At 69.7% G+C, this 54,760-nt stretch carries 54 protein-coding genes and 1 pseudogene (2 of these 55 running past the window's edge); 28 read left to right on the forward strand and 27 right to left on the reverse strand.

From position 1 onward, the window contains the following. Positions 1–205: the 3' portion of a hypothetical protein gene (locus AC2YHJ_RS03485; RefSeq protein WP_487393987.1), read on the forward strand. The gene continues 152 nt to the left of window position 1, outside the view; only the last 205 of its 357 coding nucleotides appear in the window; its start codon lies off the left edge, out of view; it ends in the stop codon at positions 203–205. Between the two features lie 366 nt (positions 206–571). Here AC2YHJ_RS03485 and AC2YHJ_RS03490 read toward each other — a convergent pair whose 3' ends face one another. The 3 genes and pseudogenes from AC2YHJ_RS03490 to AC2YHJ_RS03500 all read right to left on the reverse strand — a co-directional run. Then, positions 572–1,081, reverse strand: a complete 510-nt coding sequence (locus AC2YHJ_RS03490) for a hypothetical protein (RefSeq protein WP_487393988.1) — start codon at positions 1,079–1,081, stop codon at positions 572–574. A gap of 310 nt (positions 1,082–1,391) precedes the next feature. Beyond that, the gene (locus tag AC2YHJ_RS03495; RefSeq protein WP_487394297.1) at positions 1,392–2,258 is read right to left on the reverse strand and encodes a tyrosine-type recombinase/integrase; all 867 of its coding nucleotides are present in this window, start codon (positions 2,256–2,258) and stop codon (positions 1,392–1,394) included. A 48-nt stretch (positions 2,259–2,306) separates the two neighbouring features. Next, positions 2,307–2,573: pseudogene (locus AC2YHJ_RS03500) on the reverse strand (Arm DNA-binding domain-containing protein); the annotation flags it as partial. 421 nt (positions 2,574–2,994) lie between these two features. Between AC2YHJ_RS03500 and AC2YHJ_RS03505 the strand changes: the two are divergent. Then, positions 2,995–4,188 (forward strand): M20 aminoacylase family protein, encoded by a 1,194-nt coding sequence (locus AC2YHJ_RS03505; RefSeq protein ID WP_487393990.1) that lies wholly within the window; start codon positions 2,995–2,997, stop codon positions 4,186–4,188. A 103-nt stretch (positions 4,189–4,291) separates the two neighbouring features. On the opposite strand, the gene AC2YHJ_RS03510 is transcribed toward AC2YHJ_RS03505, so the two are convergent. The 7 genes from AC2YHJ_RS03510 to AC2YHJ_RS03540 form a co-directional block, all read right to left on the reverse strand. Further along, positions 4,292–5,380 carry a sulfate/molybdate ABC transporter ATP-binding protein gene (locus tag AC2YHJ_RS03510; RefSeq protein ID WP_487393991.1) on the reverse strand — a complete coding sequence of 363 codons (1,089 nt, stop codon included), beginning with the start codon at positions 5,378–5,380 and terminating at the stop codon, positions 4,292–4,294. After that, positions 5,377–6,180, reverse strand: a complete 804-nt coding sequence (gene cysW / locus AC2YHJ_RS03515) for a sulfate ABC transporter permease subunit CysW (RefSeq protein ID WP_487393993.1) — start codon at positions 6,178–6,180, stop codon at positions 5,377–5,379. The genes AC2YHJ_RS03510 and cysW overlap by 4 nt, the downstream gene beginning before the upstream one ends. Before the next feature lie 38 nt (positions 6,181–6,218). Further along, positions 6,219–7,073: a sulfate ABC transporter permease subunit CysT gene (gene cysT, locus AC2YHJ_RS03520; protein WP_487393995.1), complete on the reverse strand. Its 855-nt coding sequence runs from the start codon at positions 7,071–7,073 to the stop codon at positions 6,219–6,221. A 9-nt stretch (positions 7,074–7,082) separates the two neighbouring features. Next, the gene (locus AC2YHJ_RS03525) at positions 7,083–8,099 is read right to left on the reverse strand and encodes a sulfate ABC transporter substrate-binding protein (RefSeq protein ID WP_487393996.1); all 1,017 of its coding nucleotides are present in this window, start codon (positions 8,097–8,099) and stop codon (positions 7,083–7,085) included. 101 nt (positions 8,100–8,200) lie between these two features. Next, positions 8,201–9,181 (reverse strand): Bug family tripartite tricarboxylate transporter substrate binding protein, encoded by a 981-nt coding sequence (locus AC2YHJ_RS03530; protein WP_487393998.1) that lies wholly within the window; start codon positions 9,179–9,181, stop codon positions 8,201–8,203. A 66-nt stretch (positions 9,182–9,247) separates the two neighbouring features. Then, positions 9,248–9,853, reverse strand: a complete 606-nt coding sequence (locus tag AC2YHJ_RS03535; protein WP_487393999.1) for a precorrin-2 dehydrogenase/sirohydrochlorin ferrochelatase family protein — start codon at positions 9,851–9,853, stop codon at positions 9,248–9,250. Then, complete coding sequence (locus tag AC2YHJ_RS03540) at positions 9,853–11,559, reverse strand: NADPH-dependent assimilatory sulfite reductase hemoprotein subunit (RefSeq protein WP_487394001.1); 1,707 nt, start codon at positions 11,557–11,559, stop codon at positions 9,853–9,855. Before AC2YHJ_RS03540 ends, AC2YHJ_RS03535 begins: the two co-directional genes overlap by 1 nt. A gap of 467 nt (positions 11,560–12,026) precedes the next feature. Between AC2YHJ_RS03540 and AC2YHJ_RS03545 the strand changes: the two genes are divergently transcribed. The 3 genes from AC2YHJ_RS03545 (at position 12,027) to AC2YHJ_RS03555 (ending at position 13,370) form a co-directional block, all read left to right on the forward strand. Beyond that, a complete protein-coding gene (locus tag AC2YHJ_RS03545; protein ID WP_487394002.1) occupies positions 12,027–12,227 on the forward strand; it encodes a hypothetical protein in 201 nt (66 codons plus the stop codon). Between the two features lie 85 nt (positions 12,228–12,312). Then, entirely contained in the window at positions 12,313–12,471 is a 159-nt protein-coding gene (locus tag AC2YHJ_RS03550; protein ID WP_487394003.1) for a hypothetical protein, read from the forward strand. After that, a complete protein-coding gene (locus AC2YHJ_RS03555; RefSeq protein ID WP_487394004.1) occupies positions 12,468–13,370 on the forward strand; it encodes a TauD/TfdA dioxygenase family protein in 903 nt (300 codons plus the stop codon). The genes AC2YHJ_RS03550 and AC2YHJ_RS03555 overlap by 4 nt, the downstream gene beginning before the upstream one ends. Before the next feature lie 211 nt (positions 13,371–13,581). Here AC2YHJ_RS03555 and cysK read toward each other — a convergent pair whose 3' ends face one another. Further along, positions 13,582–14,541, reverse strand: coding sequence for a cysteine synthase A (cysK, locus tag AC2YHJ_RS03560; protein WP_487394005.1), 960 nt, complete (start codon positions 14,539–14,541; stop codon positions 13,582–13,584). Positions 14,542–14,717: 176 nt separating this feature from the next. On the opposite strand from cysK, the gene AC2YHJ_RS03565 reads away from it, so the two are divergent. Beyond that, on the forward strand, positions 14,718–15,167 hold the full coding sequence (locus AC2YHJ_RS03565) for an RrF2 family transcriptional regulator (protein WP_487394006.1): 450 nt from the start codon (positions 14,718–14,720) through the stop codon (positions 15,165–15,167). 313 nt (positions 15,168–15,480) lie between these two features. On the opposite strand, the gene cobA is transcribed toward AC2YHJ_RS03565, so the two are convergent. After that, positions 15,481–16,296 (reverse strand): uroporphyrinogen-III C-methyltransferase, encoded by an 816-nt coding sequence (gene cobA / locus AC2YHJ_RS03570; protein ID WP_487394007.1) that lies wholly within the window; start codon positions 16,294–16,296, stop codon positions 15,481–15,483. 659 nt (positions 16,297–16,955) lie between these two features. On the opposite strand from cobA, the gene AC2YHJ_RS03575 reads away from it, so the two are divergent. The 3 genes from AC2YHJ_RS03575 to AC2YHJ_RS03585 are packed head-to-tail and all read left to right on the forward strand — an operon-like array spanning position 16,956 to position 20,274. Next, positions 16,956–18,185: an acyl-CoA dehydrogenase family protein gene (locus AC2YHJ_RS03575; RefSeq protein ID WP_487394009.1), complete on the forward strand. Its 1,230-nt coding sequence runs from the start codon at positions 16,956–16,958 to the stop codon at positions 18,183–18,185. Next, positions 18,182–19,147, forward strand: a complete 966-nt coding sequence (locus AC2YHJ_RS03580) for a Bug family tripartite tricarboxylate transporter substrate binding protein (RefSeq protein ID WP_487394010.1) — start codon at positions 18,182–18,184, stop codon at positions 19,145–19,147. Before AC2YHJ_RS03575 ends, AC2YHJ_RS03580 begins: the two co-directional genes overlap by 4 nt. A 20-nt stretch (positions 19,148–19,167) precedes the next feature. Next, on the forward strand, positions 19,168–20,274 hold the full coding sequence (locus AC2YHJ_RS03585; protein ID WP_487394011.1) for an LLM class flavin-dependent oxidoreductase: 1,107 nt from the start codon (positions 19,168–19,170) through the stop codon (positions 20,272–20,274). Between the two features lie 48 nt (positions 20,275–20,322). On the opposite strand, the gene AC2YHJ_RS03590 is transcribed toward AC2YHJ_RS03585, so the two are convergent. From AC2YHJ_RS03590 to queG, 4 genes are all read right to left on the reverse strand, one after another. After that, complete coding sequence (locus tag AC2YHJ_RS03590; RefSeq protein WP_487394012.1) at positions 20,323–20,790, reverse strand: YybH family protein; 468 nt, start codon at positions 20,788–20,790, stop codon at positions 20,323–20,325. Positions 20,791–20,851: 61 nt separating this feature from the next. After that, on the reverse strand, positions 20,852–21,409 hold the full coding sequence (locus AC2YHJ_RS03595) for a VUT family protein (RefSeq protein WP_487394013.1): 558 nt from the start codon (positions 21,407–21,409) through the stop codon (positions 20,852–20,854). Beyond that, positions 21,406–22,110: a 7-cyano-7-deazaguanine synthase QueC gene (gene queC / locus AC2YHJ_RS03600; protein ID WP_487394015.1), complete on the reverse strand. Its 705-nt coding sequence runs from the start codon at positions 22,108–22,110 to the stop codon at positions 21,406–21,408. Before queC ends, AC2YHJ_RS03595 begins: the two co-directional genes overlap by 4 nt. Beyond that, positions 22,107–23,144: a tRNA epoxyqueuosine(34) reductase QueG gene (gene queG, locus AC2YHJ_RS03605; RefSeq protein WP_487394016.1), complete on the reverse strand. Its 1,038-nt coding sequence runs from the start codon at positions 23,142–23,144 to the stop codon at positions 22,107–22,109. The genes queC and queG overlap by 4 nt, the downstream gene beginning before the upstream one ends. Before the next feature lie 75 nt (positions 23,145–23,219). On the opposite strand from queG, the gene AC2YHJ_RS03610 reads away from it, so the two are divergent. Further along, complete coding sequence (locus AC2YHJ_RS03610) at positions 23,220–23,609, forward strand: VOC family protein (RefSeq protein WP_487394017.1); 390 nt, start codon at positions 23,220–23,222, stop codon at positions 23,607–23,609. 12 nt (positions 23,610–23,621) lie between these two features. On the opposite strand, the gene queF is transcribed toward AC2YHJ_RS03610, so the two are convergent. From queF to AC2YHJ_RS03630, 4 genes are read right to left on the reverse strand one after another with little or no spacing between them, the layout of a single operon-like run. Continuing rightward, a complete protein-coding gene (gene queF, locus AC2YHJ_RS03615) occupies positions 23,622–24,095 on the reverse strand; it encodes a preQ(1) synthase (protein WP_487394018.1) in 474 nt (157 codons plus the stop codon). Continuing rightward, positions 24,092–25,219: a tRNA guanosine(34) transglycosylase Tgt gene (tgt, locus tag AC2YHJ_RS03620; RefSeq protein ID WP_487394020.1), complete on the reverse strand. Its 1,128-nt coding sequence runs from the start codon at positions 25,217–25,219 to the stop codon at positions 24,092–24,094. The genes queF and tgt overlap by 4 nt, the downstream gene beginning before the upstream one ends. Next, positions 25,216–26,268 carry a tRNA preQ1(34) S-adenosylmethionine ribosyltransferase-isomerase QueA gene (gene queA, locus AC2YHJ_RS03625; RefSeq protein ID WP_487394021.1) on the reverse strand — a complete coding sequence of 351 codons (1,053 nt, stop codon included), beginning with the start codon at positions 26,266–26,268 and terminating at the stop codon, positions 25,216–25,218. Before queA ends, tgt begins: the two co-directional genes overlap by 4 nt. 46 nt (positions 26,269–26,314) lie before the next feature. Beyond that, on the reverse strand, positions 26,315–26,689 hold the full coding sequence (locus AC2YHJ_RS03630) for a hypothetical protein (protein WP_487394023.1): 375 nt from the start codon (positions 26,687–26,689) through the stop codon (positions 26,315–26,317). A 231-nt stretch (positions 26,690–26,920) separates the two neighbouring features. Here AC2YHJ_RS03630 and AC2YHJ_RS03635 point away from each other — a divergent pair, with 231 nt between their 5' ends. The 7 genes from AC2YHJ_RS03635 to AC2YHJ_RS03665 are packed head-to-tail and all read left to right on the forward strand — an operon-like array spanning position 26,921 to position 34,765. After that, positions 26,921–27,991, forward strand: a complete 1,071-nt coding sequence (locus AC2YHJ_RS03635; RefSeq protein ID WP_487394025.1) for a TRAP transporter substrate-binding protein — start codon at positions 26,921–26,923, stop codon at positions 27,989–27,991. Then, entirely contained in the window at positions 27,988–28,623 is a 636-nt protein-coding gene (locus AC2YHJ_RS03640) for a TRAP transporter small permease subunit (protein ID WP_487394026.1), read from the forward strand. The genes AC2YHJ_RS03635 and AC2YHJ_RS03640 overlap by 4 nt, the downstream gene beginning before the upstream one ends. Beyond that, positions 28,620–29,984 carry a TRAP transporter large permease gene (locus tag AC2YHJ_RS03645; protein WP_487394027.1) on the forward strand — a complete coding sequence of 455 codons (1,365 nt, stop codon included), beginning with the start codon at positions 28,620–28,622 and terminating at the stop codon, positions 29,982–29,984. Before AC2YHJ_RS03640 ends, AC2YHJ_RS03645 begins: the two co-directional genes overlap by 4 nt. Before the next feature lie 20 nt (positions 29,985–30,004). After that, a complete protein-coding gene (locus AC2YHJ_RS03650; RefSeq protein ID WP_487394029.1) occupies positions 30,005–32,074 on the forward strand; it encodes a hydantoinase/oxoprolinase family protein in 2,070 nt (689 codons plus the stop codon). Beyond that, positions 32,074–33,702: a hydantoinase B/oxoprolinase family protein gene (locus AC2YHJ_RS03655; protein WP_487394030.1), complete on the forward strand. Its 1,629-nt coding sequence runs from the start codon at positions 32,074–32,076 to the stop codon at positions 33,700–33,702. The genes AC2YHJ_RS03650 and AC2YHJ_RS03655 overlap by 1 nt, the downstream gene beginning before the upstream one ends. Beyond that, positions 33,699–34,178 (forward strand): MaoC family dehydratase, encoded by a 480-nt coding sequence (locus tag AC2YHJ_RS03660; protein ID WP_487394031.1) that lies wholly within the window; start codon positions 33,699–33,701, stop codon positions 34,176–34,178. Before AC2YHJ_RS03655 ends, AC2YHJ_RS03660 begins: the two co-directional genes overlap by 4 nt. A 53-nt stretch (positions 34,179–34,231) precedes the next feature. After that, a complete protein-coding gene (locus AC2YHJ_RS03665) occupies positions 34,232–34,765 on the forward strand; it encodes a carboxymuconolactone decarboxylase family protein (RefSeq protein WP_487394032.1) in 534 nt (177 codons plus the stop codon). 72 nt (positions 34,766–34,837) lie between these two features. On the opposite strand, the gene AC2YHJ_RS03670 is transcribed toward AC2YHJ_RS03665, so the two are convergent. Both AC2YHJ_RS03670 and AC2YHJ_RS03675 read right to left on the reverse strand, forming a co-directional pair. Continuing rightward, positions 34,838–35,770, reverse strand: coding sequence for a Bug family tripartite tricarboxylate transporter substrate binding protein (locus AC2YHJ_RS03670; RefSeq protein WP_487394033.1), 933 nt, complete (start codon positions 35,768–35,770; stop codon positions 34,838–34,840). 78 nt (positions 35,771–35,848) lie between these two features. After that, a complete protein-coding gene (locus AC2YHJ_RS03675; protein WP_487394034.1) occupies positions 35,849–36,058 on the reverse strand; it encodes a hypothetical protein in 210 nt (69 codons plus the stop codon). Between the two features lie 134 nt (positions 36,059–36,192). Here AC2YHJ_RS03675 and AC2YHJ_RS03680 point away from each other — a divergent pair, with 134 nt between their 5' ends. The 3 genes from AC2YHJ_RS03680 to AC2YHJ_RS03690 all read left to right on the forward strand — a co-directional run bounded on the left by AC2YHJ_RS03680 (position 36,193) and on the right by AC2YHJ_RS03690 (position 39,417). Further along, positions 36,193–37,395 (forward strand): hydantoinase/carbamoylase family amidase, encoded by a 1,203-nt coding sequence (locus AC2YHJ_RS03680; protein ID WP_487394035.1) that lies wholly within the window; start codon positions 36,193–36,195, stop codon positions 37,393–37,395. 159 nt (positions 37,396–37,554) lie between these two features. After that, positions 37,555–38,460 carry a GNAT family N-acetyltransferase gene (locus AC2YHJ_RS03685; protein ID WP_487394036.1) on the forward strand — a complete coding sequence of 302 codons (906 nt, stop codon included), beginning with the start codon at positions 37,555–37,557 and terminating at the stop codon, positions 38,458–38,460. A gap of 42 nt (positions 38,461–38,502) precedes the next feature. Continuing rightward, a complete protein-coding gene (locus AC2YHJ_RS03690) occupies positions 38,503–39,417 on the forward strand; it encodes a sulfotransferase domain-containing protein (protein WP_487394037.1) in 915 nt (304 codons plus the stop codon). A 5-nt stretch (positions 39,418–39,422) separates the two neighbouring features. Here AC2YHJ_RS03690 and pdeM read toward each other — a convergent pair whose 3' ends face one another. From pdeM to AC2YHJ_RS03705, 3 genes are all read right to left on the reverse strand, one after another. Then, positions 39,423–40,142 carry a ligase-associated DNA damage response endonuclease PdeM gene (gene pdeM, locus AC2YHJ_RS03695; RefSeq protein ID WP_487394038.1) on the reverse strand — a complete coding sequence of 240 codons (720 nt, stop codon included), beginning with the start codon at positions 40,140–40,142 and terminating at the stop codon, positions 39,423–39,425. A gap of 130 nt (positions 40,143–40,272) precedes the next feature. Then, the gene (locus AC2YHJ_RS03700) at positions 40,273–42,837 is read right to left on the reverse strand and encodes a ligase-associated DNA damage response DEXH box helicase (RefSeq protein ID WP_487394039.1); all 2,565 of its coding nucleotides are present in this window, start codon (positions 42,835–42,837) and stop codon (positions 40,273–40,275) included. 122 nt (positions 42,838–42,959) lie between these two features. Then, complete coding sequence (locus AC2YHJ_RS03705) at positions 42,960–44,003, reverse strand: SEL1-like repeat protein (RefSeq protein WP_487394040.1); 1,044 nt, start codon at positions 44,001–44,003, stop codon at positions 42,960–42,962. A gap of 217 nt (positions 44,004–44,220) precedes the next feature. Between AC2YHJ_RS03705 and AC2YHJ_RS03710 the strand changes: the two genes are divergently transcribed. The 7 genes from AC2YHJ_RS03710 to bfr all read left to right on the forward strand — a co-directional run bounded on the left by AC2YHJ_RS03710 (position 44,221) and on the right by bfr (position 51,280). Next, positions 44,221–45,273 (forward strand): ligase-associated DNA damage response exonuclease, encoded by a 1,053-nt coding sequence (locus tag AC2YHJ_RS03710; RefSeq protein ID WP_487394041.1) that lies wholly within the window; start codon positions 44,221–44,223, stop codon positions 45,271–45,273. Further along, entirely contained in the window at positions 45,270–46,859 is a 1,590-nt protein-coding gene (locus AC2YHJ_RS03715) for a cisplatin damage response ATP-dependent DNA ligase (RefSeq protein ID WP_487394042.1), read from the forward strand. The genes AC2YHJ_RS03710 and AC2YHJ_RS03715 overlap by 4 nt, the downstream gene beginning before the upstream one ends. Positions 46,860–46,916: 57 nt before the next feature. After that, positions 46,917–48,482: an ABC transporter substrate-binding protein gene (locus AC2YHJ_RS03720; protein ID WP_487394043.1), complete on the forward strand. Its 1,566-nt coding sequence runs from the start codon at positions 46,917–46,919 to the stop codon at positions 48,480–48,482. A 55-nt stretch (positions 48,483–48,537) separates the two neighbouring features. After that, positions 48,538–49,323 carry an HpcH/HpaI aldolase family protein gene (locus tag AC2YHJ_RS03725; protein WP_487394044.1) on the forward strand — a complete coding sequence of 262 codons (786 nt, stop codon included), beginning with the start codon at positions 48,538–48,540 and terminating at the stop codon, positions 49,321–49,323. Between the two features lie 123 nt (positions 49,324–49,446). Beyond that, positions 49,447–50,469, forward strand: a complete 1,023-nt coding sequence (locus tag AC2YHJ_RS03730) for a Fe(3+) ABC transporter substrate-binding protein (RefSeq protein WP_487394046.1) — start codon at positions 49,447–49,449, stop codon at positions 50,467–50,469. A gap of 22 nt (positions 50,470–50,491) precedes the next feature. Continuing rightward, on the forward strand, positions 50,492–50,671 hold the full coding sequence (locus AC2YHJ_RS03735) for a (2Fe-2S)-binding protein (protein ID WP_487394048.1): 180 nt from the start codon (positions 50,492–50,494) through the stop codon (positions 50,669–50,671). A 120-nt stretch (positions 50,672–50,791) separates the two neighbouring features. After that, positions 50,792–51,280: a bacterioferritin gene (gene bfr, locus AC2YHJ_RS03740; protein ID WP_487394049.1), complete on the forward strand. Its 489-nt coding sequence runs from the start codon at positions 50,792–50,794 to the stop codon at positions 51,278–51,280. A gap of 65 nt (positions 51,281–51,345) precedes the next feature. Here bfr and AC2YHJ_RS03745 read toward each other — a convergent pair whose 3' ends face one another. Together AC2YHJ_RS03745 and AC2YHJ_RS03750 are read right to left on the reverse strand one after the other, a co-directional pair. Then, on the reverse strand, positions 51,346–53,013 hold the full coding sequence (locus AC2YHJ_RS03745) for an ABC transporter permease (RefSeq protein WP_487394050.1): 1,668 nt from the start codon (positions 53,011–53,013) through the stop codon (positions 51,346–51,348). Positions 53,014–53,058: 45 nt separating this feature from the next. Then, positions 53,059–53,877, reverse strand: a complete 819-nt coding sequence (locus AC2YHJ_RS03750; protein WP_487394052.1) for a bestrophin-like domain — start codon at positions 53,875–53,877, stop codon at positions 53,059–53,061. Positions 53,878–53,984: 107 nt separating this feature from the next. Between AC2YHJ_RS03750 and glcF the strand changes: the two genes are divergently transcribed. Then, positions 53,985–54,760, forward strand: partial view of a glycolate oxidase subunit GlcF gene (gene glcF, locus AC2YHJ_RS03755; protein ID WP_487394053.1) — the 5' portion only. The gene runs 541 nt beyond the window's last position; the window shows 776 of its 1,317 coding nt (coding positions 1–776); its start codon is at positions 53,985–53,987; its stop codon lies off the right edge, out of view.

The raw sequence follows: 54,760 nt of genomic DNA on the forward strand, positions 1-54,760 counted from the left end.
CCATGGTGCCGACCCGGAACTGCACCATTCCTTCGCAAAGGCGCTGTGCCGGATCGCTGATCTCAGTCTACAGGCGGTGCCAGATGGCGACGAGGCAACGGAGGCGCCGACGACGCGTCGCTCTATCGGTCCCGAAAGCGAGGTGCGCGGCGGGCCCGAAGCCCCTGGCGAGCCGGGGCCGACGGAGGGTCGCGGGTCGCTTTAGCCGGCGGAACGGGTCCGCCGCGCTGTCCCCGCAATACACCTCACAGATGTTTGCGTCCCGGGCGTTGCACGCGATGGTAGTATTTGCTTCCCCGTCGCTGGGGGGCAACACCCGCGCGACTTGGTCGAAGTCTCGAAGGCGATCGGCAGGAGGCTTTCCCGATGACCGAACCGCGATTTTGGGGCGTCTCGTTTCTCTGGCTGGCGTCTTGGCTGGTCGTGATCTGGGCGATCGGCTGACGCACCGCGCTGGTCGAAGCCAGCGTGACGCATTGGGCGCTGAAGCCAAGGTGCCACGCATATAGGCCGACCCGCCGATACAGCAGCGAACCTGATCTACTGGTCAGCCGCAGAGGGGAGGCGCCTGTCAAAGACCCGACATGGCGGCCATTTCTGACTGAAGCTGGTCAAACGAGGAGCGGGGCGCCGCCTCTCCAAGCCACGGCGAGTGGGTGGCGTTTGGTCGAAGCATCGCGTCGAAGTCCCTAAGCGCCGCGATTACCTGTTCGGCCTGCGTGCTGGCCGAGGCCGCGAGGTTTTCCTTAACCAGGCGTTCGAAGTTACTCGTCAGCACTCTCTGAGCTTCGGCGTTGGCTAAGGCCAGTGCTGCCAGAACATCCAGTTTTGATGGCAGCGTAGTGATCGAATTTGGGCTGCCTGCGCCCCCGAAGTTCAACGGATGGTATTTGTTCATCTGCGGTTGCAACTTCGGAAAGCCAGCCACAATCGCGGCGTTGTATGTCTGGGCCGCGACAGCCAGCGCTGGGTCGGCGGTGCAATCAATTGCGTTCTGCTCGCGATGGTGGACGCAATTGTAGACGACCAGTGGCTGAACTTCGCCGCCACCGTCCGGCGCGACGCCGTCCGTTTGAGACATGGCCTGCATCCTTCGAAAGCTGGCTCGTCGGGGCGGCATTGCCCGGACCAAACACGCTACCGTGAGGCCGACTTGGTTGTCTGCTTTTCCAGCGTTGCTCGTGAAGAGTGGTGCCGCCAATGCGACGCCGTCCTCGGCGCTTCCGAGGACAGCCACGTCTACCGCAGTGTCTTGAGGACGGTGCGGACCGAGGTGCCGTTATCTGTCCCCAACCTTCCGCACCGCCCTCACCAACGCCGGCGCCATCGGCACCATGGCTCGCCTGAGTAGATCCTCGGTCGCGTCCACGATGAAGGCGCCACGCTGCGTCTCACAACACCCCCGTCACATGCCCCTGCCACGCCCTGAGCGCCGCCAGCGCCTCGTCACGATAGTTGTGCCGGTCGTACACGCCCACGAGGCCAGCCCGCCCTGAGACATGATTCAGCGCGGCCTCCGCGGCTTCCCGCGCTACGCCCAGGCGCGACATGCCGGTACGCGCCGTCCGGCGGAGATCGTGCCAATCCCAGCCCTTCACGCCACTCGCTGAGTCGATCGCGGCCTTAGCCTTGGAGAAGCCGGAGAAGCCGCCCCCTGCGTAGCGGCCGAGCAACCGATGATCGGGCGCGAGCGCGGAGCGGTCGGCCGGCCAGACCAAGTCGATCTCCGCCAGCGCCAACGCGTCGAGCGGGATGACGTGCGCCGCGCGGTTCTTCACGCGAGGGGCGGGGAGGGACCATAGCCCGTCCTGCCGGTCCACCTCGCCGAGCGCGATGTCCGCGACTTCGCCGCGGCGTGCGGCCGTCAGGATGAGAAGGCGGGCGAAGACCCGGGGTTTGGTCGAGAGCGTCGCGGCGGCGTGCCAGACGCGGGCGAGTTCGTCGTCGGAAAGCACCCGCTCACGCGGTGCTACGGCGGGCGCCAGGATGGAAGCCTTCCGCGGCAGCAGGGCGGTATCCACCCATCCGGCCGCTTCGGCGTGGCCTAGGAAGGCGGACGCGACCCGCAGCAGGTTCCCAGCGGCAGCGGGTCCGCGCTTGTGTGCCTCGCCCACCAACGCAGTCCAATCGGCGCGAGTTGTGTCGCTGAGGGGGCGCTTGCCCATGGCCGGCGCAACCACCTTCTGGAGCATCCAGGCGACGCGCTCGGCGTGCGCATCGGACCAGCCGCGTCCCTTCATCGCGGTCCGCGCCGCCACCTCGGACCATTCCCGCCAGCGATCCGCAACCGTTGGGGCTTTGCGACGCGCGATCGCCTCCGCGCCACCTTGCACAGCTGCACGACAGGCTGTGGCGCGCTTCCTGGCTTCTGCCAGCCCAACGTCTGGATACGTGCCCAGCGTGACGCGGCCGTGCCTGCCATCAGGCATGACGCCACGCGCGGACCAGGACGCTGCGCCGCCCTTCGTCAGGCGAAGAACCAGGCCCGGGCAGCCAGCATCTCGGACTTCAACGCGCCCATCGGCGGGTGGCCGCATCGCCCGTAGCCACGCATCCGAAAGCCGAACCTGCATCGGCGCCCCCGCTCGGTTCGCGCCCCGTTCCCGTATCCCTGCCCGGAATGCCGGGGTCTTCTGGGGGCAACTCGGGGGCAACTCATTTGCGCGATGCGAGGATATTTGGGGTTGCCCCCAGATACAATGGGAGAGGAAAAGTGCCGGAAATGCTTAGGCTGCTCTCGGCATTTCTGAGGTATGAAAAGGGGTGGGCCTGGCACTCATAATGCCGGGGTCAGCGGTTCAAGTCCGCTCGCCGCTACCAAGCGTTCCACGATAGATCCACAAGTTCAGGAAGCCCCGGGGCTTCAGATTGGCCGCGTCACGACCGGATCATACCGGGCGCATGCGGAGCCGATGGTTGATCCCGTGAAGTGCTCGGTTGCCGGCCAGCGCGCGAGATGGCAACAGCATCCGCATCTCAACGGAACCCGCCGGCATGCCCGATAACGACACCGCGGAGCGCGTCGCGCGCCATCTTCCCGCTATCACCGCGATCCGCCGCGACATCCACGCGCATCCCGAGCTCGGCTTCGAGGAGACGCGGACGGCGGCGCTGGTGGCTGCGACATTGCGCGGCTGGGGAATCGAAGTCACGGAGGGCGTCGGCCAGCTTGGTGTCGTCGGTACGCTGCGCGGACGGCGGCCCGGGCAGGGGGCCATTGGCCTGCGCGCCGACATGGATGCCCTCGCGCTGAACGAGTGCACCGGCCTGCCCTACGCCTCGACGAATGCCGGCCGGATGCATGCCTGCGGGCATGACGGGCATACCGCGATGCTGCTGGGCGCCGCGCAGCTTCTCGCCGAGGCGCCGGACTTCTCCGGCACCGTTCACTTCATCTTCCAGCCCGCCGAGGAAGGCCGCGGTGGCGCCGAGGCGATGCTGCGAGACGGGTTGTTCGACCGTTTCCCGGTCGACGCGGTGTATGGCATGCACAACATGCCGGGCATCCCCATCGGATCCTTCGCCACGCGCGCCGGGCCGCTGATGGCCGCTTCGGGCCGGTGGAAGGTGACGTTTCGCGGCACCGGCGGCCATGGGGGCAATTCGCCTCACCTCGCCTCGGACATCACGGTCGCGCAGGCGATCTTCATTCAGGCCCTGCAGACCATCGTGGCGCGCAACGTGGCAGCCACCGAAAGCGCCGTGGTCAGCGTCGGCCACATCGCAGGCGGCGCGGTCGAGGCCCTGAACGTCATGCCGTCCGAACTGCTGGCGGGCGGCACCATGCGGGCCTTCACGCCGGCCATGCAGGCACTGGTCGAACGCCGCATCACCGAATTGGCCGAGCAATCCGCCGGCATGGTCGGTGCGACGGCGGAGGTGACGACCTGGTGGAACACGGTGCCGTTGATCAATCGCGGGCGCGAGACGGATGCGATGCTGGCCGCCGCCCGCGGCCTGGTCGGCGACGCGCGTGTGGATGCCGAAGCCACGCCGGTCACGGGCGGGGAGGATTTCGCCTACATGATGCGTGAGAAGCCGGGCGCCCTGATCTTCCTGGGCAACGGCAACGGCGCCGACGGGGCGGTCCACGGGCTGCATACGCCGGACTACGACTTCAACGACGCGGCCCTGCCGCACGGCATCGGCTTCTGGGTGAGGCTGGTGATGGACGAGCTCGGCTCCTAGCCAACCTCCGCCATCGGGTCTGGTGTCGCGCCCGGTGGCGGATCGGTGCCCCGCCTGGTGATCCGACACGTCACGGTCGAGGCGATCGCCGAGCAGCAGGAGATCAGGCGCCGAACCACACGAGATCGCGCGCCCGTTCCACCGTCACTACGCCTGGTCCCGCACCGAAGACGACACAGCGCGAGACGCTGACGCGGCAGCAATCGCCGCGCTTCACCTCGTCGCCCGCACCCGGCATGACGGCATCGAGCGCAACATCGCCATGTCGCAGGACCACGCGCGTCCCATCGCTGTCCGGACGCACCAGTGACACGCGGAAGCCCTCGGCACCGCTGCCCAGATGCTCGACCGTCATGTCCCGGCTTCGCACGAAGATCGCCACCTGGCCGTCGGCGCCCCGGATATCCATGGGGTCGATCGGCAGGGATCCGAAATGCAGCCGGCCGTTACGGATCTCGCCTTCCAGCCGCGTCGCGTCGCCGATGAAGCCGGCAACGAAGGGATTGGCTGGGCTGTCGAGCAGGCTGCGCGGCGTGCCGACCTGCTGGATCCGGCCGCGATCCATGACGACGACGCGGTCGGCCATCTCCATCGCCTCCTCCTGGTCATGCGTGACCAGGATGGAGGTGATGCCCAGCCGGTCGTGCAGGTCGCGCACCCAGCGGCGAACATCCTTGCGCACCAACGCGTCGAGCGCGCCGAAGGGTTCGTCGAGCAGCAGCAGTTGCGGTTCGATCGCGAGCGCGCGCGCCAGCGCGACACGCTGCCGCTGCCCGCCCGAGACCTGCTGCGGGTAGCGCGCAGCCAGTTCGGGAATCTGCACCAGTTCCAGCAGCCGCTGCACCCGGCGTGCGATCTCCGCATTGTCCGGGCGAAACCGGCGCGGCCGCACGCGCAGCCCGAAGGCGACGTTCTCCGCGACGGTCATGTGGCGGAACAACGCGTAGTGCTGGAACACCACGCCGACGCCGCGCAGCCGCGCGGGCACATGGGCGACGTCGATCCCCGCGATGCGCACCTCCCCGGCATCGGGGAAGTCGAGCCCCGCGAGGATGCGCAGCAGCGTCGTCTTGCCCGATCCCGACGGTCCCAGCAGCGCGGCGAATTCGCCGGGCCGCAGACTGAGCGTCACGTCGTCGAGGGCCGGTGCATGTCCGAAGTGGCGCGTGATGCCTGCGATCTCGACCGTCATGCGTGCGCCTCCATCCTGTGCGCCGTCAGGGTCTCCAGCAGTGTCTTGGTCGCGAGGGTCAGCAGCCCGAGCAGGGCGAGCAGCGCGGCGACCGCGAAGGCACCGACGAACATGTATTCGTTGTAGAGGATCTCGATATGCAGCGGCATCGTGTTGGTCATGCCGCGGATGTGGCCGGACACGACCGAGACGGCGCCGAATTCACCCATCGCCCGCGCATTGCACAGCAGGATGCCGGCGAGCAGCGCCCATTTGATGTTGGGCAGCGTGACACGGCGGAAGGTTTGCCAGCCCGTCGCGCCGAGCGTCACCGCGGCTTCCTCCTCCTCGCGTCCCTGTTCCTGCATCAGCGGGATCAGCGTGCGGGCGACGAAGGGGAAGGTGACGAAGATCGTCGCCAGCACCAGCCCCGGCAGGGCGAAGATGATCTGGATGTCGTGGGCCTGCAGCCACGGGCCGAGCGCGCCCTGCGCGCCGAACAGCAGCACATAGACCAGCCCCGAGATGACCGGGGAGACGGAGAAGGGCAGTTCGATCAGCGTCGTCAGCAGCCGCTTGCCGGCAAAGTCGCATTTGGCGATCGCCCAGGCCGCGGCGATGCCGCCCAGCGTGTTCACCGGCACCGCGATGGCCGCGACCAGCAGCGTCAGGCGCATCGCCGAGAGTGCATCTTCATCCATGATGGCGGCGAGCGCGGGGCCCCAGCCGCGCCGCAGCGCTTCCTGCACCACGGCCGCGAGTGGCAGCACGAAGAGGATGACGGCAAGCAGCGCGGCAAGGAGGATCAAACCCCACCGCACGGGCCAGGCATCGCTGGCCGCGGGTCTCGCGACCGGGGTCACGCCTGCCCCCGGCGCAGGCGGCGTTGCCAGAGGTTGAGCAGCAGCAGGATCAGGAAGGACAGCAGCAGCATCGCCAGGCCAATCGCGGCGGCCGCCGCATAGTCGAATTGCTCAAGCTTCACGACGATCAGCAGCGGCGCGATCTCGCTGACCATTGGCATGTTGCCGGCGATGAAGATGACCGATCCGTACTCGCCGACCGCGCGCGCGAAGCCGAGCGCGAATCCCGTAATGGTCGCCGGCAGCAGCGCCGGCATCACCACGCGGCGGATCGTCTGCAGCCGTGTCGCCCCCAACGTCGCCGCCGCCTCTTCGGCATCGAGGGAGAGGTCGCGCAATACGGGCTCGACCGTGCGCACGACGAAGGGCAGTGCGACGAAGGTCAGCGCGACGACGACGCCCGCCGGCGTATAGGCCACCTTCCAGCCCGTCATCTGCTCGATCGGCGCGCCGAGCCAGCCGGTCGGGGCGAACAGCGCGGTCAGCGCCAGCCCCGCCACGGCGGTTGGGAGCGCGAAGGGCAGGTCGAGCAGCGCATCCATCGCCCGCCGCCCCGGGAAGCGGTAGCGCGTGATCACCCAGGCGAAGAGGATGCCGAGCGGGACGCTGACCAACCCGGCGATCGCCGCCCCGCCGAAGGAGATGCGGAAGGCGGCGAGGACGCGCGGTTCCAGCAGCGCGCCGATCACCCCCGCGGCGCCCAGTTCCCATGGCCGGAGCGCGAGCGCGGCGAGCGGCACCAGCACGATCGTCGCAAGCCAGACCAGGGTGACGCCAAGCGCCAGCCCCAGCCCTGGCATGGCCTGGTGGCCCCAGAACGGTCGCGCGGCGGTGATGGCGGCCGAACTCATACCTGTGCCTCAGCGACCCGGACGATAGATGCGGTCGAAGATGCCGCCATCGTTGAAATGCGCCCGCTGTGCGGCGGCCCATCCGCCGAAGGCCTCGTCGATGGTGACGAGGTCGATCGCCGGGAAGCGTTCCCCGGCCGCCCTCAGCACGGCCGCATCGCGCGGGCGATAGAAGTGCTTCGCCGCGACGCGCTGCCCGTCATCGCTGTAGAGGTGGTTCAGATAGGCCTCGGCCAACGCACGCGTGCCGCGGCGGTCCACATTCTGGTCCACCACCGCGACCGGAGGCTCGGCGAGGATGGACAGCGGCGGATAGACGATCTCGAGCCCCGCCTGCGGGAATTCCTGCAGCGCGAGATGCGCTTCGTTCTCCCAGGCGAGCAGCACGTCGCCCTGGCCGCGCTGGACGAAGGTGGTGGTGGATCCGCGCGCGCCGGTGTCGAGCACCGGGACCTGGCGGAACAATTGCGCCGTCGCCTGCTCGGCGGTCGCCGCGCTGCCACCGGGCCGGCGTAGCGCCCAGGTCCAGAAGGCGAGGTAGTTCCACCGCGCCCCGCCCGAGGTCTTGGGGTTCGGCGTGATGACCGACACGCCCTGCTTCAGCAGGTCGCCCCAATCGCGCAGGCCCTTCGGGTTTCCGCGCCGCACCAGGAAGACGATGGTGCTGGTGTAAGGGCTGCTGTTCTGCGGCAGGCGGCGCTGCCAGTCGCGCGCCAGCAGCCCGCGCTCGGCGATGGCGTCGATGTCGTAGGCGAGCGCCAGCGTCACGACATCGGCGGCGAGACCATCGATCACCGAGCGCGCCTGACGCCCGGACCCACCATGGGACGTGTTGATTGTCGGCCGCGGATTGCCGCGCCCGGCCCAGGCGGTGGCGAAGGCCGCGTTGAACTCACGGTAGAATTCCCGGGTGGGGTCGTAGGAGACGTTCAGCAGCGTCTGGGCCTGCTGCGCGCGGGCGGGAGAAGCGGCCAGCGCGGCGCCGGCAGCAAGCAAGCCGCGGCGGGGGAGGGTCGTGATGCTCATCGCGTCATTCCTCGGGAAGGGACGATAGCGGATCGGGATGCGGAAGTGGGCGGCCTTCGCCCAATCGTGACCGCGCGGGCTGGCGGGGCATTCGTCATGGCTCAGCCCCCGGCCTGGCGGATGCCCGCGGCGCGGATCACGCCAGCGAAACGTTGCGTCGAGCCCTCGGTGCGGCGGGTGAAGTCCTCCGGCCCGTCCGCCACCACCTCGAAGCCCAGGCCGGTGAGGCGGTCCTGCACGGTGGGTTCGCGCAGCGATGCGGCGATGGCGGTGTGCAGCGTGGCGACAACCGGCGCCGGCACACCCTTCGGCACCAGCAGCCCCTGCCACGATTCGACGTCGAAGCCGGGAGCGACAGATTCAGCGAGCGTCGGTACATCGGGCAGCGCCGCGTCGCGCGCGGCGGTCGTCACCGCCAGCGGCACGATCGCGCCCTGCCGCACCTGTTCGGTGATCGCGGGCAGGGTGATCACCAGCGCGTCAAGGTGCCGCGCCAGCAGATCCGCCGCGGCCGGCCCACCGCCGCGATAGGTGACGTATTCGACGGGCAGGCCACCGGTCGCCTGCGACAGCAATTCATGCACCACATGCGCGATACCGCCCCAGGCGGGCAGGCCGACATTCAGCCGCCCGGGCCGCGCCTTTGCCGCGGCGACGTAGCCCGCGATGTCGGTGATGCCCGACCCCGCATGCGTCACCACGATCTGCGCCGCGCGCACCGCCTGGGTGACCGGCGTGAAGGACCCGCGCACGGTGAAGCCCGGATTAGGGGCGATCAGTTCGGCGAGCACGATGGCATCGCCGGTCACCAGCAGCGTATGGCCGTCAGGCTCGCCGCGCGCGACCTGCTGCATGGCGAGCAGGCCATTGGCGCCGCCCTGGTTCTCGACCACCACGGTTTGGCCAAGCCGTGCCGACAGCGCAGGGGCGAGGATGCGCGCCAGCGTGTCGAGGCTGGCCGCCGGTGCGGAGGAAACCACCAATCGCAATGCGCGCGTCGGCGCCCAGGTGGCGGTACGCGCCGGCGTCACGGCAACGGAAGCGAATGCGGCGCCGAGCGCGCCGCGTCGGGAGAAGGGCATCGAATTGATCCTGTTCTGGGTGTGGCAGGGCGATGCGCCGCGCCGGCCCATGGGGATCGCCTGGTCTCAGGCGTCGTGGGCGGGCGCGGCGGGGCGACATCGCGCCCCGGCCGCGAACGGCGCCCAGCCCGACGCCTCCAGATGCGCGCCGACGCCGCGGATCACCGCCGTCGGCGCTGCGCCAACGCCGCGCAGCCGCGCGCGGAGTGCGGCGACTTCCTCCAGGCGCTCGGCCCATTCCGGCCCGAAGGCATCGGCGAGCCATGCGCGCAGCGCAGCGGCCAACACCGGCGCGCCGCCGCCCGTGGAGACGGTCAGCAGCAACTGCCCGCGGCGAACCACCGCCGGCACGTGCAGGTCGCAGAGTTCCGGCACGTCCTCGACATTCACGGGGACGCGCCGCGCGCGGGCATTGGTCGCGAGCATCCAGGACTCAGCATCCGTCAGGCCGGCGACGAAGAGCAGGCGCGCGGCCTCGATCTCCCCAATCGTCGGCAGGCTCCGGCGCAGGCGGTGGCCGAGCCGTTCGGCCAGCGCCTCGTCGGCGGTGTCCGTGTGCACGGTAAGCTCCGTCATCCCCGCGGCCTCGAGCAGATCGAGCCGCTTGATCAACGCCGGGCCCCGCCCGACGAGCAGTGTCGGCGTGTCCGGCAGGTGGATCAGCGGCAGCATCAGGCGGCGGCCTGCCCGGCCAGCAGCGCGCGCGCGGCGCTCTGACCGATGCGGGCGCAGAAATCGCCGAAGCCCTCGCCGTCCAGCCGGTCCGCGCCCCAGGCGGCGAAAAGCGGTTCCAACTGCGCCGCGATGCGCGCCTGCGGCACCTTGTCGGCGAGCGCATAGGACAGGCGCGTGCCCTCGAAATCCCCGCCGACGAACAGCGTGTAGAGGCCGGGCGCGCGGCCGACGACGCCGATATCCCCGGCATAGGGGCGCGCGCAGCCATTCGGGCAGCCGGTCAGGCGCAGGCTGACGCGTTCGCCGGCGAGCCCGTGCCTCGCCAGCGCGGCTTCGACATCCGCGACGATCGGTGCGCGCACGCGTTCCCCTTCCGCGAGCGACTGGCCGCAGGTCGGCAGCGCGACGCAGGCGAGCGACCAGCGCGCGAGCGGCGAGAGCTCCTCGGCGAAGGTTACGGCATGCGCGCGCAGCAAGGATTCGACCGCGGCGCGGTCGCCCGGCGCAATGTCGGCGAGCAGCAGGTCCTGCTGCGCCGTCACGATCGGGCGCGGGGCGAAGCGCGTCATCACCTCCCGCAATGCGACGCGCAGCGGGCCGGCGACACGCCCAGCTGCGACCGGCAGGCCGAGCCACAGTCGTCCATCACCCTGTTCATGCCAGCCGAGCAGTTCCGGCACGCGGAAGCGCGGCAGCGCCGGCGGGGGCTGCAACTCGCGACCGAGATCGGCGGAGAGCCGTTCGCGCACCCATGTCACGCCGCGTTCGGCCACGACATATTTCAGTCGGGCATGCTTGCGGTCGGACCGGTCGCCGTGATCCCGCGACAGGCGCACCACGGCCTTGGCCGTTTCCAGCACGTCATCCGGGCCGATGACGCAGATCGCGTCTGCGAGGCGCGGATAGGTGGCGGGCTTGTTGTGCGTCATGCCCATGCCGCCGCCAACGGTCACGATCCAGCCGGTGAGCGTGTCGCCCTCGATCAGCGCGACGAAGCCGAGGTCGTTCGCCAGCACGTCCGGCGTGTTGTCGTCGGGATGCGCGAGCGCGATCTTGAACTTTCGCGGTAGGTAGGTTGGGCCGTAGAGCGGTTCTTCCTCGACCAGCCCCGTCTCTTCCTCATCGAGGAAGATCTGGTGATGCGCGCGGGTGCGCGGCAGCAGCTCGGAGGACAGGCGGAAGGCTTCCGCTTCCAGCCGCGCATGGACCGCATCGGCGCGTGGGGCGGCGGTGGTGATGACGTTGCGCACCACGTCGCCGCAGGCGGCGAGGGTCGTCATCAGTGCCCCGTGTATGGCCGCGATGCTGCCCTTGAGGTCTTCGCGCAGGATGCCATGGAACTGCACGCCCTGGCGGGTCGTCAGGCGCAGCGTGCCATCGGCATGGCTGTCGGCGAGCGCGTCCAGCGCAAGCCATTGTGCCGCGGTCAGCCGCCCGGCCGGGGCGCGCACGCGGACCATGAAGGACCAGTCCTTGTCCTCGCCGCGCTGCTTGCGCTCGGTCGCACTATCGCGGTCGAACTGCTCGTAGGTGCCGTGGAATTTGAGCAGGGTGTAGGCGCCTTCCGACAGGCCGCCGCGCACTTCGGCGGCGGCGATCTCCTCGGCGATTGTGCCGCGGAGCGCATGGCTGCCCGCCTTGATGGTCTCTGCGCCGCTCGGCTGTCCCGACATGCTCGTCCTGCTCTCCGCGATCGATGCCATCGCACCCGGCCAATCATTCGATCGTATTACACAATGTCAAATAGGAAATTCAGATGATGGACCCTGCGGACGAACGCGAGCGATGGAGCCGGGTATTACGTAGCGGCACGAAGCAAGCATAAATGCCGCATGCAGGCGGATTCAGAGCGGTGCATGCTCTGCAACAAAGCGCTCATGGAAGGTATTTCTACGACGCCGAAATGCTAAAATCTTCTACCAAGCCCGATTGACAATTATCGATCGAAAATGGTGAATTAAGCCTGCCGATGACCGGGGCGGGGACCCCGCGGAGATGGAACCGATGCAGATCGCGCCGCCCACGGACACGCCAATGCGCCATGGCCAGGCCCGCGCGCACGGGGCCTGTCGGCGCTGTCGAATGTGTCGCGGCCACTAACCGCCAGACGACCCCTTCCATTTCAGAACGCAGCAGCCGGCGCCGCCTCGCGCGCCGGAGGAGGATCGGCGTGATCCAATCGCGAACCATCATCGACAATGGCCGCCTGCTCGGCGTCGCCACCACCGCCGACCAGGGCTGGCTGTTCACGGCAATCGACCCCTGCGTCGAGGATCTTCACGGCCGCTGCTTCCATACGCCCGCCGAGGCGGAGCGCGTCGCGCGGCTCGTGCTCGACCGTGGGCGCGGTGCGATCGGGGGGCGGGCATGATCTCGCTCACCCTGCGTGCCATTGGCAGCGGCGCCGTGCTGCTGGCCGTGCTCGCCGCGGCGGGCCTGTTGCGGGTGCATGGCTCATGATCAGCATGCTGTTCGTGCCGGCGCTCAAGCCCGGCGCCCTGGCCTGGCTTGGCGCCATTCTTGCCGCCGCGGGCGGGGTCGCCCTTCATGTGCTCTATCCGCCGCGGGACCCGGCGATCACGGAGGCGCTGCTCCTCGCGGCGGTGCACCCGTGAGCGCCGTCTGGAAGGAACCGCAGCCCAGGACCACGGCGCTGCACGAGGGCTTCGGCGTCGCGCTGGAAGGCGTGTCGGTCCGTCCCGACGCCGCGGATTCCGTATTCGACGGTCTGCGCGACCTGGTCGCGACGCATGGTCTCGTCGTGCTGCGTGATCAGGTGCTGCCGCCGGGGGCGCAGGCGTTGGTGACGCGTCGGCTCGGCCGGCCCGAGATCCACGCCCTGGACCATGCGCGCCACGTCGAACAGCCGGAGATCGTGGTCGAGGGCAATGCCGATGCGCCGCAGGGCCTCGGGGATGCGGGCCTCGCCTGGCATGCCGACCTGACCTGGCGGGCGGCGCCGACGCGGCTGTCGCTGCTGCGTGCGGAACATCTGCCGGCCGCGGCGGGGGAGATCCTGTTCGCGCATCAGGGCCTCGCCCATGACAGGCTGGATCCCTGGCTGCGCTGGCGCATCGAGTATCTGGAAGCCGAGCACGACCACGACCGGCGCTGCCGCGGTGATGCACCGGGCTGGCGCGCGCGACCGCCGCTGGCCGGCTCGCTGCGCGCGGCGCATCCGCCGGCGTCGCATCCGGCGGTGCGGCTCGATCCCGCCACCGGGCACCGCAGCCTGTTCGTGAATGAGGGGACGACGACACGCCTGCTCGGCGTGCCGGCCGAGGAGGGGGAACGGTTGCTCGCGCGCCTCTTCTCCGCCGCGACGGATCCGGCGGTCGTCTATCGCCATCGCTGGGGGCCGGGCGACCTGCTGCTGTGGGACAATGCGGTGCTGCTCCATCGCGTTGTCGCCTCGGCTCCCGGCGAGGTGATCCGGCTCCATCGCAGTGCCGTCTGCGGGGAGAGGCCCGTCGGGCCGCTCTCCGTGGCGCAGCCTTGGGTGGTGGCCGGTTAAGGCAGATCGTGATCGGGCGGTATCGCTCGGTCGGGCGAAGATGCCAGCCGTTGCCGCGAGCCAGGGCAAATGGAAACGGCTCGAGGGCTCCGCCTGCCGCCGGCGGAGCGGCCTGCCATCCGGTGGGCCGTGACTTGGCGGCCGTGTGAAGGACGTTTCCTCCCGAAACCTTCGGCCGGGATCTCCGTGCGGGATCCCGGCCGCCTTTTCGTCAGAGCCCGGCGAAAAGGCGCGTCGAGAGATAGCGTTCCGCGAAGGACGGCGCGATGGCGACGATCAGCTTGCCTGCCATCGCCGGTTCACGCGCGACCTCGATCGCCGCCGACAGGGCGGCGCCGGAGGATATGCCGACCGGCAGCCCTTCCTCCCGCGCGCAGCGGCGTGCTGTCTCCAGCGCATCGCGTTCCGATACGCGCATCACCGCGTCCAGCCGCTCCAGTTCCAGCACGGCCGGCTTGAAGCCTGGACCGATGCCCTGGATGTCGTGCGGGCCGGGATCATCGCCGGACAGCACCGCGCTTTCCGCCGGCTCCACGCCGATCACGCGCAGGCCCTTGCGGCGCGGCTTCAGCGCGCGGGCGATGCCGGTCAGCGTGCCGCCGGTGCCAAGGCCGCCGATGATGGCGTCCACCTCGCCCGACGTGTCCACCCAGATCTCCTCGGCGGTGGTGGCGGCGTGGATGTCGGGGTTGGCAGGATTGTCGAACTGCCGCGGCATCCAGGCGCCAGCCGTCGCGGCGAGGATGGCCTCGGCGCGGGTGATGGCGCCGGACATGCCGCGCTTTGCCGGGGTCAGTTCCAGCTCCGCGCCCATCAGGCGCATCATGCGGCGCCGTTCGATGCTGGCACCATCCGGCATGACGACGATCAGCCGGTAGCCCTTCGCCGCGGCGACGAAGGCGAGCGCAATGCCGGTGTTGCCCGACGTCGGCTCGACCAGCACGGAGCGGCCCGGCGCGATCAGTCCCTCGCGCTCGGCCGCTTCGACCATCGCCAGCCCGATGCGGTCCTTCACCGATCCCAGCGGGTTGAAGAATTCGAGCTTCAGCGCGATCCGCGCGGCCAGCCCCTCCGCCGCGGCGATGCGCGGCAGCAGCACCAGCGGTGTGCCGCCGACGGTTTCGAGGATGCTGCCGAACAGCCGCCCGCGTGGCGGGGCGAGTTCGGCCATTGCGGGCGGTTTCGCGGTCGCGCGTCGGCGCCGGGCGTTTCCATCAGCCATGCGTCAGGCTTTATCACGTCCGGCAGCGCGGGTTCAGGGGGTGGGGCTGCCATGACAGCTCGCATTCCACGACAGAGGGTTGTAGAGATTGCGGCAACTCTCGTTGGGAGGATTCGGGGAACGCCATGCTCCTGCGTCGCGACCGGGCGTTGACCGCCATTGCCATCATGCTGGACGTTGCCTTCCACGCCGGCCGCACCGGTGAACTGGTTGCCGCGGCGGAGATCGCCGATCGGCTCGGCGCCGCGCGACGAGGCGTGGAGCCGGTGTTCCAGAGTCTCTCTCGCGCCGGATTGCTGGACAGCGTGCGCGGACCGCGCGGCGGCTATCGCCTGGGGCGGCGGCCGCGCGAGCTGCGCCTGTCCGACATCGTCGCCTCGGTCCAGGACGAAGCCGACCCGCCGCGCGACCTCGCCGGCCGGCTGCAAACGGCGGTGCTGGGACCCTTGTGGCGCGAACTCGAGGTTGGACTCCAAGCCCGCCTGGTGGGCATCACGATCGAGGACCTGCTGCGGCGGGCACAGGCGGCCGGCCTCAAGCGCGCCATCGTCGAACCGCTAAACTTCGCCATCTGATCGCGAGGGTTAACGGCGCGGTTCTACGTCAGCGCTTGGAGGCGGATTGCACGGCGGCCAAGGCGAGGTCCGCCAGGGCGCGCCACGGTGGCTGGTCGGCCTCAGTGGTGCTGCCGAGCGGAAAGACAGCAACCAGCGACGGCGAGGGTTGGTCGGGCACAGGGCCGCGCCACTGCGCCCGGCAGTCGTTCGACCGCACGCCGCGCGGCGGCCTCCGCGAAGCTGTAGGCCGCAAGCAGATCCGGTGTGAGCGTCAGCGAGGCGCCGAAGGCGAGCGTCGGCGCTCAGGCCTGCCTGGCGGCATCGCGGCTGGTCACGATGCGCGGGCAGCGCCCTGAACGTCCGGCACCCTCTGCGGCAGCGAAGCTCCGAGGGCACCGCCCAAAGCGGCAACCTGTCCGATCACCACCAGGGCCGGCGTCGGGGTTGCGGCGCGCCGCACCGCGAGCGTGCAGGAGCCGAGCGTGCTCGCCAGCGTCGACTGGCCGGGCAGAGAGGCCTGCGAGATGACCGAGACCGGCGTGTCGGCCGGCAGCCCTGCCGAGATCAGGCGCACCGCGATCTGATCGAGGCACGACAATGCCATGAAGGCGACCAGCGTGGCACCGCTGCGCGCCAGCGCATCCCAATCGACGGAGGTCGGCAGGTTGCCGCTTTCGTCATGCCCGGTCACGAAGGTCGCCGCGCTGGCGATACCGCGATGGGTGACCGGAATGCCCGCCGCCGCCGGGGCGGCGGTGCCCGAGGTCACACCGGGCACGACGCGCCAGGGGATGCCGGCATCGGCAAGGGCTTTCGCTTCCTCCCCGCCGCGGCCGAACAGGAACGGGTCGCCACCCTTGAGGCGCACGACGCGCTGCCCCGCCCGCGCGCCCGCGATCATGCGGGCGATGATCGCTGATTGCGGCGTCGCCGGCGCCGCCTTGCGCTTGCCGACGGCGATGATCGTGGCCCCCGCGCGGATCAGCCGGAGCACGCCGCGCCCGGGCAGCGCGTCATGCAGCACGAGGTCGGCGCGACGCAGCGCATTCGCGGCCCGCAGTGTCAGCAGTTCCGGATCGCCTGGGCCGGCGCCGACGAGCCAGACTTCGCCCGGATTTGGGCCGTCGGTTGCTGCGAGGAACGTCATGGCGGCGGGTCCCATGGGGTCATTGAGGGGACATCCTGCCGTACCCAAAACACGATCAACAAGCGTGAGAAAACCCATCCATTCCTGCTCATTGGCGCAGCGCAGGGCTTCTGCCTCGCGCCGGCGCGGGGAAATGATCGGCTCCCGGCGCGCGCGTCCCGAATCAGGAAGGCCAGTAAGGAGATGCGCGCGAGTGCATGTGATCCGCCGTTCCGGCCCGGAGTTTCACGGTGTCGGACGACCGCTGCCGCCCAAGCCGTTCTCCGGAACCCTGTCAGGCGAGGAGGCTGCGCGCCACCAGGTGCTCCAGGCATAAAATACTTTCAATAATCGTTTTATATTTGACTCCACGATCTATGAGTGTTGCAAGTTGCGCGCGGCCAGGACGCAACCCGACGAGGACCACGAGACGATGATCCGCACCAGCATCGCGACATCCAGGACGCATCGGGCCGCCAGCCCGTGGTGCTGCGCCCCGGGCTCGATGCGGTGCCGCTGCCGGCCCGCCTGAAAGCCGCTGACGTCTCCATTCCCGACAGCACGCCGCGCCCGGAGCTTCGACCGGGCCACGCCTCGCAATCAGCAGCAGAGGACCCTTGCGCCATGACGCAGATGAATCACGACAGCGGCCGCGTGAACGCGGGCGCGGAGCGACACCGATGAATGCGGGCCGTATCCTCGCCTTCCACGGGTCTGCGGCAGGCCATCGTGTGGCCGGCGCCACGACGACAATGCGTGGGCTCGACACGCTGACACCCACGCTAGATGCCATCGCGACGGCCGCCGCGCGGCATGACCGCGACGGCACCTTTCCGTTCGACAGCATCGAAAGGCTGCATGCGGCGGGCATTCTGTCGTTGACGGTTCCGGCCGCGCTCGGCGGCGGCGGGGCAGGGCTCGGGTTGGCAGCGGAGGCCGTCACGCAGGTCGGCGAGGCCTGCCCCGCGACGGCCCTCGTGCTTGCCATGCAGTTCGTGCGGCAGGCGGCCATCGCGCGCAGCGCGGCCTGGCCGCTGGAACTGCGCCAGCGCATCGGGCGGGATGCCGTCACCACGGGTGCGCTGATCAATGCGCTGCGCGTCGAGCCCGAACTTGGTTCGCCCACGCGCGGCGGCCTGCCGGCCACGGTCGCGCAGCTGCGGGCGGGGCATTGGTCGATCAGCGGCCGCAAGCGCTACGCCACCGGCGCACCGGGGCTGCGCTGGATGGAAGTGCTCGCCCGCACGGAGGAGGAGGTGCCGCGCATCGGCGTCTTCCTGGTCCCCGCCGATGCGCGCGGCGTCGAGGTCGCCCCGGCGTGGAACCATCTCGGCCTGCGCGCTTCCGGCAGCCAGGACGTGGTGTTCACCGATGTGGCCGTGCCGCTCGACCACGGCATCGGCCTGGTGCCGGCCGCGGATTGGGGGCGGCCGGATGCGGTGCAATCAGCCTGGACGACGATACTCGTCGCCGCGGTCTATACCGGCGTCGCGCGCGCGGCCCGGCGTTGGATCCTCCGCTTCCTGCATGATCGCGTGCCGGGCAGCCTCGGCGCGCCGCTCGCCACCCTGCCGCGCGTGCAGGAGGCGGTCGGCGAGATCGAGGGCCTGCTGGCCGCGAATGCGCGCATCACAGAGGCGGTCGCCTTCGCCACCGATTCCGGCCACCCGCTGACCGCGACGGAAAGCGGTCTGCACAAGGTGACGCTCGCCGACAATGCGGTGCGCGCGGTGGAGCGTGCCGTCGCCCTCGCCGGCAACCACGCGCATGACCGCACCCTGCCGCTCGAACGGCATTGGCGCGACGTGCAATGCGCGCGCGTCCACGTGCCGACCGCCGATGCCGCGCATCTCGCGGCCGGGCGCCTCGCCCTTTCACATGCCCAGCAATCCGGGAGCCTTTCGGAATGACCCTTCTTCGCCCGTCGCGCCGCGCGCTGTTCGCGGCCACCCTCGCGCTGCCGTCCATCGCGCGGGCCGCTGAACACTTCCCCTCGCGCCCCATCCGTTATGTCTGCCCCTTTCCGCCAGGGGCGACGAACGACAACGTCTCCCGCACCATGGCGCGCGCACTGCAGGCGCGGCTTGGCGTGCCTGTCGTGGTGGAAAACCGCGCCGGGGCAGGGGGCGCGGTCGGGGCGCGTTTTGTCGCCGACAGCAGGCCCGATGGTTATACGCTGCTGAATGCCTCCGCCGGCAACCTGACCATCGCGCCGCATCTGTCCAACGTCGGCTATGATCCACTGCGCGCCTTCGCGCCGGTCGCTTCGGCCGGCGAAAGCTACAGCATCGTCGCTGTGAATCCGTCCCTGCCGATCCAAAGCCTGGCGGAACTCGTCGCCTATGGTCGCGCCAATCCGGGCAAGCTGAACTATGCCTCGGCGGGGATCGGATCGGCGGGGCATCTGCGCGGCGCGCTTCTGGCCGATGAGGGTGGCTTCGAGGCCGTGCACGTGCCCTTCCCGGGCAGCGCACCGGCAGCCACCAGCGTGGTGACCGGCGACTGCCATGTGATGCTCGATCCGATCACGGCGCCGCATGTCGTGGCGGGGCGGCTGCGCGCTGTCGCTACACTTGGTGAGGATCGCTGGGACGCCTTCCCGGATCTGCCGACCGCGCTCGAACAGGGCACCGGCCGGAGCTGGCCGTCGGGCGGCTGGTTCGCGCTGTTCGCGCCGGCCGGCACGCCGCCGGAGGTCGTCGCGCGGCTCAACGCCGCCTTCAATGAGGCGCTGGGCGAAGCCGAGATCGCCGCGGCGCTGCGCCGCTTCGGGCTGCGACCGGAAGCGCTGACGCCCGAACAACTCGGCGCCCGCGTCGCCGCCGACCACGCCGCGACCGGTGTCGCGTTGCGCCGCCTGTCCATCGCCTGACGCATTGGGGTCATCGCATCATGACGCATCATCCGCTCGAGTTCATCGGCATGATCTCCCACCGGAAATCATCCGAGATCCATCCGCCTTCCGGGCCGATCCTCGATCCCGACTACGTCGTGCGCTTCGCCCGCGCGCATGAGGACGGCGGCTTCGACCGCGTCCTCGTCGCCTGGCATTCCACGCATCCGGACACGCTGCTGGTCGCAAGCCATGCGGCGGCCAACACCACGCGCATCGGCTTCATGGTGGCGCATCGGCCCGGCTTCATCGCGCCGACGCTCGCCGCGCGGCAATTCGCGACCTTCGACCAGTTGAGCCGTGGCCGCGCGGCGATCCACATCATCACCGGCGGCAATCCGGCCGAGCAACAACAGGATGGCGACTTCCTCGACCACGGGCAGCGCTATGCGCGCAGCGACGAATATGTCGGCCTGCTGCGCCGCGTCTGGACCAGCGAGGCGCCGTTCGACCATGACGGGACGCATTACCGGCTGCGCGGCGCGTTTTCTGAGATCAAGCCGGTGCAGCAGCCACATATCCCGATCTTCTTCGGCGGATCCTCCGACGCGGCGATCGAGGCCGCCGGCCGCCACGCCGATGTTTATGCCTTCTGGGGCGAGACGCTGGACCAGGCGCGCGAGACCATCGCCAAGGTGCGCGCCAGCGCCGCGCGGGCAGGGCGCGACCCGACGACGATCCGCTTCAGCCTGTCCGTCCGCCCGGTGCTGGGCGATACGGAGGAGGCCGCCTGGGCGCGGGCGCGCGACATCCTCGACCGTATCCGCGAGCTGCGCGGCGATCGCTTCGGCAAGGCTAATCCGAAGCCGGAAAGCGAGGGGTCGCGCCGCCTGCTCGCTGCCGCGTCGGGCGGGGCGGTGCGCGACAAGCGGCTGTGGACCGAGGTCGCCGCCGCGGTCGGCGCGGGGGCGAATACCACCGCGCTGGTCGGCACGCCGCTGCAGGTGGCGGAGGCGCTGGCGGACTATCACGCGCTCGGCGTCTCGACCTTCCTGATCCGCGGCTTCGATCCGCTGGAGGATGCGATCGCCTATGGGCGGGACCTGCTGCCCGCGACACGCGCGGTCATCGCGGCGCGCGCCGCCGGGACCAGGGTGGCGGCGTAGAGCGCCGCCACGCCGTTCGGGCGCCACTTGCGCGGCGGCGCCCGAACCTTACCGCGCCTTGATCGGCCGCTTGCCGTGGCTGTCCTGTGGCACGCCGCGGCCGAGCGACATGTGGCTGTGCACGCCGAGCCAGCGCCCATCCGGCTGCTTCTGCAGCACGATGGTCGCCCGGCCGGGGCGGGGAAATTCCGTGCCGTCCTGATGCCACCCCGTGCTGGTCCAGGGCAGGATCGCCACCGCCATGGACCCGTCGCCGGACAGCAGCACCTCGGTATTCGCGGCGTCGAGGGTGAAGTCCTTGGTGCGCGGCCAGACATTCGACCACTGCGTGTCGGTCCAGGTCTGACGGCTACGCACCAACTCCTGATAGGTGCCGAAGATGACGATGTCGTCGTGCCAGAAGGAGTAGGCGCTCTTGAAATCCACCTCGCGCACGCAGACGAAGAAGCGCTCGAGCCAATCGATGATCTCGGCCCGGGTCGCAGCGTCGGCGGAGGGGATGGGAAGGTTGGTCATGCTCGATGCATCCTTTGGGGCATGCGCAACCTGAAGGGCGTCAGGCCGGGTTGGTCAATGGTCAGGCCGGCTGGATGCCGAGCCGCGCATCGCGCCGGCGGAGCAGATGCACGAAGGGCAGGGCGATCAGCATCATCCAGGCCTTGCCGACGACTTGGCCGGCCAGGAAATCCAGGCTGCCGAAGGCGAGCCAGAGGAAGGCGACGGAATCCACCAGCAGCCCGACCGCGCCGCTCGCCGCCACGGCGAGCACCAGCCCGCGCTTCTGCAGCGGCGTGTAGACGGCGAGGTCGGCGAATTCGCTGAGCAGGAAGGCGACCGCCGAGGCCAGCACCAGTGACGGCGGCGCGAGGAAGGCCGACAGCGCTGCGCCAGCCAGCACCGCGCCGGCCGCGAAACCGAGGCCGAGCCGCCGCTGCACCAGGTCCCGCAGCACCAGCGCGAGGCCGATCATCAGCACGCCCGACGGCGCCATCAGCCCCGGAGCCACTGGCACCAGGCAGGGCCCGTTCGGCACGCAGACGGTCCCGGCATGGCCGATCAGCCAGTTCGCAGCAGGAATGCACAGGCCGAAGCCGATCAGGGCGAGCACACCCTCGGCGCGCGGGGTCAGGGTCATAGTCTCTCCGCCACGAAATCCTGCCAGCCCTTGGCGCGCAATTCGCAGGCCGGGCAGGTGCCGCAGCCGAAGCCCCAGGGGTGACGGTGGGTTCGGTCGCCCAGGTAGCAGGAATGGGTATGCGCGACCACCGCCGAGACCAGCCCCTCGCCGCCAAGCCGTTCCGCCAGCCGCCAGGTGTCGCCCTTGGATAGCCACATCAGCGGCGCTTCCAGAACGAAACGGCGCTCCATGCCGAGGTTGAGCGCGACCTGCAACGCTTTGATCGTGTCGTCGCGGCAATCCGGGTAGCCGGAGTAATCCGTCTCGCACATGCCGCCGACGATGCGTCGGATGCCGCGCCGATAGGCGAGCGCCGCGGCAAAGGTCAGGAACAGCAGGTTGCGGCCGGGGACGAAGGTGTTGGGCAGGCCGTCCTCGCCCATGCGGATCTCGGCATCCCGCGTCAGGGCAGTGTCGGAGACCTCCCCAAGCGCATCGAGCCGCAGCGTGTGATCGGGGCCGAGCCGCGCCGCCCAGTCGGGCTCGATGCCGGGGATGGCGGCGCGGAAGGCGGCGCGACAATCGAGTTCCACCCGGTGCCGCTGGCCGTAGTCGATGCCGAGTGTCTCGACATGGCGGAAACGGTCCAGCGCCCAGGCGAGGCAGGTGGCGGAATCCTGCCCGCCGCTGAACAGCACCAGGGCTGCGTCGTCCCTCATCCGGCCTCCTCCAGCCTGACCGCCGCCCAGCGCGCGGCCTCCGCGACCACCGGGTCGGGGTCATCCGCGAGCGTCTGCGCGACGGGGCGCAGCGCAGCATCGGCCGAATTGCCGATCGCCACCAACACGTTCCGCACGAAGCGGTCGCGCCCGATGCGCTTGATCGGGCTGCCGGAGAACAGCGCGCGGAAGCCGGCATCGTCCAGCGCGGCGAATTCGGCGAGCAGCGGCGCGCGCAGCGCATCCCGCGGCGCGAAGGCCGGTTCGGCATGCGCCCGCGCGAACTTGTTCCACGGGCAGACGGCCAGGCAGTCGTCGCAGCCATAGATGCGGTTGCCCATCAGCGGGCGAAGTTCGGGGTCGATCGGCCCGCGATGCTCGATGGTCAGGTAGGAGATGCAGCGCCGCGCATCCAATTGATACGGCGCGGGGAAGGCCGCGGTCGGGCAGGCATCGAGGCAGGCGCGGCACGACCCGCAATGATCGACCTCCGCCGCATCGGCGCCGAGATCAAGGGTGGTGAAGACCTCGCCGAGGAATAGCCACGACCCCAAGCCACGCGAGACGAGGTTGGTGTGCTTGCCCTGCCAACCGAGCCCAGCGGCCTGGGCGAGCGGCTTCTCGGCGACCGGGGCGGTGTCCACGAAGACCTTGATGCCGGCGCCCGGCCAGGTCTCTGCCATCCAGCGGCCGAGCGCCTTCAGCCGCTTCTTAACGAGGTCATGGTAGTCACGGTTGCGGGCATAGACGCTGACCGTCGCGCGGTCCCGCTGCGCCAGGGTTTCCAGCGGGTCCGAAGCGGGGCCGTAATTCTGGCCGAGCACGACAACCGAGACGGCCTCGGGCCACAGTGCCTGGGGATGGGCGCGCTGCTCTGCGCGGTCCGCCATCCAGCCCATCGACCCGTGCCGGCCCTCGGCGAGGAAATGCAACAGGCGCGCGCGCACCTCGGGGGCGAGATGGGCGCGGGCGAAGCCCACGGTGTCGAAGCCGAGGGCAAGGGCCTGGGACTGGATGGCGGGGCGAGGGTCCATGGTCGAAGTCCGCTTCATAGCGCAGTCGCGCCGCGCGGTCTGGCCCTTCCGTACCCGCCGCGCGAGACTGGCCTCATGCGCGCCCTGAGCCATATCCGCCAGATCGACTACACCGTGATCTTCGCACGCGACCTCGCGGCGATGCGGCACTTCTACGGGGAAGTGATGGGGTTCGCGCTCGAACGGCAACTTAGCGAGCGCTGGTTCGAATATCGCATCGGCGCCACCATCCTGGCGCTGACGACGCATGGCGGGCGCTTCGACGACCCGCCGCCCGCAAAGGGCGCGTTGTCCGTCCAACTGGCCTTCCGCGTGCCGCCGCCGATGGTCGCGGCCTGCGTGGCGGAACTGGAAGCGCAGGGCGTGGCGCTCGTCTCGCCGCCGACCGACCATGCATTCGGCCACCGGACGATCTTCTTTCGCGACCCGGATGGCAATGTGATCGAGATCTACGCGGAGATCTGATCGTACGGCCTCTCAGCCGCGCCCGCGATAGGGCTGCACATCCTGCGGCGGGATCCACACGCCCTGCGGCGCATCGCCCGACTGCCAGAACACGTCGATCGGGATGCCGCCGCGCGGATACCAATACCCGCCGATACGCAGCCAGGCCGGCGCCAGCAGGCCGACCAGCCGCTGCGCGATGTCGAGCGTGCAGGCCTCGTGGAAGGCGCCGTGATTGCGGAAGGAAGCGAGGTAGTTCTTGAGCGACTTGCTCTCGACGATCCATTGGCCGGGCACGTAGTCGATCACCAGATGCGCGAAATCCGGCTGTCCCGTCAGCGGGCAGAGCGAGGTGAATTCCGGCGCGGTGAAGCGCACGCAGTACCGGAGCGACTGATGCGGCGCGGGCACGCGCTCGAGCAGCGCTTCCTCCGGGTTTGTCGGCAGGCGCGTGGGCTGGCCGAGCTGCGTCAGGCCGGAATAGTCGTGGTCGGGGGCGCTGCTCATGCCGCCTTCTCCTGCTCGCCGTTGCGCCAGCCGGCTTCGAGCCGCGCTGCGGTCTCCGTGAAGTTCCCCGCGAGGATGGCGCGGCGCAACTCCGCCATCAGGTCCTGGTAATACTGGATGTTGTGCCAGGTCAGCAGCATCGGCCCGAGCATCTCCCCTGCCTTGAACAGGTGATGGATATAGGCACGCGAATGCCGCGTGCAGGCCGGGCAGTTGCAGTCCGGATCGATGGAGCCGCCGTCATCGGCATGCCGCGCATTGCGCATGTTCAGCATGCCGCGGCTTGTATAGGCACGACCGGTGCGCCCCGACCGCGTCGGCATCACGCAGTCGAACATGTCGATGCCGCGGGCCACCGCGCCCACGAGATCCGACGGCGTGCCCACACCCATCAGGTAGCGCGCCTTCCCGGACGGCAGAAGCGGCATGGTGGTGTCGAGCACGGAGAACATCATCTCCTGGCCCTCACCGACTGCGAGGCCGCCCACGGCATAGCCCTCGAAGCCGATGCCGGTCAGCGCATCCACGCTTTCCGCTCGCAAGCCCGGATAGGTGCTGCCCTGCACGATGCCGAACAATCCATGGCCTTCGCGTTCGACGAAAGCCGCACGGCAGCGCGCCGCCCAGCGCATCGACAGCCGCATGGACTCCGCCGCCTGCGTCTCCGTCGCCGGAAAGGGCGTGCATTCATCGAGGCACATGGTCACGTCGGCACCCAGCAGATGCTGGATCTCGACGCTGCGTTCGGGTGTCAGGCGATGCTTCGATCCGTCGATGTGGCTCTGGAAGGTCACGCCCTGCTCGTCCATCTTGCGCAGGCCGGACAAGGACATGACCTGGAAGCCGCCGGAATCCGTCAGGATCGGACCGTGCCAATCCATCATCCGGTGCAGCCCGCCGAGCCGCGCGACGCGTTCCGCCCCCGGCCGCAGCATGAGGTGATAGGTATTGCCGAGCACCATGCGCGCGCCGGTCGCGCGCACGGCATCGGCCGTCATCGCCTTCACGGTGCCGGCCGTGCCGACGGGCATGAAGACGGGGGTCGGTACCTCCCCATGCGCCGTGTGCAGCGTGCCGGCGCGGGCGGCGCCGTCGGTGGCGGCCTTGGTCCAATGCAGGGTCATGCCGCGCGCTCCAGCAGTGTCGCATCGCCATAGGAGTAGAAGCGGTAGCCCCGCGCCACGGCGTGCGCATAGGCGGCCTTCATCCTGTCGGTGCCGGCGAAGGCGCAGACCAGCATGAACAGCGTGCTCTTGGGCAGGTGGAAGTTCGTCATCAGCAGATCGGCGGTGCGGAAGCGATGGCCCGGCAGCAGGAAGATGTCGGTCAGGCCACGGAAGGGATGCAGCCGGCCGGCCTCGTCCGCCGCGCTTTCCAGCAAGCGCAGCGCGGTGGTGCCGATGGCGACGATGCGTCCGCCGTTCGCCCGTGCGGCGTTGATGGCGGATGCCGCCTCGGCGCTGACCTCGCCCCATTCGGCGTGCAGGCGATGCGCGCGCGGGTCGTCACCGCGCAGGGGCAGGAAGGTCCCCGCGCCGACATGCAGCGTGACCGTCGCGCGCGCCACGCCTCGTGCGGACAGCGCCGCCAGGACCTCCTCCGTGAAGTGCAGGCTGGCGGTGGGGGCCGCGACGGCGCCGGGCTGGCGGGCGAAGATGGTCTGGTAGTCGGCGGTATCCTCCGGGCGAGGCCCGTCCGGACGGTCGATATAGGGGGGCAGGGGGATCTCGCCGGCGGCTTCCAGCGCGGAGGCCAGGGCCGCCTGGTCGGGCCCGAAATCGAGCAGCGCCGCACCGCCTTCGGGTGCGCCGACCACCGTCGCGGCGCAGGCTTCCGCGCCCTCGATGGCGATGACGTCGCCGGCGCGCAGGCGCCGGGCATTGCGGATCAGCGCATGCCAGACGCCGCCGCCCTCGGCGCGGTTCAGCATGACCTCGATCCGCGCCTGGCCGCGCCTTGCGTGCAGGCGGGCGGGGATCACGCTGGTGTCGTTCACCACCATGATGTCGCCGGGGCGCAGCAGGCCGGCCAGGTCGCGCACCCCGGCATCCGTCATGCCTTGCGACCCGACCACCAGCATCCGCGCCGCGTCGCGGGGGCGCGCGGGGGACTGTGCGATCAGCTCATCGGGCAGGTCGAAGTTGAAATCGGCGGTGCGGAGGGGGGCGGTCACAGGCGGCGCGGTAGCCCGCGCCGCCTCTGGGCGCAACCGGCCGGGCTCAGTTGCGCCGGCGGTGCATCTGGAAAGTGCGGATACATTGTGGGCCGGTATAGGTGGCGGTCATTTCCGACCCGCTCACCTGGCCCTGCCAGCGATTGGCGCCGCTGGCGACGTCGAAACTGCCATTGGCCTGTATCGGGCCGTTGAATCTGACGCCGGAACGGGTGTCGTAGTCGAAATTGATCTGGCCGCCCTGGATGGTGAAGCGGCGATCCATCGTGTCCGCTCCGCAGGCGGTGCCCCGGCCGCGCCGCTGCGTCAGCGTGCCGGTACCGGACCAGGTGCCGTCGAACGCCGTCGTGGCCTGGATCGGTTGCAGCGGGCGATCGGACGGGGCTGCAAGGGCGAGAGCCAGCATCAGCAGGCCGTGCATGCGAAATTCTCCTCGCTGGTCCGGACGTCCGGCGATCCTAATGCAAAACGATCCGAAAATGCAGCGAACGGCGCACCGAGGTGCCACCCGCATGGGCAGGCCATGCCGTGACCGGCAGCAGCCAACGGCCAGGCCGCGAAGATGGCTTCCCGGGCGCCCCTCGACGGATATTCCGCTGCATGGTCGAGTATCACGAAGGCTGGACCCACCGGCCCAAAGCAGGAGGTTTCTATGCTGCGACATGTATTCGCCGGAATGGTCGGCGCAGCGATGATGTCGGTGACCGCCCATGCCCAGGCCCCGAGCCTGCCGGCCGGGCCGCCGGTGCGCGTCGTCGCCGTCACCCAGCCCCTGCCGACCCAGCCGCAGTATACGCGCGTCGACCAGCCGATCCTGCGCGATGCCACCGGCCAACGCAGCGGCGGGCGGGTCCAGGTCACGCTGGCCACCCATGCCGAACGCAGTCTCGCCGGCAATGAGATCGTGCGCCTGGTCCGGTCAGGCCAGGTGGAGATCGGCGCCGGCACGCTGACGACCCTGTCGGGCGACGTGCCGATCCTGGATGGCGTGGACCTCGCGGGCCTCGCGCCCGACATCAGCGATGCGAAGCGCATCGCCGAGGCGATCATCCCGGCAGCCAACCGAGACCTCGAACGCTTCGGGGTGCGGCTGGTGGCACTCTACCCCTTCCCGGCGCAGGTGGTGTTCTGCCGGGCGCCGTTCAGCAGCCTGGCGGACCTGCGCGGCCGTCGCATTCGCACCTTCGGCAACTCGCTGGTCGATTTCTTCACCGCCCTCGGCGCGCAGCCGGTCAGCATCGGCTTCCCGGAGGTCTATTCGGCGCTGGAACGCGGCGTGGTGGATTGCGCCATCACCGGCAGCGGGTCGGGTGCGGCGGCACGCTGGCCGGAAGTGACCACGCATATCTCGGCCCTGCCGGTGTCCTGGGCGGTGGCGGGCTACATGGTGAACCTCGCCTGGTGGAACCGACTCGACCCGCAGGTCCGCACCTTCCTGGAAGCGACGATGAAGGAAGTGTCGGACGCGCAATGGGCGCTTGGCGAGGCGGCGACGCGCGACGGCATCGACTGCAACATCGGTCGCGCCGCCGAATGCCGCATCCACACCGTCGCGCCGCGGCCGATGACCGAGGTGGCCCCGAGCGACGCCGACCGCGCGGAGGCGCGCCGCATCTTCCGCGAAGTGGTGCTGCCCGGCTGGGTGCGCCGCTGCGGCGCGCGCTGTGGCGAAGTCTACAATGAGGTGATCGCGCCGATTTCCGGCGTGCGTTTCGGCGGGTGAGCGGCGCGGCCGGCGCCTCGCCAGCGCCGCTCGTGGCGGTCCGCGCGCTGCGGCGCGCGGTCGCCGCGGCGGCGGCGGTCATGGCCCATGTCGCGGGCTGGGCCTATTTCGTCTGCGCGCTGTTCATGACCTTCGACATCGTGGCGCGCGCCTTCTTCGGCTTTTCCTCCCAGGCGACGGTGGAAGTCACGGGCTACACCCTGGCGGGGGGCATCGCCTGGGCGTTGGCGCATACGCTGTTCCGCCGGGCGCATATCCGCGTCGATGTCTTCGTGAACCGCCTGCCGGTGCGGCTGCGCGCGCCGTTGCATATCTTCTCGCTCGCGCTGCTGACGGTTCTGGCGGTGCTGATCGTCTGGGCGGCGTGGGACCTCGTGGCGGAGAGCGAATTGTTCAACGCGCATGACAATTCGGCCCTGCGCATCGAGATGGTGTGGCCGCAGGGCATCTGGGCCTTCGGCATCACGACCTTCGCGATCGCCTGCGTCGTGCTGCTGCTGGAATCCGTGCTGGCGCTGCTGGCGGGGCAGGGGGGCGCGCTCGACGGCCTACTCGGGTCACGCACGCTGGAGGACGAGACCGAGGAGGCGCTCGAAGCCGTCGCCATGGCGCATGAGGGTGAACACCGTTGATCGCGATCGTCTTCTTGCTGGCGCTGCTCGGCGTCACCGTCTTCGCCGCGGCGACGACCGGCCAGGCCCTGCCGGTCGCCGAGATCCTGATGCTGACCGGTGTCTTCGTCATCTTCTTCGGCTCCGGCGTCTATATCGCGGCCGTGCTCGGCGCGCTCGGCGTGCTGACGGGATTCCTGTTCTCCGACCGGCCCTGGTGGACCTTCCTCGGCCAGACGCTGTGGGCGCCGTCCTCCAACTTCGTACTGGTGGCGGTGCCGTTATTCCTGCTGATGGGGGAAATCCTGCTGCGCGCCGGGCTGTCGGACCGGCTGTACCGCGCCCTGAATGTCTGGCTGAACCGGATGCCGGGCGGGCTGCTGCACACCAACATCGTCTCCTGCGCGGTGTTCTCGGCGATCTCCGGTTCCTCGGTCGCGACGGCCGCGACGATGGGCTCGGTGGCGCTGCCCTATTTCCAGGACACCAAGTACAGCCAGCGAATGGTGCTGGGTTCGCTTGCCGCCGGCGGGGCGCTGGGCAACCTGATCCCTCCCGGGATCACCTTCATCATCTACGGGCTGATCACCGAGACATCGGTGGGGGCGCTCTACATCGCCGCGTTGCTGCCCTCGATCCTGGTGACGGGCCTCTTCATCCTCGTCATCCTCGCGCATGGCCTGCGCAACCCGATGGACCGGCCGCCGCCGCTGCCGATGGCCGAGAAGCTGCGCGCGCTGGTCGACCTGCTGCCGACCATGATGCTGATCCTGCTGGTGCTCGGCTCGATCTATGGCGGATTGGCAACGCCGACCGAAGCGGCGGCACTCGGCGTGGTGGGGGCGGCGGGCTTCGCGGCCTTGGAGGGGCGGCTGAACTTCCGCATGCTGAACGCCTCGGCCGAGGCGACGGCCCGCAACACGGCGCTGCTCGGGCTGATCCTGTTCGGCGCCTATCTGCTCAACTACATCCTGACCACCATCAACGTGCCGCAGGCGCTTGCCGCGCTGATCGCCGGGCTGCCGATCCCGCCCTGGGGCATCATGCTCTGCATCATCGCGCTCTATGTCGCGCTCGGCACCTTCATGGAGGGTTTCTCCATGATCATCACCACGGTGCCGGTGGTGTTCCCGGTGGTGGTGGCCCTTGGCTACGACCCGATCTGGTTCGGCGTGATCGTCACCATGCTGGTGGAGATTGCCCAGATCAGCCCGCCCGACGGGACGGTGATGTACGTGCTGCAGGGCATGCGCAGCAAACCTGGCCCAATCACTGATGTCTTCGTGGGCGTCATGCCCTTCCTCGGCGTCTACCTGCTGGCGGTGGCCATTCTGATGGTCTTTCCCGGGTTGGCGCTGTGGCTGCCCGCCGTCATGAACTGACCAATTCCGGGACATTCCGCGTGACACTCACCGACACCGCGCGCCCTGTGCGCATCGCCGTCGATATCGGCGGCACCTTCACCGACCTTCAGGTCCTCGACGCCCGGCACGGCATCGCGCAGGCCTGGAAGACGCCGACCACGCCGGAGGACCCGTCCATCGGCTTGCTGCGCGGTGTCACCGAAGCCGCGGAACGCTTCGGCTTCGCGCTGGTCGATGTCGGGCTGCTGCTGCACGGCACTACCATCGCGACCAATGCGGTGTTGGAGCGGAAGCTTGCCAAGGGCGTGCTGCTGACCACCGCGGGCTTCGAGGATGTGCTCGAAATCAACCGTCACGTCCGGCGCGACATCTATGGCCTTACGCCGGAACCCTTCCCGACGCTGATCCCGCGCGACCGGCGGCTCGGCGTGCCGGAGCGCATGCGCGCCGACGGTAGCGCCGAACTGCCGCTCGATGAAACGGCGATCCCGGCGCTGGTCAAGCGCATCGCGGCCCTCGGGGCCGAATGCGTCGCCGTGTCGCTGCTGCACGCCTATGCCAATCCGGCGCATGAACAGCGACTTGCCGAACTCCTGCGCGCCGCACGTCCCGATCTGCCGGTGTCGCTGTCGTCGGAGATCTCGCCCGAGATCCGCGAATACGAACGCACATCGACCACCGTGCTGAACGCGCTGCTGGTGCCGGTGGTGAAGGCCTATCTCGATCGGCTGGAAGCGCGGCTCGGCGAGGGCGGCTTCCACCCGCTGGTCTTCCTGGTGCAATCCAATGGCGGTGTGTGCAGCCTGCGCATGGCGGCGGAACAGCCCGCACGGCTGCTGCTGTCGGGGCCTTCGGGCGGCACGCTCGCGGCGGGCCGGCTCGCGGCCCTGCTGGCGCGGCCGAACCTGGTCGCGGTGGATATGGGCGGCACATCCTACGACGTGTCGGTGGTGCAGGGCGGGCGCGTGTCGGTCATCACCCAGGGCGAGATCGACCGGCTGCCGGTGCGCCTGCCGATGGTCGAGATGCGCACCATCGGCGCGGGCGGCGGTTCCATCGCCGCGGTGGATGCGGGTGGGCGGTTGACCGTCGGGCCACGCAGCGCCGGCGCGCGGCCGGGGCCGGTGGCCTATGGCCGCGGCGGGGCCGAGCCGACCGTGACGGATGCCAATCTCGCGCTCGGGCGGCTGGATCCGGACTTCTTCCTCGGCGGCATGATGAAGCTCGACATGCCGGGTACGCGCGCCGCACTTGAGGCGAAGGTCGGCGCGCCGCTCGGCCTTGGCGTGGAACAGGCGGCCGAGGGCGTGCTGACCGTGACCAACGCCAATCTCGGCGCGGCGATCCGCCTGTCGTTGTTCGAGAAGGGGCTCGATCCGCGCGATTTCTGCCTGCTGTCCTTCGGCGGCGCCGGCGGGCTGCATGCGACCGAGGTAGCGGGCGAACTTGGCATGGCGGAAGTGGCTTTCCCGCGCGAGCCGGGGACGCTGTCGGCCTATGGCATCCTGTTCTCCGACCTGACGCAGGACATCGCGCGCACGCGGCTGCTGCGCGCGGTTCCGGCGCAACTGCCGCAGATCGGCGCCGCGGTGGCTGCCCTGCGCGCCGATGCCGATGCGCGCCTCGCCGAGGACGGCATCGCGCCGGAGCGGCGGCGCATCATCATCGCGGCGGACATGCGCTATCATGGCCAGGCCTTCGAACTGCTGATCCCCTGGGGCGAGATCGCCACACCGGGCGAAGCCGATCTCGCCGCGCTGGTCGAGGCCTTCCACGCCACCCACCGCCAGCGCTTCTCCTATGCCAATCCCGAGGAGGCGGTGGAGATCGTCACGCTGCGTGCCATCGCGACGGGGCTGCTCGACAAGCCCGAACCCGGCGATCCGCCGCCGGCCGACCGGCCCGCGCGCAAGGGCGCGCGCCGCGTCTTCGAAGGCGGCGACTGGCGTGACGTGCCGGTGTGGGACCGCGACGCGCTGCGCGCCACCGACACCATCGAAGGCCCCGCCGTGGTCGAGGAAGCCTTCGCGACCCATTGGATCGCGCGCGGCTGGACGGCGCGGCTCGGCGCCGCCGGGACGCTGATCGCGAAGAAGGAGGCGGCGTGATGCTCGGACCCATCGAGATCGAGGTCATCCGCAACGCGCTGACCGCCGCCGCGGCCGAGATGGACATCACCATCTGGCGCACCAGCCGCTCGACCACCGTGCGCGAACTGCTCGACTACTCGACGGCGGTCTTCGATGCCGAGGGCAACAACGTCGCGCAATCGGCACGCATCCCGCAGCACCTGAATTCCATGGGTGCGGCGCTGCGCACGCTGCTCGACCGCTTCGTCGATGCGGCGGACTGGGACGAAGGCGATGTCGTCATCGCCAACGACCCCTATTGCGGCGGGCAGCACCTGAACGACGTGCTGGCCTTCAAGCCGGTGGAACATGACGGCAAGCGCATCGCCTATGTCGGCACGCTTTGCCACCACATCGACATGGGCGGGATGGCGCCGGGCTCCTATGCCGCCACGGCGACCGAAGTGTTCCAGGAAGGCCTGCGCATCCCACCGCTGAAGCTCATCGAGAAGGGCGTGCTCAACCAGGCGATCTGGGCGATGATCGGCCAGAACGTCCGCAAGCCCGGGCTGATGCTGGGCGACCTGCAATCGCAACTCGCGAGCCTTGAGGTCGGCGCGGCGTCGATCAAGCGGCTCGCCACGCGCTACGGCGCGGCGGCACTGATCGAGGCAACCGGGCGCATCCTCGACATGAGCGAGACGGCGATGCGGGCGGCGATCCGCGCCATGCCGGATGGCCGCTACGAGTTCGAGGATTTCTTGGACGATGACGGCGTGACCGGCGATCCGGTGCGGCTGCACGCCGTGCTGACCGTGGCGGGGGACACGATCGAGGTGGACCTGACCGGCTGCGCTGACCAGCAGCGCGGCCCGATCAACTGCACGCCTGCCATGTCGAACTGCGCGGTCTACTACGCGATCATCGCCGCGACGGATGGCGCGATGCCGGCCAATGCCGGTTGCTACCGGCCGGTGCGCATCATCCATCGCGAGGGCAGCGTCACGTCGTGCCGCGCGCCGGCCTCGGTCGCGCATCGGGTCGCCGTGTCGCACCGCCTAGCGAATGTGATGTTCGGCTGCCTGCACCAGGCGCTGCCGGACCGCATGCCGGCCGCCTACTACGGCGGGTCCTATGTCGCGACCTTCCAGACCGAGGCCGAGGACGGCGGGCGAGAGGTGCTGGTCGAGATCGAGATCGGCGGCACCGGGGCGAGCCCGGCCAAGGACGGTGTGAACGCCTGGTCCTTCGGCATGCACAACAACTCCAACATCCCGGTCGAGATGATCGAGAGCCAGATGCCGCTGACCATCACCCACTACGGGCTGGTGCCCGGTTCGGGCGGAGCCGGGCAGCATCGTGGCGGGCTGGGGCTGGTACGGGAATGGCGGCTGGACAGCCCTGCCGGCGTGTTCACCGCGAACATGGATCGCTTCCGCTTCCCGCCCTATGGCCTTGCCGGCGGGCAGCCGGGCAGCCTGGGACGCCTGTTGCGCGTCCGCGACGGCGTCGCGACCCCGATCGCGCCGAAGTCGGATGCGGTGCGGCTGCTGAAGGGCGACGTCGTGCGGTTGGAGACCTCGGGCGGCGGCGGCTTCGGCGATCCGGCGGCGCGCGATGCGGCGAATGTCGCGCGGGATCGCGAACTCGGCTACCTGGGGGCATGACCGCTTTCGATCCCGCCGCCCATCGCATGGTCCCCACGCAACGTTGGTTTGAGGATTTCACCCTCGGCGAGCGCTTCGTCCTGCCGAGCCGCACCATGACGGAGGCGATCTTCCTCGCCTTCCAGGCGGCATCCGGCGACAACCACCCGGTGCATTACGACGCGGAATACTGCCGCGCGCGAGGCATGCCGCACATGCTGGCGCATGGCTTCCAGGTGGTGATCCAGACCGCGGCAGGGGCGGGGATGTTCCCGCATCTGGTCGAGGAATCGCTGAAGGGCTTCCTCGACCAGTCCTCCCGCTTCCTGCATCCGGTCTTCGTCGGCGACACGCTGTATGCCGCGCTGGAGGTGGATGAGGTGACGCCGCAGCGCACGACCGGCGTGATCGGCCTGCGGAGCACGGTGCACAACCAGAAGGGCGAGCTGGTGATGGATGGCCGGCAGCGATACCTGCTGCGCCGCCGTCCTGCCTGACTTCACGGGTTGCCTGTCGCGCGCCACACTCGGCGCGACGGAGGAACGAACCGATGGCCCGCATTCCCTATGCCGATCCCGCGCAACCCCATCTGCGCGAGGCAGCGGACACGATCCGTGCCTCGCGCAAGAAGATCGGGCACCTGCACCGGATGCTGCTGCACGCCCCGCCGGTCGCGCAGGGCTGGATCACCATGTTCGACGCGGTGCGCTGGAAGTCCACGCTGTCGGGCCGGCTGCGGGAGATGGTGATCTGCCGGATCGCCGCGATGAATGGCGCGTCCTACGAATGGGATGCGCATGCGCCGATCGCGCTGGCCGAGGGCATGACCCAGGCGCAACTTGACGCCCTGCCGGCCTGGGAAGGTGCGACGGTATTCGACGCGACGGAGCGTGCGGCGCTGGCCTATTGCGACGCGATGACGCGGCAGGTGCATGTGCCCGACGATGTCGCGTCGGCCGTTCGCGCCCTGTTCCCGCCGCGCGAATTGGTGGAACTGACCGTGACGATCGCCGGCTACAACTGTGTCTCGCGCGTCCTCGAAGCCCTCGAGATCAAGGGCACCGACCCTTTGCCTGCGGCCTAATCCCGGCGGTCCAGGTGGCACTGCCACCTGGCGGGAGGGTGCAGGGAGGGCAGCGCCCTCCTTGCGTGCTACCTACTCAGCCGAACGCAACCCCGCTGCTGCGATCAGTGCGCGGAACTTCTCGCTCTCGCTTTGCGAGAACGCTGCGAAATCCGCGCGGTTCCGATACAGGATGGGCTGCGCGACACGGGCCATGCCGGCCACGACGTCGGCGTGGCGCATGGTGCGTTCGCAGGCGGCTTCGAGCCGCGCCATGATCGGTTCCGGCGTGCCGGCCGGCGCGTAGAGCCCGGTCCAGATCGTGTAGACGAGGTCGTAGCCTTGCTCGCGCATGGTCGGCACCTGCGGGAATTCCGGATTGCGCGCCTCGGTCAGGAAGGCGATCGGGTGCAGGTCGTATTGGCGGATCAGCAGCGTCTGGTCGGTGAAGAGCTGCACCTGCCCCTGCTGGAAGGCGAGCATGACCTCGCCCGAGCCGCGATAGGGGACATGGTTCATCGTGATCCCTGCCAGGCGCATCAGGGCAACGTTGGAGATATGCGGGATGCTGCCCGCGCCGGTGGAGGCGAAGGGGAAACCCTCGCCCTCGGCCCGCGCGCGCGTAACGACGTCCGCGACCGTCCGCAGGCCGGAGGTCTTGGGCGTCATCATCACCACGGGGCTGTCGGCCACCTGGCAGATCGCCGCGAAATTCTGCAGCCCGTAGGACAGCCCAGGGCGGAAATGCGGCTGGATCGCCATCGGCCCGACTGGCGAGAGCAGGATGGCCTGTCCATCGGGCCGGGCGCGTGCCGCTTCGGCCGTGCCGATCGTGCCGCCGGCACCGGCGACATTGCGCACCACCAGGGCCTGTCCGAGTGCGGCGGACATCTCGTTCTGCATCATGCGGCCGACGAGGTCGGTCGGCCCGCCGGCGGCGAAATTCACCACCATCTGCACCTGGGCGACCGCCGGCCAGGCAAACAACGTCATCACCGCGGCAATCGCGGCAAGGCATCGGTTCATGCGCTTCCTCCCGCCTGCTTGTGGCGCAGGCTGGCGGTCAGCGTAGCCGTCAGGTGGAAGCAGCGCGATACCCCGATATCAGGCCCTGCCGCCGGCCAGCTTGCCGAGCGCGCCGGCCATCATCGCGAGAGCGGTCAGCCCGCGCAGATGGTCCGCATCGCCGAGCGGCACGCGCAACAGCGTGCCGGACTGGCCGCGCAGGTGCAGTTCCGTACCCTTCGCGGATTCGAGCAGCGCGACCGAGGACAGGTCCTCGGGCTGTTGGTGGGGGTGTGCGAGGGCTGTCATTTTCGGCCTCCGACAGGATCGCTGCGGTTTGCGACCCCACCACGAAAGCGCATCAACCTTGCCTGGCGGTTAACCGCCGCCTTGCCGCGCGTGATTTTGCGCCGCAGCATGGCGGGTAAAGAAGGACCCTGCCCATGCCCCGGATCGATACCGATCGCTTCCTGCGCGACCTCAACGACCTCCGTAAGATCGGCGCCTACAAGACCGGCGTGCATCGGCCGACCTACTCGCCGCAGGACATGGAAAGCCGGCGCTGGCTGATGGAACGGCTGGCCGAATGCGGGCTCGAGGCGTCGATCGATGGCATCGGCAATGTCTATGGCCGCCACAAGGGGCCGGGGCCGCATCTGCTGGTGGGCAGCCATATCGAAAGCCAGAACCAGGCGGGCTGGCTCGATGGCGCGCTCGGCGTCGTCGCCGGCGTGGCGCTGGCGCGCGCGGGCTTGCCCGTCGATGTCTGCGCCTTCGCCGATGAGGAAGGGCATTTCGAAGGCGGCTTCCTCGGGTCGCGGTCCATCATCGGGGAACTCGGCGAGGAGGAGATCGACCGCTCCCGGAGCCGCAATGACGGGCAGCCGCTGCGTGAGGCGCTCGCCGCGGCGGGCCTTGCCGGCAAGCCGCGGATGCAGCTCGAACCCGGCCGCCACAAGGGCTTCTTCGAGATGCACATCGAACAGGGCACCAACCTGGAATCGCAGGGCCTGCGCGTCGGCGTCGTCACCGGCATCGTCGCCATCTGGCAGTGGCTGATCCGCTTCGAAGGCCAGCAGGATCACGCCGGCGGTACCACCATGGCCGAGCGCAAGGATGCCGGCCTGTCCGCCGTGCGGCTGCTCGCGGCCATCGATGCGGAATTCCCGCGCGTCTGCGGGGAGCGCTCGACCTGGACGACCGGGCGCATCAGCCTCGAACCCGGGGCGCCGTCGATCATCCCGGGTTCGGCCGAGGTGCTGTTCCAGTTCCGCGATGTCTCGATCCCGGTGCTGGAGCGCATGGAGGCGACGCTGCGGTCGCTCGTGCAGGAGAGCAACCGGCGGGAGAAATGCCCCGCCACGCTGACGCAGAAGTCCCGCGCCACGCCAGCAATCTGCGATCCGGCGATGATGGCCGCGCTCGAGGCCGCGGCGCAGCAGGAAGCGGCGGGTGCCTGGACGCGGATGCCCTCCGGCGCCGGTCACGATGCGCAGTACATTGCCAAGCGCATGCCCGCGGCGATGTTGTTCACGCCGTCCATCGGCGGCATCAGCCACCATTGGGCGGAGGATACGAAGGAGGACGACCTCGCCCTGTGCTGCCAGGTGCTCGGCAACGCGGCGGAGCGCTACCTCACGGCGTGATCCGCGTCACAGGGGCGGAAAGTTCCGGAAAGGATCAGCAAGCTCCGGTGATGGCCACCACGGGTCATCCTCGTCATGGTGCCGCCCGAGCCCAGCGGGCCGGCGCGATCCTCCGTCCCGCGCCAGGCCAGCGGCGCGAGACCTGCGAGGATCATCACCATGCCCGACCACGCGATGCGCCACGGCGTCTCGAACACTGCCGCAGCGCTTCATCTCCGCCCGCCGCAGGCGGATGACGCTGCGGCCTGCGGCCGCATCATCCATGACGCCTTCGCCGCGATCGCCGGCGCGCATGGCTTCCCGCCCGACTTCCAGTCGGTGGAGCAGGCGGCCGGTCTCGCGAGCGCCCTCATCGCCGCCCCCGACATCTTCGGCGTGGTGGCGGAGGATCACGCGGGGCGCGTCATCGGCTCCAACTTCCTGACCGAGGGCGACGCCATCCGCGGCGTCGGCCCGATCACCGTCGCCCCGGGCCACCAGGATCGAGGCGTCGGCCGGCGACTGATGCAGGCCGTGCTTGAGCGTGCCGAAGGCGCCGCGGGCGTGCGTCTTCTGCAGGCGGGCTACCATATGCGCTCGCTCAGCCTCTACGCCTCCCTCGGCTTCGAGGTGAAGGAGCCGGCGGTGCAGATGCAGGGCGCCCCGCAGGGCCTGCCCGACGCCGGACGCGCCGTGCGGCCCATGACCGAGGCTGACATTCCCGACTGCACCGCGCTCTGCGTCGAGGTGCATGGCATTGGGCGGGCGGCGGATCTGCGCCAGGCGCTTGCGCATTTCGCGCCGCTGGTCGTCGAGCATCGCGGGCGTATCACCGGCTACCTGACGGCGCCGGGATTCTGGATCGCCAATCACGGTCTCGCGGAGACCGAGACCGACATGTTCGCGCTGCTCGGCGGTGCGGCGGCCAAGGGCACCGCACTTTCCATGCTCCTGCCCACGCGCCAGGCGGGCTTGTTCCGCACCCTGCTCGCGGCGGGGATGCGTGCGGCCCAGCCGCTCACCCTGATGGCGCTCGGTCGCTACCAGGCGCCGCGCGGCAGTTGGTTCCCCTCGGTCTTCTACTGATCCGCGGCACTGCCGGGATCCTCCTCTCGAAAGGAAACGGACATGACACGGCAGGCAATCGCCTGGCCGCGCAAGGTGCGCGAGTTCCACAATCACCATTTCGATTCGACGGTGTGGAACGACCTTGCCATTCGCGACACCGACATCGTCGTCGCGACCTATGCGAAGTCGGGCACGACCTGGACGCAGCAAATCGTCAGCCAATTGCTGTCTGGCGGGGATCCCGACATCGACGTCGCCTCCGCTTCGCCCTGGGTCGATCTGCGCGTGCCGCCCAAGGCGGAGAAGATCGCCGCGATCGATGCGCAGCAGGGCCGGCGCTTTCTCAAGACACATCTTCCGGTCGATGCACTCGTCTACTCGCCGATGGCCAAGTACATCTACGTCGCTCGGGACGGGCGCGACGTGGTCTGGAGCATGCACAACCACCACGCCAACGCGAATGCCCTTTGGTACGAGGTGCTGAACGAGTCACCCGGTCGGGTCGGCCCGCCGATCGCGCTGCCGCCGGCATCCGTGCGCGATTATTTCCTCGAATGGATGGCGCGGGACGGGCACCCCTTCTGGCCGTTCTGGGAGAACGTCCGCTCCTGGTGGGCGATCCGCGACCTGCCCAACCTTCTCCTGGTGCATTTCGAGGCGCTGAAAGCCGATCTGCCGGGGCAGATGCGCCGCATCGCCGCCTTCCTCGACATCCCGGTCGCGGAGGATCGCTGGCCCGCCATGGTCGAGCATTGCAGCTTCGCCTGGATGAAGGCGCATGCAGCCAAGGCCGCGCCGCTTGGCGGTGTCTTCTGGGATGGCGGTGCCGAGACCTTCATCAACAAGGGCACCAACGGGCGCTGGCGCGACGTGCTGACGGCCGAGGACAGCCGCGCCTACGAAGCCAAGGCGCGGGCCGAACTCGGCGAAGATTGCGCGCATTGGCTCGCGACAGGGGAGCGGCGGAACGCCTGATTGGGCTATCCGATCGTCAGTTCCGGCTCCGGCGGCGGAGGCCGGCGCGGCCCGCCCCGGCGTGGCGCGAGCGGAAAGCTGTAGAGCCGCTCGGGCCCGAGCAGGAAGGCGCGCGAACCACGCGGGAACAACCCGGCGATCGCCATGTCCCCGACATCGAGGCCGCCGGTGAAGGCGCCGAAGGCCGGCATCAGTACGCGGCGCGCATCCGTGACGAAGCAGGCACGCGTGACGCCGCCCGCGCGCGTCGGCGCCGTCGCCTTGGGATGCAGATGGCCGGCCACCTCGCCCATGGCGCCCGGCGTCGGCACGTGGCGGAAGGTGAAGGGGCCGTCGCGCAGTTCCATCACCGCGCTGCCCGGCAGGCCCGCCGGCGGGGAGGGGTCGTGATTGCCCGCGACCCAGACGATCTCGACCCCGCTCAGCGCCTGGATCAGCGCAGCACGGTCCTGTTCGGGCAACCGCGCGGTGCCGTCATCGTCATGGAAGGAATCGCCGAGGAACACCACGCGGCGCGGGCCATAGCGCCGCAGCAGCGGGAACAGGCGTTGCAGGGTCTCCCGCGAATCATAGGGGGGCAGCAGCCGGCCGCGGGCGGCGAAGGCGCTGCCCTTTTCCAGGTGCAGGTCGGCGACGCAGAGCGTGCGCCGCCCAGGCCAGTGCAAAACCCCCGCGGGGTCGAGCATCAGTCGCTCGCCGGCGATGTGGATCGGTGCTGCGGTCATGTCGGGCTGGGCGCGGTCAGGGTTGGGGGTGTGGCCGGGGCAGGGCTGGTGGCGCGGTTGTGACCGCAGCAGCGGGCCAGCTCAAGCCCTGCGGCGCAAGGCCCGGGCCGAAGGCAGGGCGGTACGGCTGTCATGGGCGTAGATTCCGCGGCAGGCTTCGCGTGAAGCGACCCATGCTCCGCTTACCGCTCTTTCGATCGTCGTCGCGTCTTCGTGCCGTGCTGTCCATCCCGCTGCCGCGGATGCGGATCCCGTCGGTCACCTCGGCGAGCGCCTCGGCGAAATGCTCCGTGCCATCGGTCGCTTCCTCGACCAGCGCGGCGGCCTCCGCGAGCAGCGTATCCGCCGCCCCGCCGGCCACCCATTCGCGGCCTTCCTCGATCAGTGCCGGGACGGCCAGCGGCGAGACCTGCTTCAGCACGCGGTGCCGGATGCGCCCTTTCGCCCGCGCCAGCAGCGTGGCGATGCGGGCCACGTCCGTCAGCCCCTGCGCCGCCTCGGCGCGCGTCGCGCGCAGCAGGATGTGGTCCGGCTGGTGCCGGCGCAGCACGTCGTAGATCAGGTCCGAATTCATCGTCATCTGGCGGCCCGATTTCTCCTGGCCCGGATGGTGCTTCTCGATCAGCCCGGCGATGGTCGCGATGTTGCGGAAGGTCCGCCGCAGCATCGAGGATTCGGCGAGCCATTCCTCCATCTCGTCGCCGAGGATGTCCTCGGCGAACAGCGATTCAATCCCCGTTGGCTCGAAGGCCGACCAGATCGCCAGGACGTAGTCGGTCCCGACATAGCCGAGCGGGGCGAAGCCCAGCCGCTCCATCCGCTTCGTCACCAGCATCCCCAGCGTCTGGTGGGCGAGCTTCCCCTCGAAGGTATAGGCCACGAGGAACCACTTGCCGCCACGCGGGAAGGTCTCGACCAGCAGCCCGTCGCGCGGCGGCAGTTCGGATTTCAGCCGCTGCAGCCGCAGCCATTCCTTCACCGGGTCGGGCAAATGCCGCCAGCGGCGGGGGTCGTGCAGGATGGCGCGCACGCGGGCGGCGAGATAGGTCGTCAGCGGCATCCGGCTGCCGCCATAGACCGGCACGCGCGGCTCGCCCTCCCCACCGCGGGACACGACGACCGCCATGGGATCGAGCCGCTCGTAGCGCAGCACCTGGCCGCCGAACAGGAAGCAGTCGCCGGGTTCGAGGGTGGCGACGAAATACTCCTCGACCTCCCCCAGCACGCCGCCGCCGCGCAGCCGTACCTTCAACAGCGGCTGCTCGACGATGGTGCCGAGGTTCATGCGCAGCTGCCGCTCGACCTGCTTGCCGCGCACATGCAGCAGCCCTTCCGAATCCCGGAACAGGCGGCGGAAGCGGTCATAGGCCTGCAGCGCATAGCCGCCATCCTCGACGAAGCGCACCACGTCGTCGAAGTCGCGCCGCGTCAGCGCGGCATAGGGGCCGGCGCGCGTCACCTCGGCGTAGAGATCCTCCTCCCGGAAGGGCGCGGAACAGGCCATGGCGAGCACATGCTGCGCCAGCACGTCGAGCCCGCCCGGGCGCGGCGGCTCGCCATCCAGGTCGCCAGCTTCCACCGCCTCGGTCGCCGCGACGCATTCCACCACCTCGAAGCGATTGGCCGGCACCAGCACGGCGCGGGAGGGTTCGTCCATGCGGTGGTTGGCGCGCCCCACGCGTTGCAGCAGGCGCGAGACGCCCTTGGGTGCGCCGACCTGGATCACCTGGTCCACATCGCCCCAGTCGATGCCGAGATCGAGCGAGGCCGTCGCCACCACGCCGCGCAGCCTTCCCTCGGCCATCGCGGCCTCGACCTTGCGGCGCAGGCCGATCTCCAGGCTGCCGTGATGCATGGCGATGGCCAGCGCCGCCTCGTTCAGCCGCCAGAGCGCGGCGAAGACCAGTTCCGCCTGGGCGCGCGTGTTGACGAAGACGATGGTGACGCGTGCCGCCTCGATGCGGCGGTAGATCTCGGGTGCGGAGGCTAGGCCCATATGCCCGCCCCAGGGCAGATGCCCCTCGGGCAATTGCAACTCGAAGACCGGCATCGCGCCCCCGCGCGTCTCGACCAGCCGCACATCCCCGGCCTGCGCGGTCGGAGACAGCCAGGCCCGCAGCGCCTGTGGATGCGCGACCGTCGCGGACAGGCCGATGCGCCGCGCTCCAGGAGCGAGCACAGCCAGCCGCGACATGCAGAGCGCCAGTTGGTCCCCGCGCTTGGTGCCGGCCAGCGCATGCGCCTCATCCACCACGATCGCCGACAGCCCGGCGAACATCGCCGGCGCGTCGGGCAGGGAGAGCAGCAGGGTCAGGCTCTCGGGGGTCGTCAGCAGCAGGTTGGGCGGGTTCTCGCGCTGCCGTTGGCGGCGGTTGACGGGGGTGTCGCCGGTGCGGGTCTCGATGCGGATCGGCAGGCCCATCTCCTCGACGGGCTGCGTGAGGTTGCGCGCAATGTCGACGGCCAGCGCCTTGAGCGGCGAGATGTAGAGGGTGTGCAGCCCGTCGCGCGGGTGGTGGGCCAGATCGACGAGGGAGGGCAGGAACCCCGCCAGCGTCTTGCCGCCGCCGGTGGGCGCGAGGAGCAGGACATGTTCGCCGCGCCGCGCGGCGTTCAGCAAGGCGAGCTGGTGCGGTCGCGGTGTCCAGCCACGGCGGGTGAACCAGCCGGCGAAAGGTTCTAGCAATGTTCTCATTCGTCGGCCAATATGGCGGTGGTTCACTGCCCGGGGAAGCCACCCATTCGGGCGTTGGGCGCATCGATGACGCGATGGCAAGGCGAGAGGCAGGGCCCGCGTCGCCTCGATGCTGTGCCGGGTCAGCGCTGCCCAAGTCGCCGGATAGCCGCGGCGGAACCTCGTACCCCCTGCGCCGCCGCAATGCGGTAAAGCCTGAGCGCCTCGCTCTCGTCGAGCGGCACGCCGCGACCCGTCTCGTACATGGTTCCTAGGCGAAACGCGATGTCCCCGAAGCCCGTGCGCACGGCGAGGCGGTAGAGCCTCGCAGCCTCGGCATCGTCCTGCGGCACGCCGCGGCCATCCTCGTACCAGCGCCCAAGTTGCGCCTGTGCCAGAGCTTCGCCGCGGTCGGCGGCGATGTGGAGGAACCTCACCGCCTCGGCGTCGTCGCGCGGGACGAGGCGGCCCTCGGCGTACATGCTCCCGAGCATGTAGGGCGCGAAGGAATCGCCGAGTTCCGTGGCGCGGCAGTCGAGGCTGATAGACATGGCGAGGTCGAGCGGCACGCCGTTCCCACGCCTGTAAAGGCCCGAGAGGATGCGATGCGCCCTTGCATCGTCCTGGTCGGCGGCGAGACGCAGGAGTCTGGCGGCTTCGGCATAATCGGGCGGCTCGCGATTCAGATACACGCTCGCGAGGGCGGCCTGGGCCGGCGCATATCCCTGTGCGGCGGCGAGGCGGTAGAGGTGGATGGCGCCGGACCCTTCGCGATTGTTGCGAAACGCCGCGCCGAGGCTGAACTGCGCCGGCGCATACCCCTGGTCGGCGGCAAGGCGATGGAGCCGGATCGCCTCGGCGTGGTCCTGCGGAGCGCCTCGGCCGGTCGCGTGCATGAGCGCGAGGTTGTGCTGGCCCTCCGGATCGCCCTGTTCGGCGGCAGCCCGGAAACGCATGGCGGCCTCGGCATCATAGTGGGGTGGGGGGCGACTTTCCGTACGGATCGGCCCGCACCCGGGCTGAGCTTCTGGATCGTCCGGCTTCAACACCAGGTTCGTGAGAAGCAACGAGCCGACAGCCCAGCCGAGCGCCAACACCCATTTCGACGCGCACAGCTTCGATAAGTATTTCGCAAAATCCGGCACGGTTGCCTGACGACCATTCGCAATGCAGATGGACGACAGCATGACGGGAATGTCACATGCTCTCAAGTCGGTCGACGCTGGGGGCGGCTTGGTGGGCAGTGGATGTATTGGCAGCCTTGTTCCGACTGTGCCACCGACCGCGCGAGGCTATCGCGATGCTCTTGCAGTCGCAGCTCCCGCTGGGTGAGCGGAGACCCGGCGACCGAGCCCAGGCGCGCCGGCAGCAAAGTCGGTTTTCCGAGTAGCTCGGCGAACCCATATGCGCCCCGTGAGCACCCCCCACCCCGAGGCCTGGCTGAAGGTCACCCCGTCCGGCCTGTTTTGCGAGCCCGGCGGGTTCTTCATCGACCCGACCCGCGCGGTGGATCGCGCGGTGATCAGCCATGGCCATTCCGACCATGCCCGGCCCGGCCACCAGCACGTCCTCGCGACGCGCGAGACGCTCGCCATCATGACCGCGCGGATGGGGGAGGGGCGGGCGGGCGCGACGGAGCAGGCGCTGCCCTTTGGCCACCCGCTCACCATCAACGGCGTGCGAGTCTGGCTGCGCCCGGCCGGGCATGTGCTCGGTTCCGCGCAGGTCTGCATGGAATGGCAGGGTAGCCGCGCCGTGGTCTCCGGCGACTACAAGCGCCGCCCCGACCCCACCGCCGCGGGCTTCGAGGTCGAGCCCTGCGACGTCTTCGTCACCGAGGCGACCTTCGCCCTGCCGGTCTTCCGCCATCCGCCGGCGGAAGCCGAGATCGCGAAACTGCTGCGTTCCGTCGCGCTGTTTCCCGAACGCACCCATGTCGTCGGTTGCTACTCGCTTGGCAAATGCCAGCGGCTGATCGCCATGCTGCGTCGGGCGGGCTGGGACCGGCCGGTGCATCTGCACGGTGCCCATGTCGCGCTGTGCGAAGTCTATGAGGCGCTTGGCATTCCGCTCGGCGTGCTTCGTGCGGCGACAGCGGCGAAGAAGGACGACCTGAAGGGCGCCATCGTGCTCGCGCCGCCCTCGGCGGTGGCGGATCGTTGGGCGCGGCGGCTGGCGGAACCCGTGGTCGCGGCCGCCTCGGGTTGGATGCGGGTGCGGCAACGCGCGAAGCAGGGCGGCGTCGAATTGCCGCTCGTCATCTCCGACCACGCCGACTGGGATGAACTGCTGATGACCTGCGAGCAGGTCCAGGCGCCCGAAATCTGGGTCACCCATGGCAGCGAGGACGCGCTGGTCCATGCCCTCGGCCTGAGCGGCATCCGCGGCCGCGCCCTGCAATTGGTTGGTCGTGGCGAGGAGGAGGAGCCGGCGGCACCGGCCGAAGGTGCTGCATGAGTCTGCCGGCCTTCGCGGAACTCCTGGAACGACTGGTCTTCACGCCGGGCCGCAATGCGAAGCTGGCGCTGCTGCGGCAATGGTTCGCAGAGCAGCCGGACCCGGATCGCGGCATCGGCCTCGCGGCGATGACGGATGAATTGACCTTCTCCGTCGCCAAGCCGGCGATGATCCGCGAATTGGTGGCGACCCGCACCGACCCGGAACTGTGGCGGCTCTCCTACGACTTTGTCGGCGACCTCGCCGAGACGGTGGCGCTGATCTGGCAGCCGCGTGCGGGGGTGAATGCGCCGCCGCCGACGCTGGCCGAGGTGGTCGAGGCGCTGGAGACCACGCCGAAGGCCGAAATTCCGGCGCTCATCGCCGGCTGGCTCGACACGCTCGATGCCGGAGGTCGACTGGCCCTGATCAAGCTGCTGACGGGCGGCCTGCGCGTCGGCGTCTCGGCCCGGCTGGCGCGTGTCGCGCTCGCCGAATGGTCCGGCCAGGCGGTGGAGGACATCGAGGAAGTCTGGCACGGCGTAGCGGCACCCTATGTTCCATTGTTCGATTGGCTCGAAGGCCGTACGCCGCGCCCCGATCCACGTGATGCCCCGCTGTTCCGGCCGCTGATGCTGGCGCATCCGCTGGAAGCCGCGGACCTCGCCGCGTTGCGGGCCGCGGACTGGCGCGCCGAGTGGAAGTGGGACGGCATCCGCGTGCAACTGACCGCCGGCCCCGGTGGCAAGCGCCTGTTCTCGCGTGGCGGGGAGGACATCTCCGGCGCCTTCCCTGAGATTCTCGCCTCGATGGATTTCCATGCCGTGCTCGATGGGGAATTGCTGGTGATCCGCGATGGCGCCGTCGCGCCCTTCGCCGACCTGCAGCAGCGGCTGAACCGCAAGACGGTCACGGCGCGGATGCAGCGCGACCACCCCGCCGCGGTGCGTCTCTACGACCTGCTGTTCGACGCGCATGAGGATCTGCGCCCGCTGCCATTCGATGCCCGTCGCGCGCGCCTCGAGGCCTGGCATGCGCGCATCACGCCGCCACGCATGGATCTTTCGGCCCTGGTGCCCTTCGACAGCGTCGACGCGCTGGCGCGCATCCGCGACGGCGCGCGGGCGGCCTCGATCGAGGGGCTGATGCTCAAGCGCGCGGATGCGCCCTATGTCGCCGGTCGCGTGAAGGGCATGTGGTGGAAGTGGAAGCGCGATCCGCTGACGGTCGATGCCGTGCTGATGTATGCGCAGCGCGGGCATGGCAAGCGCTCCTCCTTCTACTCCGACTACACCTTCGGCGTGTGGCGGGAGGACGGGGAACTGGTGCCGATCGGCAAGGCCTATTCCGGCTACACGGATGAGGAGCTCACCTGGCTCGACCGCTGGATCCGCGACAACACGGTCAACCGCTTCGGCCCGGTGCGGGAGGTGGAGCGTGGCCTGGTGCTGGAAGTCGCCTTCGACGCGGCGCAGCTCTCGACGCGCCACAAATCCGGCGTGGCGCTGCGCTTCCCGCGCATCGCCCGCATCCGCCGCGACAAGCCGGTGGAAGAGGCGGATCGCCTCGCCACGGTGATGGCCCTGGTCGAGAACCGCGCCGGTTGACAGGTCGCGGCCAGGCGCCGCCTGATACGCGGAGCGATCCTTGCCGGAGGACACCGCATGCGCTCCGCCTGCCTTGCCGCCATGCTGCTGGCCGCCGCTTCCCCCGCCTTTGCGCAGACGCTGACCGTGGGCCTTGCCACGCCGCCGACGGCGCTCGACCCGCACTACCATGCCCATGCGCAGTCGAGTGCGACTGCCGCCCATGTCTTCCAGACGCTGCACGCGCCCGACGCGGCCATGCAGCTCACGCCGCAACTGGCGACCGAGGCCGCCACGACCGACGGCATCGTCTGGGACATCCGCCTGCGCGAAGGCGTGCGCTGGCATGACGGCACGCCCTTCACGGCGGATGACGTCGCCTTCTCCCTCGTCCGCGCCGGCAATGTCCCGAACAGCCCGGGCAGCTTCGGCACCTATACGCGGGAGGTGCGGACGATCGCGGTGACGGGTCCGCACAGCCTGCGCATCACCGCTACCGCCCCTGCGCCGCTGCTCATGGCGAACCTGTCGAACATCTTCATCGTCTCCCGCCGCCATGGGGAGGGTGCCAGCACCGACGACTACAATTCCGGCAAGGCCATGGTCGGCACCGGCCCCTATCGCTTCGCCCGCTGGTCGGCTGGCACCGAGATCCACTTCACCCGCAACGACACCTATTGGGACGGGCGCGAGCCGTGGGACCGCGCCTCCTTCCGGGTCATCGCCAACAACACGGCGCGCACCGCAGCACTTCTGGCCGGCGATGTGGACGTGATCGCCGACATTCCCTCCACCGATGTGGCGCGGCTGCGCGCGGACCGGCGCTTCCAGGTCGTCACCGTCGCGTCGAGCCGCCTGGTCTTTCTCGGATTCGACCGCACCGATGAAGCTCTGACGACCGGCCATATCCGCGCCGCCGAGGGCGCGCCGGCGCTGACGCGCAACCCGCTCGGCGATGTGCGTGTCCGCCGTGCCCTGTCCATGGCGATCGACCGCCACGCCCTGGTCGATCGCATCAACGAAGGCCAGGCCATCGCAACGGGCCAGTTCCTTCCCGAGGGGTTCTTCGGCTTCTTCGCCGACATTCCGGTCGAGCGTGCCGACCTCGACGGCGCGCGGCGATTGCTGGCGGAGGCCGGCTATCCCAACGGCTTCCGCATCACGCTCACCACCTCCAACGACCGCATCGTCAACAGCGCGCGGATGGTGCAGGCCATTGGGCAGATGTGGACACGGATCGGCGTCGCCACCTCGGTCGAGACCATGCCGCACGCCATCTTCACCCCGCGACGCAACCGCTATGAGCTGCCCGTCTTCCTGTCCTCCTGGGGCAACCAGACGGGGGAGGCGCTCTACACGCTGGTGCCGCAGCTTGGCACGCGCGGGCAGGGCGGTCTCGGCAATGCCAACCGCATCCGCTACTCGAATCCCGAACTCGATCGGCTGCTGGTCGCCGCCGGCGCCGAGGTCGATGCGCCGCGGCGCCTCGCCCTGATCCGCCAGGCGACGGACCTTGCGCTCGCCGAGGCGATCATGCCGCCGCTCCTGCTCCAAGTGAACAACTGGGGCGCGCGGCAGGGCCTGGCCATGACGCCGCGCGTGGACCAGTACACGCTGGCGATGAGCGTCCGCCCCGCGGATTGACCGCCCCCGGCGCGCATGGTGCCGTGCCCGTGCTGCCAACACGGGAAACGCATCCATGCCGCTCGCACCCAACCTCGCCCGCCGTCGCCTGGAGAAGGGCGAACTCGCCCTCGGCTTCGGCGTCCATCACCTGCGCACGCCCGCGGTCGGCATGATCGCCGCCGCCGGCGGCTTCGACTGGCTGTTCATCGACATGGAACACGGCGCGATGAGCGTCGATGACGCCACGCGCATGTGCATGGCCGCGCTGTCCCAGGGCGTGACGCCGATCGTGCGCTGCTGCAAGGACGCACTGTTCGAGGGCACGCGCTGCCTCGACAACGGCGCGATGGGCGTGGTGGTGCCGCATATCGACACGAAGGAGGAAGCCGAGGCCGTGGTCCGCGCCTTCCGCTACCCGCCCATCGGCGAACGGTCCTGGGGCGGGCCGCCGGCGCAATACGGCTTCGTCGTGTCCGACACCGCCGCCGCGCAGGTGGAACTCAACAAGGAAATCCTGGTCTGCGTCATGATCGAAACGCCCGAGGCCGTGGCCAATGCGGATGCCATCGCCGCCGTCCCGGGCGTGGACAGCCTGATGATCGGCACCTCCGACCTCACGGCTTCGATGGGCATCGCCGGGCAGATCGGGCACCCGGATGTGCGGGCCGCCTACGCGAAGGTTGCCGCGGCATGCAAGGCGCACGGCAAGCACATGGGCATGGGCGGCGTGTATGATGAGAAGGTGGCGCCGGACTACATCGCGCTCGGCGCCCGATTCCTGCTGTCCGGGTCGGACCACGCCTTCCTGATGGCGGGCAGCGGGGCGCGGGCGAAGTTCCTGCGCGGCCTGCAGAAGTAGGCGACCGGGCGGGCAGGCGGGACCGGGTGGCCCCGCCTGCCGTTACATGCGAGGGCATTGCAACTGGACTTGCGAACGCCTCTCATCTGCGATACCTCGATGGCACCAGTCGCGAGGTCCTCGATGCTCCGTCGCCACCTGCTTGCCTTGGCCGTCATCGCCGCCCCTGCCGCAGCTTCGGCGCAGGCGCAGGAGGTGAACGTCTATTCCGCGCGGCACTACGACACCGACGCGCAGCTCTATGAGGCCTTCACCCGCGCGACCGGCATCCGCGTCCGCACCATCCAGGGTGATGCCGACCAGTTGGTGGCCCGCATCCAGTCCGAGGGCGCGAACAGCCCGGCCGACGTCTTCATCACGGTCGATGCCACGCGCCTTGCCCGTGCGGCGGAAGCCGGCGTCCTGCAGCCATACGCCATCCCGGCGGTGAACAGCCGCGTGCCGGCCGGCCTGCGCGACCCGAACGGTCTGTGGTTCGCCATTACCATGCGCGGCCGCGTCATCATGTACGACAAGCAGGCCGGTCCGCCGCCGGGCCTGACCCGCTACGAGGACCTGGCCGATCCACGGTTCCGCGGCCAGATCTGCGTGCGTGCCTCGAACCACCCCTACAACGTGGCGCTGGCGACCAGCCTGCTCGCCGCCGATGGCGAGGCCGCGACCGAGGCCTGGGCGCGCGGCGTCGCGGCCAACCTCGCCCGCCCGCCGCAGGGTGGGGATCGCGACCAGTTCCGCGCCATCCCCTCCGGCCAGTGCCGCATCGCGATCTCCAACACCTACTACCTCGGCCATGTCGGCAAGTCCGACCGTCCCGAGGACCGTGCGGTGTTCGAGCGCATCGGCGTGATCTTCCCGAACCAGGGCGCGGGCGACCGCGGCACGCATATCAACGTCTCCGGTGCCGCACTCGTGAAGACCGCGCCGCACGCCGCCGCGGCGCGCCGCTTCCTGGAATTCCTCGTCTCGGATGAGGCGCAGCGGATCGTTGCCCTGGGCAACATGGAATACCCCGCGGTGCCCGGCGCGCCGATGGACCCGATCCTGCAGCGCATGGGCGAGTTCCGCCCGGAATCGCTCGAATCGCTGCGCGACCCGGCCCGCGCGGCCCAGGCGCTGCAGATCATGCAGCGCGCCGGCTGGCGCTGAGCGACGAGGGCCAGCCGAAACCATGGTCGTCTGCCACTGCAATCGCCTGACCGCGGCGCAGATCGCCGCGGTCATCGCCGCCGGCGCCTCGCGTCCCGCGGAAGTCTATGCCGGCTGCGGCTGCGGCGCCCAATGCGGCTGCTGCTGCCAGACCATCCTTGGCCTGCTGCGTGCGGGCGACGGGGGCTGCAAGTCCAACTGAGAATGCGCCGCAAGTGCGTTGTCGAATGAAATCAATGGGTTGCTTGACATCCCGGGGTGCCGTCCCACTATTGTTGGGGAAGCGGCGCGCCGGGATGCGTCGCGTTGGATGGAGGCTGCCATGCTGCGCGACCCGAAGGTTGTCGAACACCTGAACACCCAGCTCACCAACGAGCTGACGGCGATCAACCAGTATTTCCTGCATGCTCGGATGCTGCGCCACTGGGGCGTGACCAAGCTCGGCAAGCACGAATACGAGGAATCGATCGAGGAGATGAAGCACGCCGATGCGCTGATCGACCGCATCCTGTTTCTCGGCGGCCATCCCAATGTGCAGCGGCTGAACCCGATCCTGACCGGGGAGGGCGTGCGCGAGATCCTCGAATGCGACCAGAAGCTCGAGGAAAAGGCGATCGCCGACCTGCGCGAGGCCATCGCCTATTGCGAATCCGTGCGCGACTACGTGTCGCGCGACCTCTTCGCCTCCATCCTGAAGGATGAGGAGCATCACGCCGATTTCGTCGACACCCAGTTCGACCTGATCGAGAAGATCGGCATCGAGCGCTACACGCTGCTCAACTCGGACGCGGCGCCCGACCAAGGGCACTGACCGCCGTCGCCGTAGGGCTATCGCCACCTCCGGAGGGACACGTCACGCCCCGCCGCGCCGCAGGTTCAGTCCTGCCGCCGCATCGCCCGCGTCAACGCCGCCACTGGCAACAGCCCGACGACGACGATCAGCAGTGCCGCGGTCGAGGCCTCGGCCAGCCTTTCGTCGGAAGCGAGGTTGTAAAGCCGCACCGCCAGCGTGTCGAAGTCGAAGGGCCGCACGATCAGCGTCGCCGGCAATTCCTTCATCGTGTCCACGAAGACCAGCACGGCGGCGGTCAGCAGCGCGCCGCGAGCGAGTGGCAGCTCAACCTCCCGCACCGCCTGGCCGGGTGAGCGGCCAAGCACCCGCGCGGCGGCGAACAGCGATGGCTTCAACCGCGCCAGCCCGGATTCCACCGCCGACAGCGCGACCGCCAGGAACCGCACGAGATAGGCGAAGATCAGGGCGACGATGGTCCCCGACAGGATCAGCCCGGTCGAGACGCCGAAGCTCTGCCGCATCCAGGCATCGAGCGCATTGTCGAAGACGCCGAAGGGCACCAGCGTGCCGACAGCGATCACCGATCCCGGCAGCGCATAGCCAAGTGCGGCGACGCGGTTCGCAGCCCGGCGTAGCGGGGCGGGATGCATGCGCGCCGCCCAGGCCATGATCCCCGCCAGCACCACCGCCAGCGCCGCGGTGATGCCCGACAGCACGAGCGAGTTGACCGCGAAGGGCAGGAAGCGCCGTGGATCGAGCGGGTCGCCCGTGGTCCCCGCCAGCCACGCCAGCGCGCCGGCCGGCACCACGAAGCCGAGCACCACGGGCATGGCGCAGGAGACCATCGCCGCGGCTTCCTTCCAGCCATGCAGCAGCACCGGCCGCAGCGGCGGATGGCGGGTGGTGGTCGGGTGGAAGCGCCGCCCGCCACGCGAGATGCGTTCGAGCCCGAGCAGCAGGAACACGCAGCCCAGAAGTGCGACCGAAAGCTGCGCCGCGGCGCCGCGATCCCCCATGCCGAACCAGGCCTCGTAGATGCCGGTGGTGAAGGTGCGGACGCCGAAATGCTGGACGGTGCCGAAATCGGCCAGCGTCTCCATCAGCGCAAGGCCGATGCCTGCGGCCAGCGCCGGCCGCGCCAGCGGCAGCGCGACATGGAGGAAGGTCCGTGGCAACCCATGCCCGAGCGTGCGGGAGGCTTCGAGCAGGCAGACGCTCTGCTGCAGGAAGGCCGCCCGGCACATCAGGTAGACATAGGGGTAGAGCACCATCGCCAGCATCACCGCCGCACCGGGCAGGGAGCGGATCTCGGGCATCCAGTACTGGCCGTAACGCAGCCCGGTCAGGTTGCGGAACGTCTCCTGCACCGGCCCCGCGACGTCGAGCAGCCAAGTGTAGACATAGCCATTGAGGTAGGCGGGCATGGCCATGGGCAGGAGCAGCGCGACCTCCAGCAGTCGTCGGCCGCGGAACTCGCAGGTCGAGACGATCCAGGCCGAGATCGCCCCGGCCGAGCCGGCCATGACGCCGACCAACAGAGCCAGCAGCGCCGAGTTGCGCAGCATCTCGGGCAAGGTGGTCGTGGCGATGTGGACGAAGCTTGCCCCTGGCCGGGTGGCGGCGGTCAGCACCACGGCGAGCATCGGCGCGGCGATCGCCGCGGCGACCGCGAAGGACCCCCAGGCCCAGGCCGGGGCGCGGCGGCGCCTCGGCGTGGCGGGGGTTTGATCGGCGGTGACGCTGCGAGCCATTCTCACCGCGCGATAGCATGCCCCGCCCCGGGGCGGGAGGGCGCGTCAGCGCGGCGGGGCCGGCGGGATGGTGACGCCGCCCTGGAAGCCCTGGATCGTCCATTCATAGGCATGGGTACCGATGCGGAAATTGCCGACCCGTGCCGAACCCATGTCCAGGATGACCGTCGTCGTGGCGGTCCACATGCCGATCATCAGCAGGGTGAGCATTCGCACCGGCCTCTGCCGCAGCCCGAGTTGGAATCCGAGGGCGGCCATGGACACCGCGCTCATGCCGATCAGCAGCCAGAACAACTGGGCCGGGAAGGTCAGGGCGAAGGCGAAGCGTTCGGCCGTGGCGAGATCGAAGGTGGTGTTGAGTGCATTCATCAGGGATGCGGCGACGGGGTCCGGGCGTTCCCGCACGATGGCGCTGAGGTGCCCCCAGATTTCGCTCTGCAGCGCGTTGGACCGCTGCGTCGTCCGTTCCACGGCGGTATCGAGGCGGCCGGCCCGCACGAAATCCCGCCGCTGAACCGCGTAGTCCTCGAGCAGGCGCGCCACCTCGGCGCCGCGCGGATGCCCGATCGCCTGCGCCTGCAGCCAAGCCGTGCCGATGGCATTGGCCTCGTCGAGCGTGCCCTGCCGCCGCTCCTGGAAACGGGTATTGGCAAAGGACAGCGTCAGGGCGAGCACGAAGGCGAGCATGCCCAGCATGCCACTGACCACCACGCCAACGCCTTCGCCCGCGCCGTCCTCCCGTTGGGCACGGCGGCGGCCAAAGACGTAGCCGACCTCCTTCGCCAGCACCTGGAAGAGGAGCAGCGCCAGCGCGAACAGCGCCACGCTGTGGCTGGCGAGCTCGACGACGGCCTCGGACAGCATGCGGCGATTCCCTCTTGGTCCTGGTCGGACGATAGGGGGCCGCGGCCCGGGCCGTCCATGTGCCCGCGCTGCTGGCAGGACGGGCCGCGCGGTCCTAGATTGACGGCATGCAGACGAATTTCTCGCCCGCGCAACTGGCCGATCCCGACACGGCGGAAAGCAACCGCATCCTGCGCACCTGCGTGCATTGCGGCATGTGCACGGCGACCTGCCCGACCTTCCTGCTGCTGGGCGACGAGCTCGATTCCCCGCGGGGGCGCATCTACCTGATCAAGGACATGCTGGAAGGCGACCAGCCGGCGACGGAGCAAGTGGTCCGCCACGTCGATCGCTGCCTGTCCTGCCTGTCCTGCATGACGACCTGCCCCTCGGGCGTGAACTACATGCACCTGGTCGACCACGCGCGGACCTATATCGAGCGCACCTACACAAGGCCCTGGCCGGACCGTGCGCTGCGCCGCGTGCTGTCCTTCGTGCTGCCGTATCCTTCGCGCTTCCGGCTTGCGCTGGCCGGGGCCTGGTTCGCGCGGCCCTTCGCGCGGCTGGTCCCGGGCCAGTCGGCCACGGCGGAGCGGCTGCGTGCCATGCTGCGGCTCGCCCCGGCCTCGGTGCCCGCGCCATCCGATGTCGAGCGCCCCCGCGTGCATCCGGCGATCGGTCCGCGCCGTGCCCGTGTCGGGCTGCTGACGGGTTGCGCGCAGCAGGTGCTGGCACCGTCGATCAACGAGGCGACGATCCGCCTGCTGACGCGCATGGGCATCGAGGTGGTGGTGACGAGGGACCAGGGCTGCTGCGGCGCGCTGGACCACCACATGGGCCGCCACGACCCGGCAATGCGCCTCGCCCGCGCCAACATCGCGGCCTGGAGCCGGGAGATGGCCGG

The organism is Roseomonas sp. SRI_022 (assembly GCF_057586215.1).

What these genes read in the sequence shown, in the direction of transcription:
- AC2YHJ_RS03490 (WP_487393988.1), bottom strand. Translation starts at nt 1,081, where the DNA reads ATGTCTCAAACGGACGGCGTCGCGCCGGACGGTGGCGGCGAAGTTCAG.
- AC2YHJ_RS03505 (WP_487393990.1), top strand. Translation starts at nt 2,995, where the DNA reads ATGCCCGATAACGACACCGCGGAGCGCGTCGCGCGCCATCTTCCCGCT.
- AC2YHJ_RS03510 (WP_487393991.1), bottom strand. Translation starts at nt 5,380, where the DNA reads ATGACGGTCGAGATCGCAGGCATCACGCGCCACTTCGGACATGCACCG.
- cysT (WP_487393995.1), bottom strand. Translation starts at nt 7,073, where the DNA reads ATGAGTTCGGCCGCCATCACCGCCGCGCGACCGTTCTGGGGCCACCAG.
- AC2YHJ_RS03525 (WP_487393996.1), bottom strand. Translation starts at nt 8,099, where the DNA reads ATGAGCATCACGACCCTCCCCCGCCGCGGCTTGCTTGCTGCCGGCGCC.
- AC2YHJ_RS03530 (WP_487393998.1), bottom strand. Translation starts at nt 9,181, where the DNA reads ATGCCCTTCTCCCGACGCGGCGCGCTCGGCGCCGCATTCGCTTCCGTT.
- AC2YHJ_RS03535 (WP_487393999.1), bottom strand. Translation starts at nt 9,853, where the DNA reads ATGCTGCCGCTGATCCACCTGCCGGACACGCCGACACTGCTCGTCGGG.
- AC2YHJ_RS03540 (WP_487394001.1), bottom strand. Translation starts at nt 11,559, where the DNA reads ATGGCATCGATCGCGGAGAGCAGGACGAGCATGTCGGGACAGCCGAGC.
- AC2YHJ_RS03550 (WP_487394003.1), top strand. Translation starts at nt 12,313, where the DNA reads ATGATCAGCATGCTGTTCGTGCCGGCGCTCAAGCCCGGCGCCCTGGCC.
- cysK (WP_487394005.1), bottom strand. Translation starts at nt 14,541, where the DNA reads ATGGCCGAACTCGCCCCGCCACGCGGGCGGCTGTTCGGCAGCATCCTC.
- AC2YHJ_RS03565 (WP_487394006.1), top strand. Translation starts at nt 14,718, where the DNA reads ATGCTCCTGCGTCGCGACCGGGCGTTGACCGCCATTGCCATCATGCTG.
- cobA (WP_487394007.1), bottom strand. Translation starts at nt 16,296, where the DNA reads ATGACGTTCCTCGCAGCAACCGACGGCCCAAATCCGGGCGAAGTCTGG.
- AC2YHJ_RS03575 (WP_487394009.1), top strand. Translation starts at nt 16,956, where the DNA reads ATGAATGCGGGCCGTATCCTCGCCTTCCACGGGTCTGCGGCAGGCCAT.
- AC2YHJ_RS03580 (WP_487394010.1), top strand. Translation starts at nt 18,182, where the DNA reads ATGACCCTTCTTCGCCCGTCGCGCCGCGCGCTGTTCGCGGCCACCCTC.
- AC2YHJ_RS03585 (WP_487394011.1), top strand. Translation starts at nt 19,168, where the DNA reads ATGACGCATCATCCGCTCGAGTTCATCGGCATGATCTCCCACCGGAAA.
- AC2YHJ_RS03590 (WP_487394012.1), bottom strand. Translation starts at nt 20,790, where the DNA reads ATGACCAACCTTCCCATCCCCTCCGCCGACGCTGCGACCCGGGCCGAG.
- AC2YHJ_RS03595 (WP_487394013.1), bottom strand. Translation starts at nt 21,409, where the DNA reads ATGACCCTGACCCCGCGCGCCGAGGGTGTGCTCGCCCTGATCGGCTTC.
- queC (WP_487394015.1), bottom strand. Translation starts at nt 22,110, where the DNA reads ATGAGGGACGACGCAGCCCTGGTGCTGTTCAGCGGCGGGCAGGATTCC.
- queG (WP_487394016.1), bottom strand. Translation starts at nt 23,144, where the DNA reads ATGGACCCTCGCCCCGCCATCCAGTCCCAGGCCCTTGCCCTCGGCTTC.
- AC2YHJ_RS03610 (WP_487394017.1), top strand. Translation starts at nt 23,220, where the DNA reads ATGCGCGCCCTGAGCCATATCCGCCAGATCGACTACACCGTGATCTTC.
- queF (WP_487394018.1), bottom strand. Translation starts at nt 24,095, where the DNA reads ATGAGCAGCGCCCCCGACCACGACTATTCCGGCCTGACGCAGCTCGGC.
- tgt (WP_487394020.1), bottom strand. Translation starts at nt 25,219, where the DNA reads ATGACCCTGCATTGGACCAAGGCCGCCACCGACGGCGCCGCCCGCGCC.
- AC2YHJ_RS03630 (WP_487394023.1), bottom strand. Translation starts at nt 26,689, where the DNA reads ATGCACGGCCTGCTGATGCTGGCTCTCGCCCTTGCAGCCCCGTCCGAT.
- AC2YHJ_RS03635 (WP_487394025.1), top strand. Translation starts at nt 26,921, where the DNA reads ATGCTGCGACATGTATTCGCCGGAATGGTCGGCGCAGCGATGATGTCG.
- AC2YHJ_RS03655 (WP_487394030.1), top strand. Translation starts at nt 32,074, where the DNA reads ATGCTCGGACCCATCGAGATCGAGGTCATCCGCAACGCGCTGACCGCC.
- AC2YHJ_RS03660 (WP_487394031.1), top strand. Translation starts at nt 33,699, where the DNA reads ATGACCGCTTTCGATCCCGCCGCCCATCGCATGGTCCCCACGCAACGT.
- AC2YHJ_RS03665 (WP_487394032.1), top strand. Translation starts at nt 34,232, where the DNA reads ATGGCCCGCATTCCCTATGCCGATCCCGCGCAACCCCATCTGCGCGAG.
- AC2YHJ_RS03670 (WP_487394033.1), bottom strand. Translation starts at nt 35,770, where the DNA reads ATGAACCGATGCCTTGCCGCGATTGCCGCGGTGATGACGTTGTTTGCC.
- AC2YHJ_RS03675 (WP_487394034.1), bottom strand. Translation starts at nt 36,058, where the DNA reads ATGACAGCCCTCGCACACCCCCACCAACAGCCCGAGGACCTGTCCTCG.
- AC2YHJ_RS03680 (WP_487394035.1), top strand. Translation starts at nt 36,193, where the DNA reads ATGCCCCGGATCGATACCGATCGCTTCCTGCGCGACCTCAACGACCTC.
- AC2YHJ_RS03685 (WP_487394036.1), top strand. Translation starts at nt 37,555, where the DNA reads ATGCCCGACCACGCGATGCGCCACGGCGTCTCGAACACTGCCGCAGCG.
- AC2YHJ_RS03690 (WP_487394037.1), top strand. Translation starts at nt 38,503, where the DNA reads ATGACACGGCAGGCAATCGCCTGGCCGCGCAAGGTGCGCGAGTTCCAC.
- pdeM (WP_487394038.1), bottom strand. Translation starts at nt 40,142, where the DNA reads ATGACCGCAGCACCGATCCACATCGCCGGCGAGCGACTGATGCTCGAC.
- AC2YHJ_RS03700 (WP_487394039.1), bottom strand. Translation starts at nt 42,837, where the DNA reads ATGAGAACATTGCTAGAACCTTTCGCCGGCTGGTTCACCCGCCGTGGC.
- AC2YHJ_RS03705 (WP_487394040.1), bottom strand. Translation starts at nt 44,003, where the DNA reads ATGCTGTCGTCCATCTGCATTGCGAATGGTCGTCAGGCAACCGTGCCG.
- AC2YHJ_RS03710 (WP_487394041.1), top strand. Translation starts at nt 44,221, where the DNA reads ATGCGCCCCGTGAGCACCCCCCACCCCGAGGCCTGGCTGAAGGTCACC.
- AC2YHJ_RS03715 (WP_487394042.1), top strand. Translation starts at nt 45,270, where the DNA reads ATGAGTCTGCCGGCCTTCGCGGAACTCCTGGAACGACTGGTCTTCACG.
- AC2YHJ_RS03720 (WP_487394043.1), top strand. Translation starts at nt 46,917, where the DNA reads ATGCGCTCCGCCTGCCTTGCCGCCATGCTGCTGGCCGCCGCTTCCCCC.
- AC2YHJ_RS03725 (WP_487394044.1), top strand. Translation starts at nt 48,538, where the DNA reads ATGCCGCTCGCACCCAACCTCGCCCGCCGTCGCCTGGAGAAGGGCGAA.
- AC2YHJ_RS03730 (WP_487394046.1), top strand. Translation starts at nt 49,447, where the DNA reads ATGCTCCGTCGCCACCTGCTTGCCTTGGCCGTCATCGCCGCCCCTGCC.
- AC2YHJ_RS03735 (WP_487394048.1), top strand. Translation starts at nt 50,492, where the DNA reads ATGGTCGTCTGCCACTGCAATCGCCTGACCGCGGCGCAGATCGCCGCG.
- bfr (WP_487394049.1), top strand. Translation starts at nt 50,792, where the DNA reads ATGCTGCGCGACCCGAAGGTTGTCGAACACCTGAACACCCAGCTCACC.
- AC2YHJ_RS03745 (WP_487394050.1), bottom strand. Translation starts at nt 53,013, where the DNA reads ATGGCTCGCAGCGTCACCGCCGATCAAACCCCCGCCACGCCGAGGCGC.
- AC2YHJ_RS03750 (WP_487394052.1), bottom strand. Translation starts at nt 53,877, where the DNA reads ATGCTGTCCGAGGCCGTCGTCGAGCTCGCCAGCCACAGCGTGGCGCTG.